This is a genomic window from Photorhabdus africana (assembly GCF_035181445.1).
Classification (GTDB): Bacteria; Pseudomonadota; Gammaproteobacteria; order Enterobacterales; family Enterobacteriaceae; genus Photorhabdus; species Photorhabdus laumondii.
Genome location: NZ_JAXBVE010000031.1, coordinates 1 through 57,671, shown reverse-complemented (window position 1 = coordinate 57,671; position 57,671 = coordinate 1). Strand labels below are relative to the sequence as shown.

The window sequence follows — 57,671 nt, the reverse complement described above, 5'->3', positions numbered from 1 at the left end:
ATAACCTTCATATATCCTGTTTCATTTTTTTCTCTTTCCTTCATTCTCTATATCGCAATACAGCAACACGGAGAAAGAATATGAGAAAACAACAAGGATTTACTTTAATGGAGATCATGGTCGCTATTGCTATCATTTCCATTTTAAGTGCTATTGGTATTCCTAGTTATCAAGGATATATTCAAAAAGCCGCTCTAACAGATATGCTACAAACTATTGTGCCTTATAAATCAGGTATAGAGCTTTGCAGTTTTGAAGCTGAAGATTTCATAGGTTGCAGTACAGGAATGCCATCAATTCCCAAAGGTCATAACAGCAGATATATCGGGAGTATTTCCGTTAAAAATGGAGAAGTGGTCATTAACGGGCAACAGAGTCTTAAAAACCTCAGCGTTACATTAAAGCCGATACAAAATACACAAACAGGTACAATTAAATGGAATAATAAATGTGAATCAACAAACAGTTCATTAAAGAGCCGTTGTCAGGAAATATTTGAATTTTAATTCATTACTCTTATTAATACACATTTATACCCTATGGATTTCAAGATGCATCACGGCGGCAAGGGAGTGAATCCCCGGGAGCATAGCAAACTATGTGACCGGGGTGAACGAGTGCAGCCAACAAAGAGGCAACTTGAAAGATAACGGGTATACACAGGAAGCAATAATGAACTCACTTTCAACAGCAGAAAACACATTGATGGAAAAAGAAATTCATGATATTTGTCAACGTCACCAATCTGTTGTGATAAAAAAAGATGATAATACGATAACAATTGCCAGCAGCGAATTACCCAATGATGATTTATTATCAACATTACGCTTTATTTCCGGATGTATTGTTAATGTAGAAATTTGGCCACTGGCAAGGATCGAATCAGTATTACATCAAAATATTTCACTGAGTCATGTACCAGAGGAAAAATCCTCTCTATTACCACTTATAGCTGATACCAATACAGATGAAAATGATGCCCCCGTCATTCAACTGATTAATCAAACTTTATTAACTGCAATTCAACGGCGTGCATCCGATATTCATTTTGAACCCTTCCAACAGGGTTATCGTATCCGTATCCGGGTTGATGGCTCATTACACCTCTTGTCTTCGCCATCTCATCAAATGAATGCAAGCATTTCCGCACGCCTTAAAATAATGGCGAAATTGAACATTGCTGAAAAACGGTTACCTCAAGATGGACAATTTGATTGGTCTGACACCCGACACAATTATGCTATCCGTATGGCAACTTTGCCAACCATACACGGAGAAAAAGTTGTGCTTAGAATATTAAATACAATGCAGCAATTATCGTTAGATCAATTAGGTATTCCTGACCCATTGTTAAATCAGCTCCGACAAAAACTCGCATTACCACAAGGAATGATTTTAGTGACTGGTCCAACGGGTAGTGGGAAAACCGTAACTTTATATAGCTGCTTACAATATCTAAATCAGAATAAAAAAAATATTTGCAGTGTAGAAGATCCTGTCGAGATCCCACTGAATGGCATTAATCAGACACAAACTAATAGCAAAATCGAGCTCAATTTTGCCAAAGTATTACGGGCACTATTACGCCAAGATCCTGATGTCATTATGGTAGGAGAAATACGTGATGGCGAAACAGCCGAAATTTCAGTAAAAGCGGCACAAACAGGTCATTTGGTTCTTTCTACATTGCATACTAATTCAACCATAGATACATTATCGCGCCTACAAAATCTGGGTATTTCAGGTTATATGGCTGCTTCTTGTATCAAATTAATTATCGCCCAACGACTTGTCAGAAAATTATGTCTTCATTGCCGCAAGCAACAAACAGAAGAAACCGTTATTAATATTGAAAACAATTCTCTATTTATTAAACAATGGTTAGCAGTTGGTTGTGAGCATTGTTTCTCCGGTTATTATGGCCGAACGGCTATTTATGAATTTTTAGAAATAACTTATGATATTCAACAAATATTATCAGAACAGAATCCTAAAAATGTGCAAAAAACCATTATATCTCAAAGAAAAGACACTTTACTTTCATCCGGTATTTTATTAGTGGAACAAGGCATCACTACATTAGAAGAAATTTATCAAGTCACAGGTCAGGAATAGTAATGAAAATTCATTATCTTTATAATTGGCACGCAGTGAACAACAAAGGCGAAATATCAAAAGGGAAATCACTATGTGATAACAAGAAAGTTTTATATCAGCAGCTCATTCATTCTGGATTGCAACCTTATAATATAAAATGTGAAAAATTGATATTCTATCATCAACAACAAATTGCCTACCGTTTGAATTTCATTCGTCAATTGGCAACACTATTATCATCAGGAATGCCATTATTAAATTGCCTAAACATTCTTATTCGCGAATGTGGTCATCCATTATGGCACTGTGTATTATTAGATATTAGCAAGAAAATTACCCGTGGAGAATCATTTTCCTCCTCATTAAAAAATTATCCATTTCTATTCCCACCTTTATTTTGTCAACTTATTTCTGTTGGTGAATTAACCGGGCAATTAGAAGTCTGCTGTCAATTATTGGTTAAACAACAGGAGCAACAAGATAAGTTACAGAAGAAAATAGCAAAAGCACTGCGTTATCCTCTGATTATTACCATTGTTGCCAGCATCATTATTTTATTGATGCTTATTTTTGTTTTACCTGAATTTGAACATATTTATCATTCATTTGATGCACAACTTCCTCTGCTCACCCGCAGTTTATTAATCACTTCCAACTGGCTGATTCAATATGGTGGCTATGGTGTTATTGGATTAATTATACTACTTCTATTTTATCTACAATTACGTCAACGCCATACAATATGGATTACTCGTGAAAAAAATCTAATGTTACGTTTACCCGTCATTGCAAAATTAATTAGTTGTCAGCAATTAGGGCAACTTTTCCATATTCTGTTTATGACACAAAAAGCCGGCCTGACACTCACCGCAGGGTTAGACAGTGCTATTGCATCAATAAATCATCCGGTATTTCTGCAAGCGACTAAATTCTTACGAGCCCAAATTAATCAAGGGGTACCAATGAGCGAAACACTGAAACAACAATCTTGTTTTCCTGCTCTGTGTCAACAATTTGTCAGTGTTGGCGAAGAATCTGGCAATCTGGAACTGTTATTAGGAAATCTCGCTAATTGGTACCAACAACAAGCATTGGAGATTTCTGATAGTATGACACAGTTACTAGAACCAATACTTATAGTCATAATAGCGATTATTGTCGGTACGCTATTGCTCGCAATGTATTTACCCATTTTTCAGCTAGGTACGATACTCACCTAAAGTAAAAATGATTCCATAGCTTTGTCTCTAGGTCATCTGCCTCCTTTCAGTTACAATCCTGAAATATTATCAAGTAATATTAAGGGATAGGATGACTTATATTATTGCACTCACAGGTGGGATTGGCAGTGGTAAAACCACTATCGCCAATGCTTTTGCAACGCTTGGTGTCCCTCTTGTTGATGCAGATATTATTGCCAGAGAAGTCGTTGTTCCTGGAACGCCTGCTCTACAAGCCATCACAGAACACTTTGGTCATGACATATTGACACCCGATGGTAACCTTAACCGAGCACTGTTACGCCAGAAAATATTCACAAACAATCAAGAAAAACAGTGGGTTAATCAACTTCTTCACCCTCTAATACACCAAGAAACCCGACGGCAATTAGAACAGATAACAGCACCTTATGTTATTTGGGTTGTTCCATTATTAGTCGAAAATAATTTAAGGCATCTGGCAGATCGGATTTTAGTCGTTGACGTTTCACCTGAAATACAAATTAGCCGGGTAGCCACTCGTGATGGTATTAGCTACCAGCAAATTGAAAATATTTTGGCTGCCCAGGCATCCCGTAGCGAGAGACTGGCTTATGCCGATGACATTATCTCAAATCATGATAACGTACAGGCCATTACTCCTCGGGTTGCCGAACTACATCAACAATACTTAAGATTAGCTGAATCAGCCAGACAGGACAATCATGATGAGTGACACAACTTCTACAATCATTTTTGAACACCCACTGAATGAAAAAATGCGAGCATGGTTGAGAATTGAATCTTCCCTACAACAACTCACCAGTCAACGCCATTTAAACTCACTGGCAAGCAGCCTCGCCTTTTTCCGCACAGTGACTGAGTTACTTGAAGTGCTAGAACGAGGGGAAGTACGTTCAGAATTGCTAAAAGAATTAGAACGTCAACAGGCAAAATTAAAACAATGGGCTGAAATACCCGATGTTGATATAAATATCGTCAATAGTTTCAGATTAAAATTGAAAGAACGGGCTATTGCATTAAGTAAAGCACCACGATTGGGGCAATCCCTTAAAGAAGATAAAATTATCAGCCTGGTGCGCCAGCGTCTCAGTATTCCCAGTGGTTGTTGTGGTTTTGATCTACCCACCCTACATCTATGGCTTCACTTACCACAATCAGAAAGAGATAAAATGGTCGCATTCTGGATTGGCAGTTTGCTACCTCTCCAACAAGCCTTGGAAAGTATTTTAGAACTCATCCGCCAATCGGCTATTTTTCGTTCAGAAATCAGTAAAAACGGTTTCCATCAGAATACAGCAGAAGGCGCAGATTTACTCAGATTGCGTTTGCCATTAACACCTTTATTGTTTCCTCAAATTTCCGGTCATAAGACCCGCTTTGCTATCCGTTTTTTACCATTGGATAGTGAAAAAGGCTCCGTGCCTGCTCATTTACCATTTGAATTAGCATGCTGTTAATATTACGAACTAATTATCAGGAAAATTATTATGTCTGAATTACTCACGATTGAATGTCCAACATGTGGTAAGACTGTGGTTTGGGGAGAAATAAGCCCATATCGCCCATTTTGTAGTAAACGCTGTCAATTAATTGATTTAGGCCAGTGGGCAAATGAAGAGAAGCGGATACCAAACCAAAGTGAAAACTCCGATAGTGATGATTGGAGTGGACAAGCTGAGCAATAATAAATAGCCGCGTTATTAATAATGCGGCTATTAACAACTCAAGCGGTAAGTAATGCAACAATGCTACGATTAGCAGGCGGGAATTCATCAGCAATTAAATCTTTCTGTAATACCCACCGAGAAAGTTGCCCTTCTTTACCGAAAGGTTCATTTTCCCATTCATCCACCAAGAAGAAATACAGGGTAATCAACCTGTCAGGAAAATCATGTTCAACCGTTTTTACCCGCTCATAATGAGTCACTGTAATACCAATTTCTTCCTGTAACTCACGTATTAAAGCCTGTTCAGGCGTTTCTTCTTTCTCAACTTTCCCACCAGGGAATTCCCAGAAACCACCCATATGGGCATCAGCATGACGCTGAGTAATAAAAATTTCATGTTGCGTATTTCTGATAATCCCAGCGGCTATATGTAGGTGTTTCTTTTCCATATTACTCTTACTTCTTCGTCTATTCTTTTTGATTGCTCAACAACCAAATGCTATATCCAACGTTGCTCACTTAAAACTAAATTCACTTAAAACTAACAGTAAAAAGGCGGTTTCCCGCCTTTTCATCGTTACTGCAAGCGCCCGTGGCAATGCTTATATTTTTTACTCGATCCACAAGGACAAGGATCATTACGGCCTACTTTACGAGCTCCACTGGCAATCTGAGCTTCTGTTGTAGACATCAATGCGCCTTTTTCAACCTCATGGCTTAATTGCTGTTGCCTTGCCAAGCGTTCAGCTTCCGCCCGGCGCTGTTGCTCCAATGCCTCTACTTCTTCCGGCAATCTCACTTGGACTTTGCTCAATGTACTAATCACTTCATACTTCAGCGATTCCAGCATGCTTGCAAACATAGCGAAAGATTCACGTTTATATTCCTGTTTCGGATCTTTCTGAGCATAACCACGTAGATGGATACCCTGACGTAGGTAATCCATTGCTGCCAGATGCTCTTTCCACAACATATCCAGAGTCTGCAACATGATACCTTTTTCGAAATTACGCATCATTTCAATGCCAACAATCTCTTCTTTACGTTTATAGACTTCAACAGCCTGTTCAAGGATACGCTCACGCAACGTCTCTTCGTGTAACTCAGGCTCTTTATCCAACCACTCTTTGATCGGCAGCTCTAAATCGAAATCAGTCACTAAACGTTGCTGCAAACCTTCCACATCCCACATCTCTTCCAGAGATTGAGGGGGAATATAAGCATCGATGGTTACTTTAAATACATCTTCACGAATGCTACCAATGGTTTCACTAACATCACTCACATCCAGCAAATCGTTACGCTGAGCATAAATAGCACGGCGCTGATCGTTAGCAACATCATCGTACTCTAGCAATTGCTTGCGTATATCGAAGTTACGGCTCTCTACTTTACGTTGAGCATTGGCAATGGCTTTAGTTACCCACGGATGTTCAATCGCCTCACCCGGTTTCATACCCAGTTTACGCATCATGCTAGTGACACGATCAGAGGCAAAAATACGCATCAGTGAATCTTCCATTGATAAATAGAAACGGGATGATCCCGCATCCCCTTGACGCCCGGAACGCCCGCGTAACTGATTATCAATACGACGAGACTCATGACGCTCCGTACCAATAATATGCAAACCACCCGCAGACAGAACAATGTCATGACGTTCCTGCCATGCGGCTTTAATCTCTTCAATCTGAGCTTCTGTGGGCTCGGTCAATTTAGCAATTTCTGCCTGCCAACTACCGCCGAGCATAATATCTGTACCACGACCAGCCATGTTAGTCGCAATGGTTACCGCGCTCGCTTGACCCGCCTGAGCAATAATGTCCGCTTCCATTGCATGAAATTTGGCGTTAAGTACGTTGTGCTCGATACCCGCGTTAGTCAGTTCACGGGAAACCAGTTCAGATTTTTCAATAGAAATAGTTCCCACCAATACAGGCTGCCCCTTGCTGGTACGTTCGCGGATATCTTCAATGATAGCTTCAATTTTTTCAGCTTCGGTCATATAAACCAGATCTGGCAAATCATTACGGATCATTGGACGGTTTGTCGGAACCACAATGGTATCAAGCTTATAAATAGAGCTAAACTCAAACGCTTCTGTATCTGCCGTACCGGTCATACCCGCCAGTTTTTCATACAATCGGAAGTAGTTTTGGAAGGTAATTGAAGCTAGGGTTTGGTTTTCATTCTGAATTTCTACACCCTCTTTAGCTTCAACAGCCTGATGCAATCCATCAGACCAGCGACGCCCCTGCATAGTACGACCCGTATGCTCATCAACAATAATGACTTCACCATCTTTCACGATATAGTCAACATCACGGGTAAACAGCGCATGGGCACGTAGTGCGGCTGTAACATGGTGCATTAACATGATATTGGTTGGCGAATATAGGGACTCACCTTCTTCCATCAAGTTGGCTTCCGCCAGTAATTGTTCAATCAAAACTAAACCGCGTTCCGTCAAGTTAACCTGGCGGGATTTTTCGTCGACAGAAAAATGACCTTCTCCCTGGAAAGTCTCTGAATCATCTTTTTCCTGACGAATCAATTTAGGGATCAACTTATTGACTTTGATATAAAGCTCAGAACTATCTTCAGCAGGGCCAGAAATAATCAATGGCGTCCGTGCTTCGTCAATCAGAATGGAGTCAACTTCATCCACTAGCGCATAATGTAGCTTACGCTGAACACGCTCTTCTGGGCTAAATGCCATGTTGTCACGAAGATAGTCAAAGCCATATTCGTTGTTAGTACCATAGGTAATATCCGCAGCATATGCCTGGCGTTTAACGGGTGCCGGCATACCTGGCAGATTAATACCAACACTCAACCCCAGAAATTCAAACAATGGGCGGTTATTTTCGGCATCACGCTGCGCCAGATAATCATTCACAGTGACTACGTGAACACCACGCCCAGTTAATGCATTCAAATAAGCAGGCAAAGTCGCTGTCAGTGTTTTACCTTCACCAGTGCGCATCTCCGCAATACAACGTTCATTCAAAACCATCCCACCCAGTAACTGAACGTCGAAATGACGCATAGCAAACACGCGCTTACTTGCTTCACGTACTGTTGCAAATGCTTCAGGTAACAGATTTTCCAGCGATTCGCCTTTTTCCAAACGGGCACGGAATTCAGCTGTTTTACCCTTCAATTCATCATCAGACAATTTTTCAAACTCTGGCTCCATGCGGTTGATGACATCAACAACTTTACGCATACGACGCAGTGTACGGTCATTACGACTACCAAAAACCTTTGTTAATAATTTAATCAGCATAGTTAATTACATCTCAAATAAGGCCGTTATCTCGCAGCCAGCAAATAGTTATTTATTTCGAAAATTTGTAAAAAAACGAAGATTCAGAGGTAAGCAGTAGGACCTGCACGGATACCTTGGGCTTTAGCAATCCAAAACGTCGGAGTATAAGAAGATTGTGGTGCAACATTCAGGAGCGGTATATCTAAAACCGGTTCAGGTGGCTTAGGTTCCCGAATTAATAGTGTATTGAGGGTTTCCAGCACAAGCTGCTGAATGCTGGAAGAACTTAACCGGATACTTTGTTTTGCTGTTTCATCGCTCATAGGTTGCGTAACAGAAAAAGCAAAAGAAAGCTGTCTGATCACGTTACGTACAGCATGTTGTTGCCAGTAATTAACGCCATTGGCTGGCTGGTGTTGAACATTCTGCAATGAGAATAGATTATCAAAAGCCGATAAAGCCTGATTTTGCCAACTCTGGCTAGGCGAGGTATTAGCTTGTGAAATATTATCGGTAACACCCGCTAAAATGGTAGGAACGCCAATACTTGCCGCAACCACCCCTAATAACAGATGTGACCAAAAATAACGTCTGCCAAATTGTCGCCAAAGATTTAGAATACCCATTAATCCTTCATCATACTGGAGCTACTTTCACTATGCGCGATAGCCGCCCACAATCACTAGATGTTCTTTTTGAAGACGCCGCTGCCATTGAGAAAAGCCCGCTTCATGTTATCCAGCAACGTGCCGTCGCTTTGTTAAAACTTAACCGTGCCGTTGTCAGCTTGCTTCCCGCACCATTACATCCGTGGTGCCGGGTCGCTAATTATCGCAAACAAATTCTGGTACTGGAAGCAGGAAACGCCAGTTGGATGACCAGATTACGTTACGAGCTACCAATGCTGCTTTCTGCACTAAGAAGCGAAATTCTACCATCATTGTCATCTATCGACATCAGGATTAACCCATCACTCATGATTAAGCATAGCAATAGTGCGCGGAGCTTCGCAAAAACGATGGGCGATGATCATAAAACTTTACCGACACGTCAGTTAAGTCAAGAGAGTGCGAAAGAATTAATAACGCTAGCGAACCGTAGCCCAAAAAAGCTGAAGGAAAGATTAGAACGACTAGCTGCACTGGCCGGAGAGAGTGCCAGCACAGCTAAAACAACTAAGCGATAACGCTAAATAAATTTAAGTGTTAACGCTGAACAGTATTAACGCCGAGTAAAAAACATCAGCGAGAACAAAATTACTGATAACATAACTCACTGATATATTATTGAATTATTATCAGCATACTAGAGAGTTATGCCATTACAGTTGATGGAGCACGAAAAGCCAATGGCATTTCAGCTTCATCTTCGAAAGTAGTCAGCTCCCATGCACTTTCTTGCGCCAGAACTGCCTGCAATAGTTTATTGTTCAACGCATGACCAGATTTGAACGCAGTAAATGCACCAATGATGTTATAGCCACACATAAACAGATCACCAATTGCATCCAGCATTTTATGACGGACAAATTCGTCTTCAAAACGCAAGCCATCTTCATTAAGCACACGATAGTCATCAACAACAATCGCACAATCAAAGCTGCCACCTAAACACAACCCTTTAGATTGTAAGTACTCAATATCACGCATAAAGCCAAATGTACGTGCACGACTGATTTGACGAACAAACGCTTCTGCCGAGAAATCCAGACAGTAACGTTGAGTACTTGAATCAATCGCAGGGTGGTTGAAATCAATAGTGAAATCCAGACTGAAACCATTATAAGGTGTCATCACTGCCCACTTATCACCCTCCTCCACACGCACGGTTTCCTTAATACGCAGGAATTTTTTAGATGTGTTCAACTCTTCAATACCCGCATCCAGCAGCAGGAAAACAAACGGGCTGGCACTACCATCCATAATGGGAATTTCTGGCGCATCAACTTCGATAATAATATTATCGATACCCAACCCCGCAAGCGCTGCATTCAGGTGCTCAACCGTTGAGATTCGCACGTCATGCTCATTTACCAAGCAAGTACAGAGCATAGTATCACGCACGGATTTTGCATCTGCCGGAAAATCAACCGGTGGATTCAAGTCAGTGCGGCGATAGATGACCCCAGTGTTAGCCGGTGCTGGGCGCATTGTTAGCGTGACTTTTTTACCGGTATGTAAACCGACACCAGTCGCCTGAACAATACGTTTAAGTGTCCTTTGTTTGATCATCGTTTTATCTCGCAATGTTATCCATCCTGCCAACCACTATACACTATGATTGGCGGGCAAGTTTAGCACAAAAAGCGGAGAATCCAATTTTTTAGCTATTAATCGGCCTGTTTACGCAAAAATGCAGGAATATCCAAATAATCGGGCTCCTTGCTAGTTTGTACGCTTTGGTCATTCACCACTTTTGCTGCTGGTTTATTTTCTTCAGACAATGAAGACATACCGCCAGACATTTGCTGATGACGGTGTTCCATTACGCTTGACTGAGAAGATTTATTGGTAACCAACGTAATTTCAGGACGTTTATCCATACCAATACCCGTGGCAACCACCGTCACACGCAACTCATCATTCATGTCTGGATCCAGAGAGGTACCAATCACGACAGTTGCATTATCAGATGCAAATGCACGGATCGTGTTACCCACCGTTTCAAATTCATCCAAACGCAGATCAAAGCCAGCAGTAATGTTAACCAGAACACCACGAGCGCCTGACAAGTCGATATCTTCCAGCAATGGGCTGGATATCGCCATCTCAGCGGCTTCTTCCGCACGATCTTCACCCTGTGCAATACCGGAACCCATCATAGCGTAGCCCATTTCGGACATCACGGTACGCACATCAGCAAAGTCAACATTCATTAGACCTGGACGCGTGATCAGTTCAGCGATACCCTGAACCGCACCTTTCAAAACATCATTCGCTGCGCCGAAAGCGTCCAGTAGTGAAATACCGCGGCCAAGCACTTTTAACAGTTTGTCGTTAGGGATAGTAATCAATGAATCTACATGCTTAGACAATTCAGTGATCCCTTGTTCGGCAAACGCCATGCGCTTCTTACCTTCGAAATTGAAAGGCTTAGTCACCACAGCAACTGTCAGAACCCCAAGCTCTTTTGCAATTTCAGCTACTACAGGCGCTGCACCAGTACCGGTACCACCACCCATACCGGCAGCGATAAATACCATATCGGCACCATCAAGCGCGGTGCGCAATGCATCCCGATCTTCTTGAGCAGCAGTACGACCAACTTCCGGGTTTGCCCCAGCCCCCAAACCTTTAGTAATACCATTACCAATCTGGATAGTCTGGCCGACAGCAGTTTTACGCAATGCCTGAGCATCCGTATTTACTGCAAAGAATTCAACACCTTCGATGCGTTCACGCACCATGTGCTCAACAGCGTTACCGCCGCCACCGCCGACGCCGATGACTTTAATCACCGCGTCATTGGTTAATTCTATTGGTTCAAACATATAGTTTCTCTCCGCTTTGTGCCTTTATACCGAGACTAAAAAAAAGTTCAGCCTCTGTATAAAATTAAAACTCTTTTTTCAGCCAGCTACTGACTCTCTTAAACCAACGGCTCACTGAAACATGTTTTTCAATATCCGCATCACCATTAAGATGAGAGGCTTTTCCATAATGCAGCAGCCCTACCGCTGTTGAATAATAGGGTTGCTGCGCATAGTCCGTCAGACCAGTAATATTAAGAGGCTGGCCGATACGCACCTGAGCATGGAACACACGCTGAGCACATTCAGCCAAACCATCAATCTGAGCACCACCGCCAGTCAAGACAATACCCGCCGCCAGATGGTGTTTAACCCCCTGCTGGCGTAACTGTTCCTGCAATCGCAAGATTTCATCATTCACTAAATTCAGTAATTCGATGTAACGCGGCTCAATGACTTCAGCCAACGTCTGACGCTGTAAGCTACGTGGTGGGCGTCCACCGACACTAGGTACCTCCACACTTTCATCTTTGCTGACCAACGAACCTAGTGCACAACCGTGGCGTACTTTTATCGTTTCTGCATCGCTTGGTGGCGTGCCAAAGGCATAAGCAATATCACTGGTGACAACGTTACCGGCATAAGGAATAACTTTGGTATGACGCAGCGCTCCGCCGGTATACACCGCAATATCCATCGTCCCGCCGCCAATATCTACCACGCAAACGCCCAATTCACGCTCGTCTTCGGTCAAAACAGCATAGCTGGCAGCCAACCCGGAAAAAATAAGCTGGTCGACTTTCAAACCACAGCGTTCAACCGCTTTTGCAATATTCTTCGCCATATCATTATGACAGGTAATCAAGTGAACTTTCGCCTGCATACGCACACCGGAAAGCCCCACCGGATTTTTAATGCCTTCCTGATAATCGATAGCATATTCTTGCGGAATAACATGCAGTATTCGGTATTCATCACGTACACGAACTGATTTGGCAGTATGAACAACATTGTCTACATCTTCCTGAGTAACTTCCTCTTCGGAAATAGGAACCATCCCGATTTCATTCTGACAACTAATATGTTTTCCAGATAACGCCAGATAAACAGAGGAAATTTGACAATCAGCCATCAATTCAGCCTGATCGATAGCTCGCTGTACACATTTAACCACCGACTCCAAGTCGTTGACACCGCCTTTATCCATACCGCGGGATGGACAGCTTCCCACCCCGATAATATTAACCATACCATCGGGCAGAATTTCACCAACAAGGGCAGATACCTTTGCTGTGCCAATCTCTAGGCCAACTACTAATTTTCTGTCCGTCGATTTGATCATCGTTGTTCTGCCTGCCTCATATAATTATTGCCAGTAATTGTTTATTGCCCTTTGACCGGAGCATTAGGATCACCAATGAGTAAAGGTGCCCAACCTACCGCGGCACCACTGTCATAACGCAAATCCACGTAATCTACCCTTTTCTCTGTGTTCTGCTGTAACAGCGGATAAAGCTCGATAAAACGTTTAATACGGCCTGTTGTATCCATTCTTCCCAGCTTTAGCTGGATATCATTATCCAGCATCAGTTGCCAGGAACGACGCGCAGTCATTGCCGCCGCTTTTAATTTCAGTTTATTGGCAGCGAGAAGTTTAGCCATGGCTCGGTAACCATCAAGTACTTCTTTTTCACTGCCTTGTGGGCCATAAAGCATCGGGAAATACCCTTTAGCTCCCCATTCAGCCGGAATGCTGAATACCTGACCTTCGGCATTCAGCATCTGTGTGTCATTCCAGCGCACATAAGGAACATATTCTACCAGATGAATTCTCAGTTCATCAGGCCACTGTTTACGGACAGTGACTTGCCTTATCCACGGCATCCGTTCAATTTGTTGCTGAATGATATTCACATCCTGAGTCATGAAAGTTCCCGGTTGCCCTAATGACAAAATTGCCTGCCGGATATCATCGTTGGTAGTGTAGTGACGCTCACCCGTTACCACCAGTTTTGAAATAGGCAATCTATTAGCATCTTTCATCCAGTTAAGGACGGCCAAACCTCCCCAAAGAATGGTCCCAAGCACCATCAGGAAGAAGATAAGCCCTGCCAGGTAAGAGCCGTTACTAGGACGGGAACTGCTATTTTCATTATCCCGCCCCCTCACTTTCAGGGCCGCTTGAGACATATCAATCAGCCAACTCCAAAATCTTTACCACCAACTGTGAAAAACTTAATCCAGCCTGACGCGCAGCCATCGGTACCAAGCTGTGACCGGTCATCCCCGGAGAGGTATTCACTTCCAACAGATAAAAATCACCATCAGTATCCATCATGACATCAACTCGCCCCCAACCACTGCATCCAACTGACTGATAAGCTTTAAGCGCCAGTTCTGTCAACTGCTGCTCTTTTTCATCACTTAAGCCACTTGGACAAAAATATTGCGTTTCTTCAGACCAATATTTTGCATCATAGTCATAAAAAACAGCAGCGGGTTGAATACGAATAGAAGGTAAAGCCGTATCACCAAGGATGGCTACTGTGTATTCCGGGCCGTACAACCATTTTTCTACCAGCAAGTCAACGTCATAACGAAACGCTGCCTCTAATGCGCCACGCAACTCTGAAATCTCATTAACCTTAGTCATACCAACACTGGAACCTTCCAGACTTGGCTTAACAATTAATGGCAAACCTAAATCTGCTACATATTCTTGGAGTTGAGAATCCGTCAATCGTTCAAATTGCTGAGAATTAATTGAAACATATGGCGAAACAGTCAACCCAATTCCCTGCCATACCTGTTTTGTACGCAATTTATCCATTGACAGTGCAGAGGCCATCACGCCACTGCCGGTATAGGGTAACTGCAAAAATTCCAATACCCCTTGCAAAGTACCGTCTTCCCCACCACGCCCATGAAGCGCGATAAAGACTTTCTCAAATCCGGCCTCTTTAAGTTGAGTCACAGGAAAATCTTTTGTATCAACTGGATGTGCATCAATACCCGCTTCTCTCAATCCAGCCAACACGGCTTGTCCCGATAACAGCGAAACTTCACGCTCAGCGGAAGTTCCCCCCAACAGTACCGCGACTTTCTCAGCCATTGCGTTTTTCCTCATTCAAAGATGGCTGTAATTTTGTTTCAGCCAGATTACGCGCTATTTTGCCTATATTGCCGGCCCCTTGAACCAGAATTAAATCATGACCATCCAGCACCTGTGCCAACGCAGTGGTCACCTTTGCCGGATCAGAGACCAAAATCGGATCTAACTTACCGCGGCTACGGATAGTACGGCACAACGAACGACTATCAGCCCCCGGAATAACCACTTCACCCGCAGAGTAAACATCCAACATCAGCAATATATCTACCTGATTCAATACATTGGCAAAGTCATCGTACAAATCACGGGTTCGGGTATAACGATGAGGTTGAAATATCATCACAATCCGTTTATCCGGCCAGCCAGCACGAGCGGCTTTAATAGTTGCATCCACTTCCGTTGGATGATGACCATAATCATCAACCAACATTGCACTGCCCCCTTTGCCGTTAACATGTTCCAGAGGAAAATTCCCCAAAAAATCAAAACGGCGCCCGGTTCCCTGAAAACCTGCCAACGCAGCCAAAATATCACTGCCAGAAATCCCTTCCTCCGTCGCAACAGCCACTGCCGCCGCCGCATTCAGCGCATTATGGCGACCCGGTGCATTCAGTACGACTTTCAGATCCGCCATATCTTGACGACTAACAGTAAAATATCCCTGAGCACCTTTTTGCTGATAATGGGTAATACGGACATCGGCTTCTTCACTAAAACCATACGTCGTGATATAGCGCCCAACACGAGGAATTAACTCTTTGACAACCGGATCATCAATACACATCACTGCACGCCCGTAAAAAGGTAAGTTGTGCAAGAAGTTGATAAACGTCTGTTTCAAGTTTTCGAAGTCACCATGATAGGTATCCATATGGTCTGCTTCGATATTCGTAATGACCGCCACCATCGGCTGCAAATGCAAGAAAGAAGCATCACTTTCGTCAGCTTCCGCAATTAAATAACGGCTACTGCCAAGACGAGCATGCGTTCCTGCCGCTTTAACTAAACCACCATTAACAAACGTGGGATCTAAACCAGCCTGTGCATAGATGCTAGAAATCATCGCCGTTGTAGTTGTTTTGCCGTGAGTCCCGGCTATAGCAATACCATGACGGTAGCGCATCAGTTCTGCCAACATCTCCGCTCTGCGAATAACCGGAATTCGGGCCTCACGAGCTGCAACAATTTCCGGGTTATCCGCCTGAATTGCGCTTGAAGCCACAACAACACTGGCATCCAGTATATTTTCAGGACGATGGTTAAAATAAATCTGAGCGCCCAATTTAGTCAGTTGCCGAGTTACCGGGTTTGGCGCCAAATCAGATCCACTAATCTGATAACCTTCATTAGCCAACACTTCGGCGATCCCCCCCATGCCAGCACCACCGATGCCAACAAAGTGGATATGCCTGACTTTTCTCATCTCAGGCACGAAAGCTCTTAATTTCGCCAGTTGTTGTGTATTCACGTTTTCTTCTTCACTATATATGTTTGCTTCACCGCCCCTTTTAAGGCGGTGTAAATCATTTTTTTGCCGCATCGATTAATGCCGCCGATACTCTCTCAGTTGCATCAACAATTGCTGCTGAACGGGCTTTTTCCGCCATTTCCAGCAATTGTGGCCGTTGCCACTGAGTTAACAATTCGATTACTGCATCAACCGTAAATTGGGGTTGTTCCAGTATTTTTGCAGCGCCAACTTTTTCTAGAGGTAACGCATTCCAGTATTGCTGACGATCTTTATGCTGAAATGGCACAAAAATCCCAGGTAATCCCGCCGCTGACACTTCACTCACCGTCAACGCGCCAGAACGACAAATCACCACATCAGCCCAAGCATAAGCTTGTGCCATATCGTCAATAAATTCAGTAATCTTATGTTCGCATTTAACTGAATTATCATAGGCATTCTGCACACTTTCTTTAGCCCCTTTGCCTGTCTGATGCCAAAGAGTCATTTTATCACCCATACGGGCAGCAATTTCAGGCATTGTCTGGTTAAGAATTCTCGCCCCCTGACTGCCGCCAACAACCAGAACCCGAATCGGACCTTCACGCCCTGTCAAACGTTGTTTAGGTATAGGCAGTGCCAACACATCTTCACGGACAGGGTTACCAACAACGGGCGCTTTTGGAAATGCGCCGGGAAATGCTTGTAAAACAGTCGTAGCGATTTTAGCCAGCCACCGGTTTGTCAGCCCGGCAATACCATTCTGCTCATGCAACACAACCGGAATACCGCACATCCATGCAGCAATACCACCGGGACCAGAAACATATCCCCCCATGCCAAGTACAACATCTGGCTGATAGCGACGTATAATCGCCTTTGCCTGACGGATTGCCTTGAAAATTCGGATCGGGGCAGCTAACAATGCTTTGATCCCTTTACCTCGCAGACCAGAAATCTGAATAAATTCAATGTCAATGCCATGTTTCGGTACTAAATCGGCTTCCATACGATCCGCTGTTCCCAACCAGAGAACATCCCAGCCCTGGTCTTTTAAATGATGAGCTACAGCCAACCCTGGGAAGACATGTCCTCCAGTTCCACCTGCCATCACCATCAAACGCCGGGTTTTGCCACTCATCGGGGGCTCCTTACAAACGCCTGAGCTTTTGCCAAGCGTGTTTCAAAATCAATTCTTAATAGCAATACGATAGCTGTCGACATAATCAGCAAACTTGAACCACCGTAACTAATCAAAGGTAAAGTCAGACCTTTAGTCGGTAACATACCTGCGGCGGCCCCAACGTTAACCAGAGCCTGGAAACTGAACCAGATACCTACCGAACAAGCCAGAAAGCCCGAAAAACGCTGATCCATCTGTAATGCGCGACGACCTATCGTCATTGCGCGAAAAGCGACGAAGAATATCATTAACAACACCAAAACCACACCTACGTAACCTAATTCTTCTGCCAAAACAGAGAAAATAAAGTCAGTATGTGCTTCCGGCAGGTATTCCAGTTTCTGTACTGAATTTCCTAGCCCTTGTCCTAAAAATTCCCCACGACCAAAAGCCATCAAAGATTGCGTTAATTGATAACCCTTGCCATATGGATCTTCCCAAGGGTCCAGAAAGGAAGTTACACGGCGTATACGGTAAGGTTCAGCAATGATTAACAGAACCACCGCGAACACCCCCGAACCAATAATCGCGAGAAACTGCCATAACTTTGCCCCGGCCAGAAATAACATTGCCAACGTTGTTACAAACAGTACAACCACCGTTCCCAAGTCAGGTTGAGCCAGAAGCAACACCGCTAACACGACCATCACGCCCATTGGCTTACAAAATCCCCAAAAGTTATTCCGCACTTCCTCTACTTTGCGCACCAAATAACTGGCGAGATAGCAAAATAGAGAAAGTTTCGATAACTCAGCAGGTTGAATTCTCAAAGGCCCAATGGCAATCCAACGCGATGCTCCATTGACTGAATTTCCCACGACCAGAACAACCAGCAACAAAATAACGGAAATAAGCAGCATCAGGTTGCTATAACGTTGCCAGAAATCCATCGGGACACGCAGTGTGATCAATGACACCCCGAAAGCCAGCAAGAGATAAATCGCATCACGCTTAGCAAACAGAAACGGATCTTCTGCAAGACGTTGCCCAACCGGCATTGATGCTGATGTCACCATAACAAAGCCGATAATTCCCAATCCGAGTGTCAGCCAAACCAGTGTGCGATCATACAACACCATATTGGTGGCATCAGTTTCACGGCCACCAATAACCCAGTCTTTTAATCTACTGAATCCCGGAATAGACATCAGCCCAACTCCTCTGCCAAACGAGTAAACTCATGACCACGCTGTTCAAAATTACGGAACTGATCAAGGCTTGCACAAGCAGGAGATAACAGCACCATGTCACCAGCCACCAGCCGCGGAGCAATATCACGTATCGCCTGTTCCATAGTTTCAGTCAATGTCGCTATTTCCGGGCGTAGTTGCGCCAACTGTTCTCCATCCCGACCAAAGCAGTGGAGCTGAACTTTATTCCCGCTCAGGAAAGGTTTAAGCGGAGAAAAGTCTGCCGACTTACCATCACCACCTAACAGTAAATAGAGCGTGCCCTCTAGGTTCAGACCATCGAGCGCCGCTACCGTACTGCCAACATTGGTCGCCTTAGAATCGTTAATCCAACGCACCCCGTTGTTCAGACGAACAAGCTGGAAACGATGATCAAGCCCCGGATAAACCGTCAATGTTGTCAAACTGGCTTCACGAGGAATACCCACCACATCAGCTAAAGCCAATGCAACCAACCCATTGACGTGGTTATGCCGTCCAGTCAGCTTAATTTCATTTGTCGCCAACAGTGATTGGTTGTGAACTTTCAAACAGGCATTTTCACTATCAAGCTGGTAGTCACCACAATCGACACCAAAGCTAACACAACGGCTATCCATACCCATTTCAGGCAGTGTCAGGGGATCTTGAGCATTCACAATGCATCTTTTCGCCTGATGATAAATTCTCAATTTAGCCGCCCGGTACTGAGATACGCCCTGAGGGTAGCGATCCATATGGTCCTCAGTCACATTAAGCACAGCGGCGGCTGTTGCGTTCAGGCTATATGTAGTTTCCAACTGGAAACTGGAGAGCTCCAAGACATAAAGCTGACAAGATTTCTTCAACAATTCTAATGCAGGTAGGCCAATATTACCGCCAACACCCACCTGCCAATTAGCCGCTTTCGCCATTTCACCGACAAGACTGGTAACGGTACTTTTACCATTAGAGCCCGTAATGGCGACTATCGGGGCTATTGCTTCACGGCAAAACAACTCGATATCACCAACAATTTCAATACCTGCATTAGCCGCAGCCTGCAATTCCGCCGTTGCCAAGGCAACGCCCGGGCTTACAACAATCAAGTCAGCATCCATCAACCAGTCAGCATTCAGGGTTCCACTGTGACACTCAACACCATCGGGCAGTTTATCCTTGCCGGGTGGTGCCGCACGAGTATCCATCACTCGCGGGATCACGCCTCGTGCCATAAAAAAGTCAACACAGGAGAGACCCGTCAGCCCCAACCCGATAACGACGACTTTTTTACCCAAATAATCCGCCATGATTAACGTACCTTCAATGTTGCCAAGCCAATCAGCACTAGCATCAGAGAAATAATCCAAAAACGCACAATAACACGCGGTTCTGGCCAGCCTTTCAATTCATAATGATGGTGAATAGGTGCCATACGGAAAATACGCTGCCCGCGCAGTTTAAAAGAACCCACCTGTAAAATAACTGACAGGGTTTCCACCACAAATACACCGCCCATAATCACCAGTAGAAACTCTTGGCGTAGCAATACCGCAATCGTCCCCAGTGCACCGCCTAATGCCAAAGAGCCCACATCCCCCATGAAAACCTGAGCCGGGTAAGTGTTGAACCACAAGAAACCGAGTCCTGCGCCAACAATCGCAGTACAGACGATAACCAGTTCACCAGCATGGCTCAGATAAGGGATATGCAGATAGTTAGCAAAATTGACATTACCTGTCGCCCATGCCACCAAAGCAAAACCTGCTGCAACAAAAACGGTTGGCATAATTGCCAAACCATCCAATCCGTCGGTCAAATTCACTGCATTACTGGTTCCGACAATCACAAAGTAGGTCAACAGAATGTAAAGTACACCCAGTTGCGGCATCACATCTTTAAAGAATGGCACGACCAATTGCGTTGCAGGAGTATCTTTACCGACGCTGTACATTGCAAACGCCACCCCTAATGCCAGGACGGACTGCCAGAAATACTTCCAACGGGCAATCAACCCCTTAGTATCTTTGCGCACGACTTTGCGGTAATCATCCACGAAACCAACAATGCCGTAACCAATCAGCACAATCAGCACGCACCAAACATAGGGGTTATTCAAGCGCACCCACAACAATGTAGAAATCGTAATTGAAAGCAAGATCAGCAAACCACCCATCGTCGGCGTACCACGTTTGCTAAAGTGAGATTCCGGCCCATCGTTGCGAACAACCTGCCCAATTTGTAATTTTTGCAGGAAGGCGATCATGCGCGGCCCCATCCACAATGCGATAGCCAAAGCAGTCAGCAGGCTGACGATAGCCCTAAACGTCAAGTAAGAAAAGACGTTAAAGCCGGAGTGATATTTGACCAAATATTCGGCCAGCCAAACTAACATGTGAAGCTCTCCTGTAATGCGTGGACAACATCTTCCATCGTGGTATTGCGTGAACCTTTAACTAACACTGAAATGACCTTGTGTTGTCGTAATAGTGGAACCAATGTTGCAATCAATGCGGCTTTATCCGCAAAATGCTGACCACAACCGCTCGCTTCACTAACATGAATACTTAATTTACCGACACTGAACACACTATCGATACCGCAAGAAGCTGCGGTTTCACCAATCTGACGATGGTAATCTGCTGACTGTTCACCCAATGCCCCTATATCGCCAACAACCATCACTCGGTAACCCGGCATCTGTGATAACACTTGAACCGCAACGGTCATTGAACCAACATTGGCGTTATACGTGTCATCAAGCAGCAATTTTCCTTCTGCCAGATTGATTGGAAACAACCGCCCCGGTACCGCTTTCAGCTCCGACAAGCCCAGACGAATATCTCGCAGGGTTGCACCAACAGAGATTGCCAACGCACTGGCCGCTAACGCATTGGCGACATTGTGTTTCCCAGGCAACGGCAAGTTGATTTCTATGCTGCCAATAGGCGTGTGCAGACAAAAATCCGTCGTCAGTTGTTTAACCTGAATATCCGTAGCGTAAAAATCAGCGCCTGATGCTTGTTGCATGGAAAAACGCTGTACGGTTTTGTCACCAATAACCTGTTGCCAGTGAGTCCAATCATTGCTTTCCAGATTGATAATCGCCGTACCTTTTTCTGGAAGGCCAGTAAAAATCTCGCCCTTAGCTTTTGCAATACTCACAAGAGAACCAAAATCCGCTAAATGCGCAGCAAACAGATTATTGACTAATGCCGTTTCCGGCCGAGCCATTTCTGCGGTATAGGCAATTTCACCAACATGGCTTGCCCCTAATTCAACCACAGCGAATTCATGTTGTTCTGTCAGTCTGAACAATGTCAGCGGCACACCGATATCATTATTCAGGTTACCTGCGGTATAGAGCGTGTTGCCACATTGGCGCAAAATCGCTGCGGTCATCTCTTTTACCGATGTTTTGCCGGACGAACCCGTCAACGCAACAACACGGGCATTACTCTGCTGGCGAACCCAACTCGCTAATTTACCCATTGCTAAACGCGTATCTTTAACCACGACCTGTGGAAAGTTAATATCCAATACGCGGCTGACGAGCAAAGCACCAGCACCGGCTTTTACTGCATCAGCAAAAAAATCATGCGCATCAAAGCGCTCACCTTTCAAGGCAATAAACAGACTGCCATTGCCAACCCGACGGCTGTCAGTAGTCACATCACTGATACAAATATTTGCAGCCTGTTGTTCAGTCACCTGATTCAATACGCCATCTGTTACTTGTGCTAGTTGTTGCAAAGTGAGGGAAATCATGAAATTACCCCCAGTAACCGAGCAACAGTTAACCGATCCGAGTAATCCAAGCGGCGATGGCCGACCAATTGATAATCTTCATGGCCTTTACCCGCTATCAATACAACATCATCTGCTTTTGCCTGCATAATAGCGTTGGTTACCGCTTCAACACGGCCATGAATCGCTATCGCTCTCCCCGGATCAAGCAAACCCGTCAGAATATCAGCAATAATCGCCGGTGGTTCTTCATTGCGCGGATTATCATCAGTAACAATCACATAATCGGCCCACTGCTCTGCAACGCCCCCCATCAATGGACGTTTACCTTTATCACGATCACCACCACAACCAAAAACACACCAAAGCTTACCTTGACAATGCAAACGTGCAGCCATCAAAGCTTTTTCCAACGCATCAGGTGTGTGAGCATAATCAACAACAACAATGGGTTTGCCTGGTGCAGTGAATACTTCCATTCGTCCACAAACAGGTTCCAGACAGGAAGCTGTTTCAAGCAGTTTTTCCAATGGATAATCCAGAGCTAATAGGGTGGAAAGTGCCAACAACAGGTTGCTAACATTAAATGCCCCCATTAGGGAACTATCAATTGTACCGCCCCCCCAACTAGACTCGAAGGTGATAGATACCCCTTTATCGTGATACTTTATTTCACGCGCTGCCAACCAACGGCCCTGCCAATTTTCCGGCAGACGGTTTTCCATCGTTACAGCAACCGCTTGTGGTAAACGGGATAACCATTTCAATCCAATCTCATCATCAGCATTAATAATTTGTTGCTTCACATTATGAGTGGAAAATAGCAGCCATTTAGCGGCTTCGTAGTGTTCCATATCACCATGATAATCAAGATGGTCACGGCTCAAATTGGTAAACACTGCCGCCTCAAACGGCAACGCAGCCACACGCCCCTGAACCAGTCCATGAGAAGAGACTTCCATTGCCGCAAAAGTCGCCTCTTGCCGAACAAGTTGTTGCAAATCCAGTTGGATATCAACAGCAGAGCCTGTGGTATTTTCACTTGGCGCCACACGCCCCAGTAAACCATTGCCAACCGTTCCCATCACGGCACTGGTTTCCCCTAACCCGTGGCTCCACTGCGCAAGTAATTGAGTAGTGGTTGTTTTACCATTGGTTCCGGTTACACCAATCAAGTGCAATTTATCACCGGGGTGACAATAAAACTCACCAGCTAACTGTGACAACTTATTATTCAAATCGTTCACATAAACAACCGGAACACCATGCATAATTTGTACGGTTCCGTTATCAACCTCGCCTTGGGCTTCTGCAATAACCGCCGCAACCCCTTGTGCGATGGCTTGAGGAATGTAGTGTCGACCATCTGTCTGGTGCCCTTTAATAGCAACAAACAGATCTCCGGCAGACGATTTACGGCTGTCCAATGTCATTTCGCGTAACTCACGCACTGGGGCGTCAATACCCAACGGCGCGAGTAAATCGCGTAGATTACGATCTGCCACCTGTATCCTCTTTCTTATTAATCACAAATTCGTTTTTATCACCTGCCGCCAAAGCATCTGGCTCCACATTCATGATGCGTAGAACGCCCCCCATAATGGCACCAAATACCGGCGCAGAAACCACACCGCCGTAATACTTACCTGTCAGTGGATCATTAATGATCACAACCAGTGCAAATCTTGGATTACTTGCAGGGGCAACACCTGCGGCGTAAGAGATATATCGACTAGCATATTTGCCATCCGGCCCAACTTTCTTAGCTGTACCCGTCTTGATTGCAATCCGATAACCTTTTATCGCAGCTCGCACTCCGCCGCCGCCGGGCAGAGCCACACTTTCCATCATATGAACGACTGTTCGCATAATAGGCTCAGGAAATACTCTTGTGCCTGGCACAGGTGGATCAACTTTGGTAATTGACAGAGGACGATAAATACCCAAGCTACCAATCGTTGCATAGACCCGCGCTAACTGTAATGGTGTTACCATCAGCCCATAACCGTAAGAAAAGGTCGCTCTATCAAGATCTGACCACCGTTGTTTTCCTGTTGGATATAAGCCACTGCTTTCTCCAACCAACCCCAGATTGGTCGCCTTTCCTAACCCAAAACGTGAATAAACATCCACCAATTCTGTCGCGGGCATCGCCAACGCTAGCTTAGAAACACCGACGTTACTCGATTTTTGTAAAATACCAGTGATAGATAATTCTGGATAACGGGATACGTCTCTGATTTCCTTACCGCTTATCCTATAAGGTACTGTATTAATAACAGTATTTTCTTTGATGATACCATCATTCAGCGCAGCCATTACCACCATCGGCTTAACAGTGGAACCTGGCTCGAAAATATCGGTGATAGCCCGGTTACGCATGACTTCTTTTGGCGTATTGATGCGATTATTTGGGTTATAAGATGGGCTGTTTGCCATTGCCAGCACTTCTCCGGTATTAACATCCACCAACACCGCTGTACCGGATTCTGCTTTGTTAAAGGCCACCGCATTGGTTAATTCGCGGTAAACCAGCGCCTGTAAACGTTCATCAATACTCAATACCAGATTGTGGGCCGCCAGACTATCAACAGATGAGATATCTTCGATGACACGACCAAAGCGATCTTTACGTACAGTCCGCTCACCCGGTTGACCTGTCAACCAACGATCAAAACTTTTCTCTACGCCTTCAATACCCTGACCATCAACGTTGGTCACGCCAATAATATGTGCCGTTACCTGACCTGACGGGTAATAACGCCGGGATTCCTGACGTAAATAAATCCCCGGCAATTTCAGTTTATGAATGTAATCGCCAACCGATGGGTTAACCTGACGCGCTAAATAAACAAAACGGCCTTTTGGATTAGCGCTAACTTTGTCGTTAAGTTGTTCAAGAGGTAAATTAATGGCATCAGATAAAGCTTTCCAGCGGGTATCATCCGTAATACCCCCTTTTTCAAATACCTCTTTCGGATCTGCCCAAACAGCATTGACTGGAACGCTGACAGCCAGAGGTCGCCCCATTCGGTCACTGATCATACCGCGAGCGGTAGGGATTGATTGCACGCGCAGGGAACGTAAATCACCTTCTTTAACCAGTTGATCCGGATTGATGACCTGCAAATAAGTCACTCTCAGCAATAAGGCAATTAAAGCTACGGCAATCCCCCCGCATAACAAAGCAAAACGCCAGCTAACAAAACTGGCTTTATCTTCTTGCCTTTTTAACTTCACGGAGCGTACTGCTTTCATCTCTTACCTTTTTAATAATTAAATTAACTCACTGTGAAACAACAATGTTTTCCTGAGCAGGATTAACATGCTGCATATGCATTTTTTCAACAGCTATCCGCTCAACCCGGCTGTGATCACCCAAGGCATTTTCTTCGAGGATCAAATTGCGCCACTCGATATCTAATGCATCACGTTCCACCACCAGATGTTCTCTTTCAGCCGTCAACAAGCGGGTTTCATGTGCAGTGGTTACAACAACTATGGCCGAAACCAATACAACGACTAGAAGAATTAACGGTATCTTGGCATTCTTAAGCAAATCGCTGCCGATAATACCGGTTAATCCGTGACGTTCACCTGCCATTATTCACTAACTTTTTCAGCAAAACGCAAAACAGAACTACGAGCCCGAGGGTTATCAGCCACTTCTTCCTCTGAAGGTTTCATCTTGCTAATCGATTTCAAGCTACGCCCACCCCGTGCTTTCAATTGCTCTTCTGTGAGTGGCAATCCTGCCGGTACTTGTGGCCCTCGACTATTCTGACGAATAAATCGTTTAACAATACGATCTTCCAGCGAATGGAAACTAATCACTGAAAGTCTCCCCTGCGGTGCTAGCACTTGTAATGCGCCCTCCAGCGCCTGCTCAATCTCTTCCAGCTCACTATTGATATAGATCCTAATAGCCTGGAAGCTCCTGGTTGCTGGATGCTTATATTTTTCTTTTACCGGGCTGGCCTGAGCAATCAAATCGGCTAGCGCTTTTGTTCGGGTAATTGGCTCTTCCTGATTGCGTGCCACAATTGCTCTGGCAATGCGTTTGGCGAAACGCTCTTCACCAAATGTTTTCAATACCCAAGCAATATCATCTGCTGTTGCGTTCATCAGCCATTCTGCTGCTGACTGCCCGCGAGTCGGGTCCATCCGCATATCTAGCGGCCCATCACGCATAAAAGAAAAACCGCGTTCCGGATCATCCAACTGAGGCGAAGAAACACCTAAATCCAGCAATACACCATCAATTTTACCGATTAGCCCGGCTTTTTCTGTATAGTGAGCCAATTTAGAAAATGGCCCATGTACAATTGAAAAACGTGGATCTGTGATCGCTTTCGCCACTTCAATCGCCTGAGGATCTCGATCAATGGCAATTAAGCGACCTGCTGTCCCCAATTGCGACAAAATCAGACGTGAATGCCCTCCACGGCCAAATGTGCCATCAATATAGATGCCATTTTCACGAATATTCAGTCCGTTGACTGCTTCATCCAACAATACGCTGGTATGTTTAAAATGACTATTTGCCATATTTATAGTGATAATTCCTGTAGCCGTACTGATAAAGGTTCCTGTGTGGATTGCTCAGCCGCAATATCATCTTTAACCTGTTGATACCAAGCCTGTTCATCCCACAGTTCAAATTTGTTGAACTGACCAACCAGCATGACCTCTTTAACTAGCCCTGCATGCTGACGCAATGTATTAGCTAACAAAAGACGTCCTGCACTATCCATCTGGCATTCACTGGCATGACCTAAAAGCAAACGTTGCACCCGACGCTCCGCCGGATTCATGCTGGATAAGCGAGAAAGTTTTTCTTCAATAATTTCCCATTCAGATAATGTATAAAGCAACAAGCACGGTTGATGAAGGTCAATGGTACAAACCATTTGCCCTTGTGATTCCTCATTTAGCATAGCCCGGTATCGGGTAGGTACGGTGAGCCGCCCCTTGCTATCGAGATTTATCTGCGTTGCTCCACGAAACATCACGAAACATCCTCAGGTCGCCCTGGTGATCAAAAATTACCACTTTATCCCACTAATCCCCACAATAAGGAGTTTACGGATGGGACGAAAACCTTGTCAAGCCAGAGCAGATGCGCTTTAGCTATATTTGATGGCAGGATTTTGGCTGTTGGGAGGCATAATTATTAAATTTAGCAATATCAATAATAATTAACACCATGATAATTATGAATAATTTTACAAGCACAGGGAGAATAAATGTTTACGGCAAAATAATAAAAAAATAGTTGTGTGATTAATTTATTTACATAATTTACATTTCATTACTATTTAACCATTGTACACAAATATTTATCATTTCATTTGATGCATTCAACATTAAAACTAACTAGCACCAAAAACACCTCAAGATAAATATTATTAAAATCAATTTAATATATAAAAAACAGTAAAAGACAGGGGTAAATAGACAAATCTCAAACTGAAATAAGCACTGTTCCACGCTCTTCTTGCTACTGAATAATTTATGTATGAATAAAATTGCTATTTGATCACAGTGACTGCTCCCCGCCCGCACTGGGCAAGAAGGGTTTACGACGGTTTTTGCTAAAACACTCAACGTAAGGACTGCTCGAAAGTTGCCCTTACACACTTTTTTTAAGACAAATCTGACAACCAAAACCCCCCATCAGAAAATTAATGAGGGGTTTTTATCATATTTTTCGACTCAGGCTTCCTCGCCGACATAAGTCACGATGTATCCGTGTGATACCTGGCCCTGGCTTCTGCTTTTCATCTAGACTTGCTAACACCAGTTCCAATACCCGTTCAGCAATTTCACGATGACGCTGCGCTACAGAAAGCACTGGACATTCAAGGAAATCCAATAATTCATGATCACCAAAAGTCGCAATAACCAATTGATTTGGTAAACGGCCGCTGTGTTTAAGCGTAACATCCATGACGCCCTGTAACAGGGCAAAAGAGGTGGTGAACAACGCTTGTGGCATTGAATGAGTTTCTAACCATTTGGTGAACACTTCAGCCGCCGCATCACGCTCATAGCTATTTGAGTAAAGATACATCACTTTACGAGGATCATCTTTCCATGCTTCACGGAACCCCTGTTCACGCAGAAAACTGACTGATAATTCAGGTAATGCACCGAGATAAAGCACAGATTCAGCAGGGAATTGACGAAATTCTTGTGCCAACATCTTTGCATCTACAAAATCATCACCCACTACGCTGATAAAATGTTCATTTTCGAGTGCCCGATCGAGAGCAATAATAGGCAAAGAACGATTTGCCCAGCGTTGATAAAAAGGATGCTCCGGTGGTAATGCGGTAGAAACAATAATTGCATCCACCTGACGTTGTAACAGGTGTTCAACACAACGCATTTCATTCTCAGGTTGGTCTTCCGAACAGGCTATCAATAACTGATAGCCACGCTGACGAGCCTGACGTTCCAAATAATTAGCAATACGGGTATAGCTGGTATTTTCTAAATCTGGAATAACCAAACCAATAGAACGGGTACGTCCTGCACGGAGACCGGCTGCCACAGCATTAGGATGGTAGTTATGCTCTCTGACCACTGCCATCACTTTTTCTACCGTTTTATCACTGACACGGTATTGCTTGGCTTTACCATTAATTACATAACTGGCCGTTGTGCGTGAAACACCTGCAAGGCGGGCGATTTCATCCAGTTTCACATTAACTCCTTCATAGACCCAAAAAAGGCCCTACTTTATCGCAGAGCCTGATAAATGTATGCACATAGCCCCGCAGTTTGCGATTTTTCATCGCATAATTTTATCCCCGCGAGAGACACCGACAATACCCGAACGAGCAACTTCAACAATTTCAGCAACATCCCGAACAGCATCGAGAAAGGCATCCAATTTATCACTGGTTCCCACCAACTGTACGGTATATAAGGTCGCAGTCACATCAACGATCTGCCCACGGAAGATGTCAGTACTGCGCTTTATCTCTTCACGTCCATATCCACTGGCCTGCAATTTGACTAGCATAATCTCACGCTCTACATGAGAACCCGGTGCCAACTCGCTGACTCGTAACACATCCACCAACTTGTGCAACTGTTTTTCAATCTGTTCAAGTACCCTTGCATCGCCCTTAGTCTGAATTGTCATCCGCGATAATGTCGGATCATCAGTTGGGGCGACAGTTAAACTTTCAATGTTGTAGCCACGCTGGGAAAACAGACCAACAACCCGGGACAGAGCCCCTGACTCGTTTTCGAGTAATACAGATAAAATCCGGCGCATAATCAGGTTCTCTCCGTTTTGCTTAACCACATCTCATCCATTGCTCCTCCACGGATCTGCATAGGATATACATGTTCAGTTTCATCCACTGTGACATCAACAAATACCAATCGCTGATTTTCAGTCACCTCTTTCAAGGCTTCGGCCAATTTACTTTCCAATTCATCATAACGTTGAATAGAAATACCAACATGACCGTAAGCTTCAGCCAATTTGACAAAATCAGGCAAGGATTCCATATAAGATTGAGAATGACGACCGGCATAAATCATATCTTGCCATTGTTTTATCATCCCCAAGAAACGATTATTCAAGTTAAGAACCAGTACCGGCAACCCATATTGCAACGCGGTAGACAGCTCCTGAATATTCATCTGAATACTGCCATCCCCCGTAACACAGACTACCGTCGCTTCCGGTTTCACCAATTTAACGCCCAAAGCAGCCGGTAAACCAAATCCCATCGTTCCCAAACCACCGGAACTGATCCAACGCCTTGGTTTATCAAATGGGTAATGCAATGCAACAAACATCTGATGCTGCCCAACATCTGAAGTGACGTAAGCTTTCCCCTTCGTCAGACGATAGAGAACCTCGATAGCCGCTTGTGGTTTAATTTTTTCACCACTGCGATCAAAACTGAGACATTTACGGCTACGCCATTGCTGAATAGATAACCACCAATCTTTTAGCGCATCGGGATCTTGTGTATCTTCTACTGTCTCCAGCAACGCCAGCATCTGCCTAAGCACCTGTTTCGCATCACCAACAATAGGTACATCTGCGGAAACCGTTTTCGAAATTGATGTTGGATCAATATCAATATGTAATACCGTTGCTTCCGGGCAATATTTTTCCAGATTATTGGTTGTACGATCATCAAAACGTACACCGACAGCAAAAATGACATCTGAATTATGGATTGCTTTGTTAGCTTCAAATGTACCATGCATACCGAGCATACCTAGGCTTTGCGCATGAGTTGCAGGAAAACTGCCTAATCCCATCAGGGAGCTCACAACAGGGATATTGAATTTTTCTGCCAATACCAGTAATTCTGCTGAACAATCTGCGTTAATCGCCCCCCCGCCTACATATATAACTGGTTTTTTCGCATTCAATAATTTTCTTAATGCCCGCTTAATCTGCCCTTTGTGTCCTTGAATCGTTGGATTATAAGAACGCATACTTATCTGATCAGGATAAATATAGGGTGATTTTACTACCGGATTTACCGTATCTTTCGGTAAATCAATAACGACGGGTCCTGGACGACCGCTGGAAGCTAGATAGAAGGCTTTTTTCAGTACCTTCGGAATATCCTCTGCTTTTTTCACTAAAAAACTGTGTTTTACGATCGGGCGGGATATCCCTACCATGTCACATTCCTGGAATGCATCATTACCAATCAGGGAACTGGCAACTTGACCGGACAATACAACCATCGGAATTGAATCCATATAAGCTGTGGCAATACCGGTAATGGCATTGGTTGCTCCTGGGCCGGAAGTAATCAATACCACACCAACCTTCCCGGTCGAACGAGCATAACCATCAGCCATATGAACTGCCCCCTGCTCATGACGTACCAGAATATGCTCAATGCCCCCAACCGTATGCAGGGCATCATAAATATCCAGTACTGCTCCCCCCGGATAACCGAATATATGCTTAACGCCCTGATCAATTAACGATCGGACGACCATTTCAGCTCCTGATAACATCTCCATAGGTTTTCCTCCAGGCTCTGTTTGCAAGTTAATAAATCGGAAGTTACTTCCACTTTTATTTTAGTAAGACGAATGGCCTCTCAGCGATATATTGATGCTGAGTTAATTAACATAACGCTAGAAACGGGTGTTAGCAATGTGCGTAAAGGCAGAATAGCAACTTTCTAACAATTCAAAATGTCTCTTGTAAGCGTTATCTTACTATTAAAAGGCTAAAGGTAAGTAGAATATGAGTGGCTATACCTAAAAAGAACGACAACGTATAGGCATTATCCAGTATATATGCGATAAAAAACTAAAAAGCAGTTTTCAAAATCGTTTAAGTCGCCGAGGTATGAAGTTGATAAAGGAAATGCAGATAAATGATTCAGATAATTTGACTATCATTTCCTCGTTTTTGGATAGCCACTGCAAATAATTGATTAGGGTAAAATCCATTTACCTCATTTTGATTAGATAATACGATAGAAGCTAACGTTTATTCTTGGAATACCAATCCTATACAATATTTTACTAGAGATAAAAATCGCAATTTCCATACCTATAAAACCTAATTAAATAATAAATCAAATAACGATTAAAAATAGAAAAAATTATTTACACAGTTCATAAAACAGCCCTCAATATTTATAAGAAGGCACAATGCAAAAAGAAATTCCTTAAAAGAATTAATCACTGAGATGGCTATTAACCCTTATGCTTTTTTATTTAATTAGCGGTTTAATTCATACTATCATGAATTTATTTTTTATCGACTATAAATTATATTAATTAAAGCAATTCATTAAAATAGCCAAATTTTCAACAAAAATAAATTTGGCATATTTAAAAAACAACCAAAGTGCTTATTCACAACATTGAATTATCTTTTAATACCTTTTCTAGCTTAGGAAAAACAGTAAAACCGTCGCGATCTAAAAAGTGCCCGCCATCAGGAAAACCATATAATTCAGCCCGGAGCTGCTGACTTAAATTTAATGTAAACTGTGGAGGTACAATCTCATCATTAAGCGATAATATTACTATTCGTTGGTTTATTTTGTGTATAAGGGGACGAAAATCCAAACACTCTTCAGTAAATATACTTAATTCGGGTAAAGTCGATAATTTTTCATAAAATCCTGCAATTAATACAATCCCCCCAATATTTACATTATCAGGTAAAGATGAGATATAACGGAGTGTAGCAATGCAACCCAGACTATGCCCGATAAAAAGTGTTCTTTCGTTAGGATTTGAAATGCTTTCCTGCAATTTTTCTTGCCATAAATGGGGAGAAGGAAAATGAGATTCAGGCATTTCCGGCACAATAACATTGATATTTAACTTTTCATATTGATCTTTAAGCCAAGGAAACCAATGGTGATCAGGGGTTGCTAAAAAACCATGAACAATAACTACATTATTAAAATTCATCAATTCACCTAATTACACAAAATGTATTTTATTTACCATACAAGCTTTATCTTATCCATATAATTTTTCAAAATAAGATAATTATATCCTGACCTAATTATACTTGGATTCACAAAATAATCTTATTAAATATAATTTATCTGCGATTTTAAATCTGAAATAAAATTTATTTTTCCAGTATTTAAGTCTTGAAATCCGGGTATTTTCAGGAAAAACCCAAAGCGGGATATTACTACAATATCCCCCATACTTTCCCTGAATAACTGGTAACACTCACTCTTTGTATAAAATCCCGAAAATCAATCCTGATACATAGATTCAATTTCTTCATAGTAACGCTGCATAATAATTTTCCTCCTCAATTTCAGTGTTGGAGTTAATTCACCCGTTTCCATTGAAAATGGTTTTGGCAGTAATATGAAACGCTTTACCTGATCGAAGTGAGCAAAGTTTTTCTGCATCTCTTTCAAGCGTTGCTCAAACATATCGATAATCTGATTATGGCGCAGTAATTCAACCCGGTCATGATATTTGAGATTAATTGACCTGGCATACTCTTCCAATGCTTCATAACAAGGCACGATAAGAGCCGATACAAATTTACGGGCATCAGCAATAACAGCAACATGCTCAATAAAGCGATCTTGCCCTAACGTACTTTCAATCATTTGAGGGGCAATATATTTACCATTCGATGTTTTCATCAAATCTTTCAGACGTTCAGTAATGAACAAATTACCATTTTCATCCAACTTACCGGCATCACCTGTACGCAACCAACCGTCTTGAGTAAATGCCTTGGTGGTTTCTTGCTGATTATTGAAATAGCCTTTCATCACAATTGGGCCACGCACTTGTATCTCATCTTCTTCACCAATACGGACGTCAATGCCAGGCGATGGTTTACCAATAGAACCAAGTACATAACCTTGCTCTTCCCAACAGGAAACCGTGGCACAAGTCTCTGTCATACCATAACCATATTTGATATTTATCCCAACAGCGAGAAAGAACAGGATAATCGTTTCGTCCAGACGTGCACCAGCAGCAGGTAAAAACCGAACTCTACCCCCCAACACATTCCGTAATTTGCTCAACACCAATTTATCAGCCAGTCGATGCATTGCTGTTGACCAGGGACAGCTTTTTTTACTTTGCAACTTACGTAAAAATTGACGCTCACCACATTTAATCGCCCAATTAAATAGCTTTCTTCGATGCCAAGGAGCCTTAGAAACCTTTTCAAAAACCGCACTATAAATTTTTTCGTAAAATCTCGGCACGGCACACATCACTGTCGGACAGACATCCGCCATAGCTTGACGAACAAAATTAGTGTCGGTCAGATAAACATTTTGTGCCCCTACATGCATGACATAGAAACTCCATGCACGCTCAAAGACATGGGATAACGGCAGAAAACTCAAAGAAATGTCCTGATCAGTTAACGTCAGGATATGATCATGTGAATACAACTGATAGGCTAAATTGCGGTAATCAAGCATGACGCCTTTAGGCTCACCCGTGGTACCAGACGTATAAATAAGTGTAACAAGATCATCCAGATTGTGGTTAGCAATACGGTTTTCCAACTCAGACTGATATTGTAATTCATTATCGGCCATGAAATCAGATAAATGCTGAGCTAATGAACAATCCCGCAAATCGACCGATTCATCTAAGACAATAATGTGACTTAACTGAGGGCAGCATTCTGTCAACGTAATAGCAACATCATACTGCGCCTGCCCACCAACAAACAAAATACGCACACCAGCATCATTAAGTATGAAACCAGCCTGCTCCTGACTACTCGTTGCGTACAGAGGGACAGTGACCGCCCGAAGTTGTAATACAGCGATATCTGCCAATGACCACGCCATGCTGTTATGTGCAAAGAGGCCAATTTTTTCTTGCACATCAATACCAATCTCCAACAATGCCCGGCTAATAGCGTTGGTCTTTTTACCAATATCATTCCAGTTTAGTTCGAGTTGTTCAGCCGGAGACCATTGGCGAAAAGCAATTTTCTCTGGGTGTTGTTTGATTTGTTGTTGCAACCGGTTTATCAAGTGATAAGGATGTAAATTTTTAGTTATCACAATTTTTTTCCTGTTCGAAAAACTTTTTTCTTATCGGAGAAAAAACAGTAGCTTCATTCTCCGATAATACCTTTTCGCATCACTTATTCGCTTTTCAGCTTACAGGTGTTAGCTATTTTCTTGCAGTCTACCGATTCCTGAACAACAGGAAAAGCCTATTTATCAAAAGTTGAAAAATTTGTGATAAAATAAAAAAACTCACCACCCTTATCCAGTAGTGAGTTTTCAAGTTAATTATCTGCCGCTAAGTTGACTCAACAACGATTTCATCCATTGATGCCCTTTATCTTTCGTTGTAGATTCATGCCAAATCAAATAACACGGACGACTTACTTTATCCCACGGTAATGAAACCGCTCTTATTGCTAATTGTTCGCTATAGTGCTCAACTAACCATTTTGGCGCAATCGCAACCAAATAGGTTTGAGAGACAATATGCAACACACTATTCAAATCGGTCCCCTGATAAACCACCGAACGCAAACGTTCACCTCCATCATAATAGGGAACGCTGAATGAACATATATTATCCAATGATACAACGGCATGATGTTCCTCATACAATTGCTGCTCACTAATACTATTTTCAATTCTTGGATGATGATTAGAAACAGCCAAAACCAACTCATCATTGAATAACGGGTAATGATGAAAATCCATACGTTCTAGCTGCGTATAGCTAATGACAAACTCAGTTTCCTGATACCTGAGCTGATGTTCAATATTATCATGCAGATATGATCTAATCGTCACACCCAGATTGGGTGTGTTTTGTTTCACCTGTTCAACTATTTTTGCAGCCAGTCTAATATCTAGAGGGCTACAAATTGAAAGACTAAAAACCCTATCACTATTATCAGGTTCAAAACCAACCCCAGGTAACTCGTTATATACCAGTTGTAATGCCTGACGGACTGGACCAAATAATTGATGGGCTCTTGCCGTCGGTTGTATTCCACGCCCATAACGTACAAATAATTCATCATTGAACATGAGCTTCAAACGAGAAACCGCATTACTGACAGCCGGTTGTGACATTCCTAATATCTGTGCCGCACGTGTTACATTCTGCATTTGCATAACTGCATCAAAAACAGTCAGCAGATTAAGATCCACATTACGTAAATGAATTTCATTTGGATCTTTTTTGGTTGCAGTTACTGAGGTGTATTCAGCCATTGTTTAACTCCACTAAACTCATGCAGATGATCCCAGCTAATAACAAAACATCGGAAATACCTTCATTTATTACTCAGATATTACGATGACTCTAACTATTAACGGGATCAATTGTCTTAATCATTTCGATAACAAATAATTAAGACTCATCCTTGTACAAATCTGAATACGCATAGCTAACCAGCGCATCCCCTTATTAATGTTAAAAATATATAATTTCAATTAGTAGACAATGTATTGCTCATTACTCATTCACAAAAAAGTACAATCATGTTAACAATTTATTCACCCTGCTATTCTGTATATGACGATAAATCAAAGAATTACATAGCTCACAATAAAATTACTCATTTATTATTATTAAACAATTTTATCAGAGTTATTATATTATAGAGTTATTTTCTCAAAGATATATAACATAACTTCCTATTTGTATCTATTTTTCCAATGACAAATGATGTTTTTCGGAAAAATACAAATCGACTTCCAGCTCATCACACACAAAATACTTAATTTTAATTAATCAGTATAATGCGCTATTTTTTATATAAATCTGAGCTTATCATTAAAGCCAAACCAGAACAAAAAAGGATAAAATAAAATCTTTTTAAATATAAACAGATCAACGCTTCAATTTACCACCATGAGAAAAGTAAAACCAAGAATCATATGCCTAAATGAATTCTTGACATCACTTTTAAGATAACGTATCAATAAAAGCATACGAATCACAAACACTCATTAATACTATTGAAAGGTTGGATCAATATGATTCACTCAATTTGTCTACTAAACCTACTACTCATCGTATCTGATATGCGCGGTATGCTGGTGGACAAAAAACAGAGTTGATTCAAAACTAGAGTTGGTCCAAACCAGACATGAACAAGAACCCGCGCCATGCGCGGGTTTTTTTTACCTGCTGGGCGCAAAAAATAACCATGAGAGGAACGTACATATGAACCAGCAAGTTATTATCTTCGACACCACGTTACGTGATGGAGAACAAGCATTACAGGCCAGCTTATGTGTGAACGAAAAACTCCAGATTGCCTTGGCCTTGGAGAGAATGGGTGTTGATATCATGGAAGTCGGTTTTCCAGTTTCCTCTCCTGGTGATTTTGAATCTGTACAGACGATCGCTAAGCAGATAAAAAACAGCCGTGTTTGCGCCTTAGCCCGTTGTGTAGAAAAAGACATTGATGTGGCCGCGGAAGCATTAAAAGTTGCAGACGCTTTTCGAATCCACGTTTTTTTAGCCACGTCCAATTTACATATTGAATCCAAGCTGAAAAAAACATTCGAAAATGTCATGGAAATGGCAACTCAATCAATCAAACGAGCACGTCGTTACACTGATGATATCGAATTCTCCTGTGAAGATGCGGGCCGTACACCTATTGATAATCTGTGTCGGATCGTTGAAAACGCTATCAAAGCAGGCGCAACGACGATCAATATCCCAGATACTGTCGGTTACACCACGCCATATCAATTTGGCGGCATCATCACTAACTTGATCGAACGCGTTCCTAATATTGATAAAGCGATAATATCCGTCCATTGCCACGATGATTTGGGGATGTCTGTCGCCAACTCTATCACAGCAGTACAATCTGGAGCTCGTCAGATAGAAGGGACGATAAACGGTCTGGGTGAACGTGCCGGTAACTGTTCACTGGAAGAAGTCATTATGGCGATTAAGGTCCGTCAGCAAATGTTAGGCGTTTATACTAATATCAACCATCAGGAAATTTACCGCACCAGTCAGCTGGTCAGCCAATTATGCAATATGCCGATCCCCGCGAATAAAGCAATTGTTGGTAGCAATGCATTTTCCCACTCATCTGGGATTCATCAAGACGGGGTACTGAAAAATCGTGAAACTTACGAAATTATGACACCAGAGTCAATCGGCCTGAAAGACATTCAATTGAACCTGACTTCCCGTTCTGGCCGCGCCGCAGTGAAACATCGTATGGAAGAGATGGGATATCAGGATAAAGATTACGATCTGGGTAGCTTATACGAAGCCTTTTTACGTCTGGCAGATAAAAAAGGCCAGGTATTTGACTATGATTTGGAAGCCTTAGCGTTCATCAATTTGCAACAACAAGAACCTGAATTTTTCCATCTAGACAACTTTAATATCCAATCTGGCTCCAACGTGATGGCAACAGCCGCTGTACGTTTAGTGTGTGGTAAAGAGGTGAAATCAGAAGCGGCCACAGGTAATGGCCCAGTGGATGCTGTCTATCAGGCAATCAGTCGAATAACTGAATACCCAATTGAACTGGTTTCTTATCAGTTATCAGGTAAAGGCCAAGGAAAAAATGCTCTGGGTCAGGTAAATATCGTTGTCGAATGCTTTGGGCGTCGCTTCCACGGCATGGGATTGGAAACAGATATTGTTGAATCTTCTGCCAAAGCAATGATTCATGCTCTGAACTGCATTTGGCGTACAGAGCAAGTTAAGAAAGAGAAACAACGTATACAGCAAGATACAAAGGAAATGGTGTAAACATGTCGAACAATTATCATATTGCAGTTTTACCCGGTGATGGTATTGGCCCCGAAGTTATGGCACAGGCTTATAAAATATTGGATGCAATCCGTAAGCGTTTCAATATCCGTATCACCACCAGCGAATATGATGTGGGTGGGATTGCTATCGATCGCCACGGCTGTTCACTACCGGCAAAAACCGTAGCAGGTTGCGAACAGGCTGATGCCATATTGTTCGGCTCCGTGGGAGGGCCTAAATGGGAACATTTACCACCAGCAGAACAACCTGAGCGTGGTGCACTGTTACCATTGCGCAAGCATTTTAAGCTATTCAGCAACTTACGCCCTGCCCGCTTATATGCCGGATTAGAGGCATTTTGTCCTTTACGCAATGATATTGCCGCCAAAGGCTTTGATATTTTATGTGTCCGTGAATTAACCGGCGGTATCTATTTTGGTCAACCCAAAGGACGTGAAGGCCAAGGTAAATATGAACGAGCATTTGATACTGAGGTTTATCACCGTTTTGAAATCGAGCGCATTGCCCGTATCGCCTTCGAATCCGCTCGCAAACGCGGTAATAAAGTCACATCTATTGATAAAGCAAATGTGTTGCAGAGTTCCGTATTGTGGCGAGAAGTTGTTACTGAGATTGCAAAAGCGTATCCAGATGTAGAAATCAATCACATGTATATTGATAACGCCACTATGCAATTAATTAAAGATCCGTCTCAGTTTGATGTGATGCTGTGCTCCAATATTTTCGGCGATATCTTATCTGATGAGTGCGCCATGATTACCGGTTCAATGGGCATGTTACCTTCTGCCAGCCTGAATGAAAAAAATTTTGGCCTGTATGAACCCGCTGGTGGTTCTGCGCCAGATATTGCCGGAAAAGGTATTGCTAACCCGATAGCCCAGATCCTGTCTGCCGCTTTACTGTTGCGCTATAGCTTAGGTCACAATGACGCCGCTAATGCGATTGAACAAGCGGTTAACTACGCGCTGGAACAGGGCTATCGCACAACAGATTTAGCCGGAAACGGTAAAGCAATTAGCACTGATGAAATGGGCAGCGCTATCGCCCGTCATATAGCCGAGGGTATTTAACATGGCTAAGACTTTATATCAAAAATTATATGACGCTCATATTGTCCGGGAAGTACCGAATGAAACCCCGTTACTCTATATTGATCGTCATTTGGTTCATGAAGTAACCTCCCCGCAAGCTTTTGATGGTTTGCGTACTAAAGGCCGCCCAGTGCACCAACCAAGTAAAACGTTCGCAACAATGGATCATAATGTATCCACGCAAACAAAAGATATTAACGCTTGTGGTGACATGGCACGTATTCAAATGCAGGAGTTGATGAAAAACTGTGCCGAATTCGGTATCACATTATATGACCTCAATCATCCCTATCAGGGGATTGTTCATGTCATCGGCCCTGAACAGGGGATCACCCTACCAGGCATGACGATTGTTTGTGGTGATTCCCACACGGCCACACACGGAGCATTCGGCTCGTTGGCCTTCGGTATTGGCACTTCTGAAGTTGAACATGTACTCGCCACCCAAACCCTGAAACAAGCCCGTGCCAAGACGATGAAAATCGAAGTGATGGGTGATGTCGGTGATGCTATTACCGCCAAAGATATCGTTCTGGCGATCATTGGCAAAACAGGTAGTGCAGGTGGTACAGGGTATGTGGTGGAATTCTGTGGTAAGGCGATTGAAGCACTTAGCATGGAAGGCCGTATGACTTTATGTAACATGGCAATTGAAATGGGTGCTAAAGCAGGTTTGGTTGCACCGGATGAAACCACTTTCACTTATATGAAAGGCCGCCAGTTCTCACCGAAAGGAGAGCAGTGGGAGCAAGCTGTTGCTTACTGGAAGACATTGAAATCTGATCCTAATGCACAATATGACACCATTATTACGATTAATGCAGAAGAGATCTCCCCGCAGGTTACATGGGGAACAAACCCTGGGCAGGTGATCGCCATTGATCAAACAATTCCTGCACCGGAATCTTTTAGTGATCCTGTTGAACGAGCATCTGCTGAAAAAGCACTGGCGTATATGGATTTGAAACCCGGTATTAAGCTAACAGATGTGAAGATCGATAAAGTCTTTATCGGCTCTTGCACCAACTCCCGAATTGAAGATTTACGGGCCGCCGCAACCATCGCACAAGGTCATAAAGTTGCACCTGGTGTTCAGGCAATCGTTGTTCCCGGATCAGGCCCCGTTCAAGCACAAGCAGAAGCAGAAGGTTTAGATAAAATTTTCATAGAGGCCGGTTTTGAGTGGCGCTTACCCGGATGTTCCATGTGTCTGGCAATGAATAATGACCGCCTGCAACCCGGTGAACGCTGTGCTTCTACCAGTAACCGCAACTTTGAAGGGCGCCAGGGACGTGGTGGACGCACCCATTTGGTGAGTCCAGCAATGGCAGCAGCAGCGGCGATTAATGGTCATTTTATCGATATACGCCATCCAGCACAGAAGTCATAAAGGAGAGAATGATGGAAAAGTTTATTCAACATACCGGCTTAGTTGCTCCTTTAGATGTGGCAAACGTCGATACTGATGCCATTATTCCCAAACAATTCTTGCAAAAAGTCACTCGCACAGGCTTTGGTCAACACCTGTTTCATGACTGGCGTTTTCTTGATGATGCAGGACAAAAACCTAATCCTGAATTCGTATTAAATCAGCCTTGTTATCAGGGTGCCAGTATCCTTCTGGCTCGTGAAAACTTTGGTTGCGGTTCCTCCCGTGAACATGCACCTTGGGCACTAACGGATTATGGTTTTAAAGTGGTTATCGCCCCAAGTTTTGCGGATATTTTTTACAGTAACGCTTTCAACAACCAATTACTGCCAGTAAAACTGAACGATAAAGATGTCAATGAGCTATTTGAGTTGGTTCAGCAAAACAAAGCTTGTCGTTTTACTGTCGATCTAGAACAACATAAAGTCCATGCTGGCGATAAAAACTATGATTTTGAAATCGATAGTTTCCGGCGCCACTGTATGATGAATGGTCTGGATAGTATTGGCCTAACATTACAACATCTGGATGCCATAATAACCTACGAGCAAGAACAACCGGTTTTCCTACGTTAATTTTTCCGTTATTGATTTATCCCGTAGTTTTCTACTACGGGATTTTTCTATCACGGGCAAAAACAATACCACCACGTCAATACTCATGCAGACAATCATTTTTTCAGTCATATACAGGGTTTTAATTAATATTTAGTCACCCCACATCACATTTAAAAGAAATTAACAGATAGAAATAGTGATAGTAGCTGGACAAAACGCCTCCAATACCGGATTATTACTCGCTTTAAACTGATATGTAAAAAAGAAGCGGGGAGTACATAATGTACAATAAGAAAAAAAGCCAGTAAGCTTTCTTACTGGCTGGCAAATCACCATTACTCAAGAAAATTGGGGGAGAAGCCAGATTTCGTCTGGCCTATTGAGCTACTTTCAATATGGATAATTATCGTCTCAATATAAGGAAATAAAAATTGATGAATAATACTCTGGAGTTCCTCTTTTATGCCCAGTTCACGCTTACAACAACAATTCATTCGATTATGGCAACACCATCAAGGAAAAGAGGCTGAAACCACGTTACAAGAACTGGCAAATGTACTGCATTGTTCAAAACGCCATATCCGTTCACTGCTCAACAATATGCAGAAAGCGGGCTGGTTACAGTGGCAGGCTGAGTCCGGTCGAGGGAAACGTTCTCAACTGAATTTCTTACGTGATGGATGGGAACTTCAACAACAACGAGCGGAAGAGTTGCTTGAGCAACATAACGTTGAGAAGTTGGTCCAACTGGTTGGTGATAAAGATACAGTCCGTCATATGGTACTATCTCAGATTGAGCGCCGTTTCCGTCAGGGAAAAAACTTATTGCGGATACTCTATTATCGTCCCTTCCCTAATCTTCTACCCGGATCACCTTTACGCCGTTCTGAAATTCATCTGATCAGGCAGATATTTAATAGCCTAACCCGCATAAATGAGGAAAATGGGGAACCAGAAGCTGACTTAGCTCATCATTGGCAACAATTATCCTCAAATCATTGGCGATTTTATCTACGGCCGGCCATCCATTTTCACCACGGCAGAGAATTACAGATGGCGGATGTCATTGCTTCGCTACAAAGATTACGCCACCTGCCCCTTTTTTCTCATATTGAAAAAGTCACAACGCCCACACCCCATGTGATTGATATTTTTCTTTCAGAACCTGATCTCTGGCTCTCTTTATTAATCGGCAGCCCACATGCCATGATATTGCCTCAAGAATGGCAAAAGTTACCGAACTTCTCTCGTATGCCAGTAGGAACCGGCCCTTACCAGGTCATAAAAAACAGCGCTCAGAAACTACAAATTCGTGCCTTTGATAATTACTTTGGTTTTCGGGCGCTGATTGATCAGGTGAATATATGGTTTCTACCAGAACTCGCCGAAAAACTGGTTTGTACAACTCTGCATCTGGAAAGTGACAGCACGGATAATAACTCGCTAGATAGCAGGATAGAAGAAGGCTGTTATTTCCTACTACACGACCATCGTTCAGCTAAATGTAAGAGAGAAGACGTTCGCCAATGGCTATGCAGCCTGCTAACACCGATCAATCTGCTAGCACATTGTGACCCCTTTTATCAACGCCATTGGTCACCTGCTTATGGTTTATTACTACGCTGGCATCACAGCAAGCTCATATCCGAATTGAACAAACCAGAGGATATTACCCATCTGACCGTCACGCTTTGTCATCAACATCACGAATACCACACAATCAGCCAGATCCTGCAAACCATACTGGCCAAGTGCGGCGTCGAATTGAAAATCAACATCGTGGATTATGACACATGGTTCAATGGTAACACCGAAAGTGACCTCTGGCTTGCTACCGCCAACTTTTATAATCCTCTGGAGTTTTCGCTGTTCGCTACGCTGTACGAGATGCCATTATTGAAAAAGTGCCTTGGTAATGACTTAAGTAAAGAAGTATCACAATGGCGACGACAAGAGTTATCGCTTGCAGAGTGGTGCGAAAAAATAGTTGATGAACATTGGCTGCATCCACTGTTCCACCACTGGCTTGAGCTACAGGGACAGAGAAGTATGCGGGGAGTCAAAATGAACACCTTTGGTTGGTTTGATTTCAAATCTGCCTGGTTCAACCCATATGAAGGGTAATTCACAGAAAAGGCCAGAGTTATGAACATACACAGGTGTACAAACTCGCTTTTATTCACTTTTTCTGTGGATATCTATGTGAAAAAGGCAGGGGTAATTCAGGTATAGCTTTATATTATGAATTATCAATCTATAGACAAAAAACGAAATAGTATTTATTTTTCATTGAAATAGCAGCTATTTACCTCGCTATTTCTCGCGTCAATCACGGCTATAATGGACAACGTTAGTTGGCGAGAATAAAAAACAACCAAACATCATGTTATCCACAGGTTATGCTTTTTAGTTAAGCAAAAAACAGCGGTTTTTGTAGAAAAAAGTGTTAGTCAAACCTGTAAATCAAACCAGTGATCTCATTTTTGTCTACTTATCCCATAAAACTGTGGATAACATGGTGTAAAATCCTGTTCATTATTACCGGCAATAGGTGAACAAGAACGGCAGTCAATTTTACAATATTTGAAACAGCAATAAAAAATGTTTGTATATCATGCTATTATCACTTTTTAGCTATTGTATGAACCTCAGATTTATTATTCACAGAAACTAAGGCTGTTTTTTGACCTAAAAAACGGATATCTCAAATGAACACACTGTTTTCTCCCCCACCTCCACCAGACAACGAGCAACAGTTGCTTGAATGCGCCCAACTTCTGGCTGGCTTATCAATGGGAGAACTCGCGGCAAAAGCAAATTTACCTATCCCTCCCAATCTGAAACGAGATAAAGGCTGGGTAGGCATGTTGCTAGAATATTACCTGGGTGCAAGTGCCGGCAGTAAGCCAGAACAAGATTTCGAACATATCGGTATTGAGCTTAAAACCATCCCAGTAGACAGAAGAGGTTATCCACTAGAAACAACATTTGTCTGCGTTGCACCATTAACAGGGAACAGTGGTATTACCTGGGGAAGCTGTCATGTTAGACGCAAATTATCGCGGGTGCTGTGGATACCTGTTGAAGGTGAACGGGAAATTCCTTTAGCCAAACGCCGGGTTGGTTCTCCTTTATTGTGGAGTCCCAATCAAGAAGAAGAAGAGTTACTACGTCGCGACTGGGAAGAATTGATGGATTTCATCGTGCTTGGCAAAATAGAGAGCGTTACCGCCCGTCATGGCGAAGTATTACAGTTGCGTCCAAAAGCGGCTAACAGCAAGGCATTAACCGAAGCAATCGGCGCACGCGGCCAGCCTATTATGACTCTGCCTCGCGGGTTCTATCTAAGGAAAAATTTCACTGCTCCTCTATTGGCCCGTCATTTCTTGATTTAACGTTGAGATATGACTGATTTTTACATTGGCGCACTTACCTTACATCTAATCACGCGTATAATTAGGCTTTTACCTTAAGGTCTTAATAAGCAATGTTAGAATGGATTGTTGATCCCCACGCTTGGATGGCACTTGCCACCCTGACAATTCTAGAAATCGTTTTAGGGATTGATAACATAATCTTTTTGTCACTTGTTGTGGCAAAACTCCCTAACCATCAACAAAGTAAAGCACGTAAGATCGGACTAATGGGAGCAATGCTAATGCGCTTGGCGCTATTAGCATCTATTGCCTGGGTTATTCGGCTGACCTACCCGATATTGACAGTTTTTGAACATGACATTTCTGCCCGTGACTTAATCCTATTCTTTGGCGGTCTGTTCCTGATCTGGAAAGCCAGCAAAGAAATCCACGAAGCAATCGAAGGTGACAATGAAGGAGAGCTAAAACATCCTGTTCACTCCTTCCTAGGGGCCATCATCCAGATTATGTTGCTGGACATTATTTTCAGTCTGGATTCAGTCATCACCGCAGTTGGTCTGTCCGATCATCTATTCATTATGATGGCAGCCGTTATCATAGCCGTCGGTGTTATGATGCTCGCCGCTCGTCCTATCGGTGAATTCGTTGACCGTCACCCTTCCGTCAAAATGCTAGCGCTGTCATTCTTAATCCTTGTAGGCTTTACCCTTATTCTGGAAAGTGTACAAGTGCATATACCTAAAGGTTACATCTATTTTGCTATGTTCTTCTCAATGGCAGTAGAAACGCTGAATCTCATGCGTGGGAAAAAGAAAAGAAATTAGAAGTAGCGCTAAATAACGCTAAAAAATATCATTCTTTGATTTAAAAAGTACGCCATAGATGCCCAGTTCAGTACTGCGGCATCTCAATTCTATGCAGCAAAAAAATTGCCGGTTATTTCGGCATTTTTTATTATACTCAGCTAACCTAGCCAAGTATGAGCACCTTATTATGACTATCCAAGCAAATATGCGTGAAGTTAAAAGTAACTTAAGCCAATTAGCTGACAAACCTTATGTCCAAATTATACCAATAACTCAACCAGATAGAGTTCCTGGCGGATTCGCAGATCTTATTACCATAGGAGAAGATTTTTTTGATGCAGATCGGGAAATTCAGTTAATGTTTGAAGGTGACAAGTGAAACATGATAAAGAGTACCAAAAAAGCATATAAAGGTTACATCAATCCAAATAATAGCCGAATTTCAAGGGGATAGTTCCACAACTCAGTACGAGCTTATTTCACTATCCCCTAAGCTATATTAAGGCTATGTGCTATTTAGCGCTTCTTAGACGCCTGTAAATAAAGCATCTCCAGCGCAATAGTCGCACCAGCCAGAGCCGTAATTTCAGACTGATCATAAGCTGGAGCAACTTCTACCACATCCATACCGACAATATTTAGCGGTTGCAAACCACGCAGCAATTTCAGTGCACGATCAGTTGTCAGACCACCAATGACGGGGGTACCCGTACCCGGTGCAAAAGCCGGATCAAGACAATCGATATCGAAAGTCAGGTAAACCGGCATATCGCCAACCGTCTCTTTTATCTGAGCAAGCAAATCATCCACACTACGGTCATTCACCTGATCAGCATCCAGCACCGTAAAACCATTGTCCCGTCCATGTTCAGTACGAATACCAATTTGTACTGAATGATGCGGATCGATTAACCCTTCAATTGGCGCATGATAGAACATGGTACCGTGATCAAATTGGCTACCGTTTGGATAGGTGTCAGCATGAGCATCAAAATGAACCAGAGCCATTTTGCCGAAATGTTTGGCATGAGCGCGCAACAAAGGCAAAGTAATAAAGTGGTCACCACCAAAAGAGAGCATACGCTTACCGGAAGCCAGCACTTTTTCAGCATGAGCTTGTAATTTATCACTCATATCCTGAGCATCACCAAAGTTGAAGACCACATCACCGCAATCTACAACTTTAAGACAATTGTGTAGCTTAAAATCCCACGGCCAACGGCGGCTTTCCCATGCCAAGTTAGTAGAAACCTGACGAATGGCCGCAGGCCCGTGGCGACTACCTGCACGGCCTGATGTTGCCATGTCAAATGGTATGCCAGTAATTACCCACTCTGCATCGCTGGAATATGGCTGGAAATTCAGCGGAAAGCGCAGGAAACCGAAGGCATTAGAAACCAGAGAGTCATCTTGTTGGTTGCCCAAGGTACTTATTGTCATGAGATATATCCTCAAAAGTTTCCCGACAGAACAAAGCTATTTAATTCCAGAATACATGCCATGACGAAATGGGGTATTTCTGAGATAACCCCATTTCTCCGCATCTGGTTTATATTAAATAACGTTACCTGTATACAGGAGGCTTAATTAACACCAGAAGATTATTCATCTTCCAGATATGTGTAGCCATAAAGACCACTTTCAAATTCCAGTAAAAATTGCTCTTGCAAGCCTGTATCCAAATCCGTGCCTTTTACTTGATCACGGAAGCGAGCCATCAGTACATTAGGGTCCAGTTTCACATATTGCAGCATATCCGCGACTGAATCCCCTTCTTCACTTTGGTTATAGGTCACTTCGCCATTATCGAATACATAAACATCAATAGCCGCTGTATCGCCAAACAGGTTATGCATATTGCCAAGAATTTCCTGATATGCTCCCACCATAAAGAAACCAATCATTGGCAAGCAATCAGGATCATAAGCGGGCATCGGCATTGTCGTGGCTACACCATCACCATCCACATAATGATCAACAATACCATCGGAGTCACAGGTGATATCTAACAATACCGCACGGCGATCCAATGGCTTATCCAATCCCTCAATGGGTAAAACAGGAAACAACTGATCGATACCCCATGCATCAGGCAGAGACTGGAACAGTGAGAAATTCACATAGAATTTGTCTGCCATACGCTCTTGCAGCTCATCAATAATTGGCCGGTGAGCACGGTTGCTTGGATCAAGATCCTGTTGAATACGGCGACAGATATTCAAATATAACTCTTCCGCCCACGCCCGTTCTGTCAAATCCAGCATGCCATGAGCATATTGTGTATGAACATCATGTAGATCAAGCTGACCATCATGCAGCGATTCACGTAAAGAACGTCTATTTCCTTCAGAGTGCATCTCCTGCCATGTTTCCCACAAACTGGTGAGCGGGCGGGAAGCATCTTCTGCCGGCGGCGTCGTCTGCGTAAATTCATTACGCTCAACCCCGATAACATTGGAGACCAGGACAGTATGGTGAGCGGTCAGGGCACGACCGGATTCCGTGATAACAGTCGGATGGGGTAAACCATGTTCATCACAAGCATCACCAATACCCCAGATGACATTGTTAGCATATTCATTCAACCCATAGTTCACGGAACAATCAGATTGAGAGCGGGTCCCTTCATAATCGACACCCAATCCACCACCAACATCAAAACATTGAATATTTACCCCGAGTTTATGTAACTCGACATAAAAACGCGCTGACTCACGGACACCTGTTGCGATATCACGGATATTCGCCAACTGTGAGCCAAGGTGAAAATGCAACAATTGCAGACTATCAAGTCGATCCACAGCACGCAACGTTTCAACCAATTGCAATACTTGAGTTGCCGCCAGCCCAAACTTCGATTTTTCACCGCCACTGGCCTGCCATTTACCTGATCCCTGAGATGCCAAACGTGCACGGACTCCCAAGCGCGGGATCACATTCAATCGTTCAGCTTCTTCCAATACTTGGGCAATCTCAGACATCTTTTCGATCACCAAATAAACCTTGTGACCTAACTTCTCACCTATTAGCGCCAGACGAATATATTCACGATCTTTATATCCATTACACACGATAACGGTACGAGTCATACCCGCATGGGCCAGCACTGCCATTAATTCCGCTTTGGAACCAGCCTCAAGCCCTAAAGGTTCACCGGAACTGGCCAGTGATTCAATAACACGGCGTTGTTGGTTAACTTTAATGGGATAAACTAAAAAGTAATCGCCTTTATAACCATATGACTCTCTGGCACGTTTAAATGCGGCATTAATTGAACGCAAACGATGTTGCAGGATCTGAGGAAAACAAAATAGCGCTGGTAAGCGCAAATGTTTCTGCTCCTGCTGAACTCTTTTGACCAATTCCGCAAGATCAATTCTTGCTCCCGGCAAATCAGGATTTGGACACACACTAACATTGCCAAGATCATTGACGTAGTAGTAACTCCCTCCCCAATATGCAATATTGTAAGTCTGTTGCATTTTACGAGCGATATTATCATTCATGGCAGTCTCCTTAAGGGAGTTAGAGTTTTTCGCCTTCGCCTGTAATTAATAAATAACCCAAAACACTATAATCTCGCGTGTTGAGAAATATCAGGGAACAGCATGCTCTCAGGTTGTAAAAAGCGTTTAGTTACTACTAAACAACGACAAAATTACCGAGCGACAATACACCTGTCCGACATATCCGGCCTGTTTGCAGACAACAGATAACATCGCATTAAAGACATATTGAAAAGAAAGGAAAAAGACGCGGATACATCCGACGACAAGTGTGGCTGTTGGCCATAAGCAATCAGCAGATAATGGTTCATTACCCCATTCACCCCCACACATGACTCATATTTAAGGAGCCATTTTCTCGATTGAGAAACAGAAGCTAGTTAGCTTTCTGCGAGTCTGTAGCAAAAATAGTTCAACTACGGCCGCAGTTTATACTCGCAATCACATAAAATTGCAAAATGAAATTGAACAAAACTGACATACAAACCAAGAAATTATTTATTCACCCGATGAAAATTACTCGCTGAACTAAAAAAATCTAGCACATGGATAAGAATTCCCCTAAAATAGCCATCTAGATGTTAATCCATCCATTTCCAAACTGAAATTATATTTTAAGGTAACGTTATATAATGACCACATACCTTTTCACTTCCGAATCTGTTTCCGAAGGGCATCCTGATAAAATTGCAGACCAAATATCTGATGCCGTTCTTGATGCTATTCTAGAACAAGATCCAAAAGCACGAGTTGCCTGCGAAACCTATGTTAAAACCGGCATGGTCATGGTTGGTGGTGAAATTACTACCAGCGCTTGGGTTGATATTGAAGAAATTACGCGACAAACAGTTCGAGAGATTGGTTATGTTAATTCTGAAATGGGTTTTGATGCAAACTCATGTGCAGTATTAAGTGCCATTGGTAAACAATCACCGGATATTAACCAAGGTGTTGACCGTGAAGATCCCCTGCAACAAGGTGCTGGTGACCAAGGGCTAATGTTTGGTTATGCAACTAACGAAACTGATGTACTCATGCCTGCGCCTATCACCTATGCACACCGTCTGGTTCAGCGTCAAGCGGAAGTTCGGAAAAATGGTGTACTGCCGTGGTTACGCCCCGATGCTAAAAGCCAAGTCACTTTCCAATACAATAACGACAAAATTGTCGGCGTTGACGCGGTTGTACTTTCCACACAGCATGCTGAAAATATTAGCCAGAAAGATCTGCAAGAAGCGGTCATGGAAGAGATCATCAAGCCGGTACTGCCTGCTGAATGGTTAAATCCAACAACCAAATATTTCATTAACCCAACCGGTCGTTTTGTCATTGGTGGCCCAATGGGTGACTGTGGTCTGACTGGCCGTAAAATTATCGTAGATACCTACGGTGGCATGGCACGTCATGGTGGCGGAGCATTCTCCGGTAAAGATCCATCCAAAGTCGACCGTTCAGCGGCTTATGCTGCACGCTATGTAGCAAAAAATATTGTTGCGGCTGGTCTGGCTGATCGTTGCGAAATTCAAGTTTCTTACGCTATCGGCGTTGCAGAACCCACGTCCATCATGGTGGAAACATTCGGTACTGAAAAAGTTTCAACAGCAACTCTGACTCTACTGGTACGTGAATTCTTTGATTTACGCCCCCACGGTTTGATTCAGATGCTGGATCTACTGCACCCAATCTATCGTGATACTGCCGCTTATGGTCATTTTGGTCGACCACAGTTCCCGTGGGAAGCCACTGATAAAGCAGAAGCACTGCGTGATGCTGCGGGTTTGAAACTATCAGCGATGAATATGTAAAAATATAAAAATGGAAGCCGGGTTTAGATAACTGAACCCGGCTTTTTTTAGCATTAGCTGACGATTGAAGAATCCCTCAAAATATTATTATCGGTTGTTCAAGAATTTCTAATAAAATTCACTAATCCTTACCTATTATCTTCAACACATGAAATCAGCTAGCGTTCCCATTTCCCTACAACAAACCGTCATGAATACTTTGCGGCAAAAACTGTTACAGGCCAACTTATATCTCAACCGTGATTTTCCTGAACCTACAATAAACTACCGCCAGCGGGGAACTACCGCAGGCAGCGCCTATATAAAAAATTGGGAAATCCGCCTTAATCCAGTGTTACTGATTGAAAACCAACAAGCTTTTATTGATGAAGTTGTGCCTCACGAATTAGCTCATCTATTGGTTTATCGCTACTTTGGGAAAGTGCCTCCACATGGAAAACAGTGGCGTTGGATGATGGAAGAAGTACTGAACGTTCCAGCTAACCGTACACACAAATTTAAAATCGACTCAGTACGTAGTCAAACTTTTACTTATTACTGTAATTGCCAGCAACATGAACTAACCCTACGACGCCATAATAAAATTCTGCGAGGAGAAAGTCATTATATCTGCCAAAAATGCGGAGAAAAGCTTATTGCTAAATCAATTAACTTTTTCAATCCTAATTTATAACAATTAAATAGTCTGAGCCCAGTAAAATACAGGACTCAGACCTTAATTAACGTGTGATTTAAATTATCTAACTTTTGGCAGCAATTCACCAGACCGGGGTATTTTTGGCTGTTATATTTTTTTAAAAAACATTAGTTACAAAAAACTCACCTACTCTTGTTTCTTGTTGAATATTGTTTGCAAAATAGTTTAATTTTAATCATTACTTTATAAATGTTCTTTTAACTCGAATATACCCAATGGATTTCAAGATTCATCGCGACGGCAAGGGAGCGAATCCCCGGGAGCATAGGTAACTATGTGACCGGGGTGAGTGAGTGCAGCCAACAAAGAGTCAACTTGAAAGATGACGGGTATAGATATAATAAAATAAGGAACCCATATACATGCATAAAATACCGTTCTAAAAAGCAAGAAAAGATAATTATAATCCAATTTTATTTCATATATATAATGAGCCAATGCTAAATCGGTTATTACAAATAATGAAGTAAAAACCAAAAGGATAATATAAAATAAAGGTGTTTTTTTCTTTTTTCTTTTTTCTTTTTTCTTTTTTCTTTTTTCTTTTTTCTTTTTTCTTTTTTCTAAAGAAAAGAATAGATGTATAAAGTGCAACTCCAAAAATAATGATAAAACAAATAAACTCAAACCCTATAAAGATACGTAATTCACCTAAAAAATCATAACCAGAGATCAAGATTGTCATTGTTTTATATGCACTAAATAAAGAACTCAATATTACAAAGATAAGATTTATTGCCGGAAAATAGAGAAATCCGCCAATGCCACTCAGTTCTTTCGCTTCACATGCTGCACAAAAATCTGATTCATGTAATGCTCGGTTTTCACATTTAATACACTTCATAAAATTTCTCCAAATAGTAACTTCAATCCAAGGATTAATTATTAAATTACACAGGTGATAGTATATAAATCAATAACTTATTAGTCCGATAAATACCCCTATTTTTAATATCCTTATTTACATCTCCAAGTGAAAAAAGAAATATTCCATCTATAAAAAAACGACACAACCATCTGATAATAAAGAAATAGTTAGATTCATAAAAATATAACCAATATCTATATAATGTTTTTAATAAAGAAAAACTTTACTCGATCACTCTTTGAACCATCACATTTTACATAGCTTGAGCCAGTCCTATAGTCCAGAGTCCAGAGTCCAGAGTCCAGAGTCCAGAATATTGTGCCCACAGACAGGTATCGGCTGTTAATACACTAGTCCAGTACGCAAAAACGATATCATTAAGATCAACACTGCTATTAGCAAAATATTGAATACCGGCGTTGGCTCCCACACTAATTAAACGAGTTGTTACCGTAGCTTGCGACAACAATGGTAAGGTCAATGTACCTCCCTCTACGGCAAATATATTCTGACAAGAGAGAGGTATTACCGCTACAGGCTTTCTAGATTTCGGTTTGCTTGTCCTGTTGCCATTTCTTAATTGTGTCTTTTTTATTCGCCTCTGCCGCCAATACATCTGCCAGTACATTATTCTCAATAATAGACATTTTATTTCTCCTCCTTGTTTTTATTTGATGAAGAAAGTTTCTTGCAAAATTCTTGTATTAGACTAAATAAATAAATAAAAAATCCAAATATTGCTCCACCACTACCGCCTACTTTTATACTGAATTTTAATCCATTAATAACTGGTTGAATGTCTAAAAGAAAATACCCTTCTTTAAAAAATAGAATAAGGTATGTTAAAGGAATGCTAATCATACAACACACTGAAAAAATCATTCCCCATCCCAATACTAGATAGATAAATTGTTTTAGTCTAAAAATAGTGCCCCTTTTATTGTTCATTTTTTTCTTCCTTGTGTTTTCTTTACTCCTTCTTCTGCAATGTAATCTGTTGCAGTTCCAGCATAATTTCCGATAATTGTTCCACCAATCTCGGAAACTTTATTAGAATAACCTTTAGAAAGCATTTCATTGGTAAACTTACCCCCCACTTTATTACCAATTACAGTACCAACTGCGTTACCTAACATTGAGATTGTAGGATCTTCTCCTTTAGCTTTACTTCCTAAATAAGCGCCTCCTGTATTAACAAGGGTGCTAAATAGTGTTCCTTTACCTTGAGTTAATGCGCCAGCTGCTACCGCTATCAGTGTATCTGTTGCACTATAGTGTTCTCCTGGTTTCAACGTTAAAAGCTGTTTGGTAGCATCTGTTGCTCCACCTAAAATACCGCCACCAATGACTGCCGCGGCCCCAGCAATAGGGCCAACTATAGTACCTCCCACAGCAGAAGCACCTGCCCCCCAAGCGACTAACAATCCTCTTGCCGGATCTTGTCCTTCTGGGTGATCGCCTTTGGCATGTTTTGACAATGCCGCTGAAATCTCTTGAGGGGATTTACCTTCATTTAACATAGCGGTAGCCAGACTTGATGCTGACCGACCGTAATCCGCCATCCCTTTTGGCAAGCTCAGTGCATTATTGTCAGTAACAAGCTGTATCCAGACTTGCGATTATATTGGCCGGAATTAAGTAGCTAAGGATCTGAAGAGGATTTTCTTTTGCGAATTTCTTCTATCTTCGCCAATACCCAAATTCCAATTCCAACAGGCAATCCTGCACCAACTCCTACTCTCGCAGTGTAAATAAAATCATTCCAATGATAATTAAAATAATCATTTTCAAAATAATAAAATGCAGGTACAGCTAACCCTGCAATAAAGGCCAAAAGAAAAATAAACGATGTCCAGTAAGCTGTAAGTAGGATAAAAGCTTTTAATCCTATTCGTTTATTTTCCATTTTTAGCTCCATTTTCTTTTATCTGGTTTTCAATACCAGTGCCTATTACTGTACCTACAACAGTACCTCCGATAGCACCACCTATTTCTGACGCTACAGGACTGATAACGACAGGAGCCAGTTTATCTGTAATTATTTTTCCACCTTTAGCACCTGCTACAGTACCAACAGCCGCACCTATAACAGCTCCAGTTGCATCTTCACCTTTAAGCTTGCTACCCAGCCAGGTTCCACCAATATTTACCCCTTCTGTATATATCAAACCTTTACCTTGGGTTAATGCTCCCACTCCGGCAGCTATAAGGGTGTCGGTATAGCTGTAACTCTCGTTTGGTTTCATAGTGATAAGCTGTTTTCCGGTATCGGATATTGCACCAAGTAAAGCTCCACCCACTACGGCTGCGGTCCCAGCAACAGGCGCAATTATAGTACCTCCCACAGCAGAAGCACCTGCCCCCCAAGCGACTAACAATCCTCTTGCCGGATCTTGACCTTCCGGGTGATCACCTTTGGCATGTTTTGACAATGCCGCTGAAATCTCTTGAGGAGATTTACCTTCATTTAGCATAGCGGTAGCCAGACTTGATGCTGACCGACCGTAATCCGCCATCCCTTTTGGCAAGCTCAGTGCATTATTATCCGCTGCATTCTTCCCTGTCTGCGCCCCAGTGAGGGCGCTGGCGGTGGAATCACCGGCAATACCACCGGCCAGCCCGGCCGCCAAAGTGGAAAGGGTACTGATAGTTTGTTTCTGTTCCTCCGTTAACTCACTGACTTTGGCCCCATCACCGTAAAGTTGCTTAATCAGGACCTGAGCCGCCAGTTCACCCGACGCGGCACCGGCAGCCCCTGACAGGGCATTGTTACCACTCACTTCTGCCGCTACCGCGCCTAAAATCGCGTGGGCCAGCGTATTGGTGGCGATATCCACCTGATGGGTTTGTGGGTCGGTGGTCAGATCTTTTATCACGCCCGCCAGATACGGTGAAGCGCCCCCGGCCAGCGCCTGACCGAGATTGTTCCCTGCCAAGCCCTGAATCGCTGCCGTGGCCGCCTGTAAGGCTTTCTGATAGGTTCCGCCGGTCCCGAAGCCCGACTCATTCAGCGCCTGCGTATAAGCCGTGTCATAAACTTGTTGATTGATATCCGCTGGCGTCGGGTGTTTTTTGCCTGCGTTGATCAATTTTTCTCTGGCCGCAGCTTTGTCCTGTTCACTGATATGGTCCAATTTTGCTTTCGCCGCTTTGGTGGCGATAATTTTCCCTTCCGTACTGGCTATCTCGGTCATCTGGGCGCTGATTTCGCCAATCAGTTGCGCCTGTTTCAGCCGTTGCTGTTCCTTTTCCTTATCAAATATGGGACTCAGGACATTGGCGGCATTATCGGTATCGCGACTTAAGTTCGCGACATCCTGCGTCTGGTGCGCCTTGTCCCGGATAATCAGGTTGCCGTCACTGACGGCGGCGTGCGTGGTGCTGCTGTCATGGCCTGAGTTATGAGTCCCCGTCAGCCCATTGACCGCCAGATTATTCAGGACCTGACCGGCGGTCGGTTGGCCGAGGCTGACGCCCGCACTTTGCTGTTCGACAGTAAAATCCGCTTGATTCTGAATGTCCTTGAAGCCCAGCGTTCCGGTGTTCAGGGTGTTTTTGGTTTTGTCAGCGTGACTCGCTATCACCGCGCCGTCCAGTTGGGTGTGGTCACCGACATTAACCTGATAGCCGCCTTTGCCGGCAAACAGCCCGGTTTGCTCCTGCACGCTGTCATAGTTGCTGTGCAGTTTATTGCGGCTGGCATTGAGGCTCGCGGTGCCGTTGGTGAGGGGACCCGCGGTGGCACTGAAGCCGGCGCTGGCATTCTGTTGTTTGCTGTCATAGCGCTGGCTGTCCTGCTCGCTGCTGAGGGTCAGATGACGTTTCACCTCGGTGGTAATCTGCTCGCCGCTGACCTGAGCGCCTTTTAACGTCGTGTCCCGGCCACTGTTCAGCCCGACGGTCTGTCCCGCCTGTAATGTGGTGTTAGTGTGACTGACGCCGTTGCCGTTTTCACGGCCGTTTCCCCGGCTGACATTGGCCGAGACGTTCAAACCGGTGCCTCCCGGTCCCGCGGTCAAGCCCACTCCCAGCGAACTGCCGTGGCTGCTGTTTTTGCCGGTCGTCTGTTCGGTGTTCTGGCTGGAGGAGAGCTGAATATCCCGGTGAGCATTCAGTTGCAGGTCTTTACCCGCCTGTAACTGGCTGCCCTGAATGCGGATATCGCCATTCTGGCCTGATGCGCCTTTGCCATCCCCGTTGGCGGTTATGGTGAGGTTATCCCCGGCAGTGAGATGGCTGCCCTGTTGGGTGGTCTGGCGGTGCTGCTGTTCTGAACGGGAGGATTGCCGACCGTAGGACAGGCTCACCCCGGCCAGATTATTATTGCCTTTGTCATCACTGCCCTGAGCCGCCGCCAGTCGGCCAGCCTGCACCGCTTGCACTCCGCTGAGGGCAGCTTGAGTGTTTTGCAGCGCTTTCACTCGCGGGTCACTTTCAGTGCGGGCGGCTCTGGCTGTTTGCGCCGCGCTGTTGACGGCCCCGCCGGCGGCGCCACTCAGCGCCACGGTTAAGCCGCGCTGTTTCTGTTCGGTTTTTGTCGTGGTGTGATGGCGGTTTTCCGCACTGGTGATAGTGACCTGTTGACCGGTCAGCGTCAGGTCTTTACCGGCAATCACCTCGCTGCCGTGAACCCGGAGCTGTTCACCTGCGTTGAGGGTGACATTGCCCTGACTGCTGCCGACCGTGCTGCCTTTACTCAGCTGGCTGTCACTGTCGGTGGTGACTTTCTGGCTGGCTTTGCCTAAGGTGAAGCCAATGCCGCCGGTCCCCATCAGGCCCGATTTTTTCTCCTGCCGCAGATGGGTTTCATTATGCACTTCTGCTGCGGTGGTGACGGTGAGCTGATGACCGGCGTTCAGGCTGACATCCTGCGTACCTGCGACGTTGCTGCCGCTAATATGCAGGTCT

50 protein-coding genes are annotated in these 57,671 nt (G+C 43.4%); 17 read left to right on the top strand and 33 right to left on the bottom strand.

The window, feature by feature from the left end; genetic code table 11:
- The first annotated feature begins 80 nt into the window (after positions 1-80).
- From ppdD to yacG, 6 genes are all read left to right on the top strand, one after another.
- Positions 81-506 carry a prepilin peptidase-dependent pilin gene (ppdD, locus tag SLS51_RS16795; RefSeq protein ID WP_323839796.1) on the top strand — a complete coding sequence of 142 codons (426 nt, stop codon included), beginning with the start codon at positions 81-83 and terminating at the stop codon, positions 504-506.
- A gap of 166 nt (positions 507-672) precedes the next feature.
- Complete coding sequence (gspE, locus tag SLS51_RS16790) at positions 673-2,115, top strand: type II secretion system protein GspE (RefSeq protein WP_323839803.1); 1,443 nt, start codon at positions 673-675, stop codon at positions 2,113-2,115.
- Between the two features lie 2 nt (positions 2,116-2,117).
- Positions 2,118-3,317, top strand: coding sequence for a protein transport protein HofC (gene hofC / locus SLS51_RS16785; protein ID WP_323839795.1), 1,200 nt, complete (start codon positions 2,118-2,120; stop codon positions 3,315-3,317).
- A gap of 91 nt (positions 3,318-3,408) precedes the next feature.
- Positions 3,409-4,032 carry a dephospho-CoA kinase gene (gene coaE, locus SLS51_RS16780; RefSeq protein WP_323839794.1) on the top strand — a complete coding sequence of 208 codons (624 nt, stop codon included), beginning with the start codon at positions 3,409-3,411 and terminating at the stop codon, positions 4,030-4,032.
- Positions 4,025-4,777 (top strand): cell division protein ZapD, encoded by a 753-nt coding sequence (gene zapD, locus SLS51_RS16775; RefSeq protein ID WP_323839802.1) that lies wholly within the window; start codon positions 4,025-4,027, stop codon positions 4,775-4,777. The genes coaE and zapD overlap by 8 nt, the downstream gene beginning before the upstream one ends.
- A 30-nt stretch (positions 4,778-4,807) precedes the next feature.
- Positions 4,808-5,005 carry a DNA gyrase inhibitor YacG gene (gene yacG, locus SLS51_RS16770; RefSeq protein ID WP_323839793.1) on the top strand — a complete coding sequence of 66 codons (198 nt, stop codon included), beginning with the start codon at positions 4,808-4,810 and terminating at the stop codon, positions 5,003-5,005.
- 38 nt (positions 5,006-5,043) lie between these two features.
- On the opposite strand, the gene mutT is transcribed toward yacG, so the two are convergent.
- From mutT to secM, 3 genes are all read right to left on the bottom strand, one after another.
- Positions 5,044-5,436, bottom strand: coding sequence for an 8-oxo-dGTP diphosphatase MutT (mutT, locus tag SLS51_RS16765; RefSeq protein ID WP_323839792.1), 393 nt, complete (start codon positions 5,434-5,436; stop codon positions 5,044-5,046).
- Between the two features lie 128 nt (positions 5,437-5,564).
- Positions 5,565-8,276, bottom strand: a complete 2,712-nt coding sequence (gene secA, locus SLS51_RS16760) for a preprotein translocase subunit SecA (RefSeq protein WP_323839791.1) — start codon at positions 8,274-8,276, stop codon at positions 5,565-5,567.
- Between the two features lie 83 nt (positions 8,277-8,359).
- The gene (secM, locus tag SLS51_RS16755; RefSeq protein ID WP_323839790.1) at positions 8,360-8,884 is read right to left on the bottom strand and encodes a secA translation cis-regulator SecM; all 525 of its coding nucleotides are present in this window, start codon (positions 8,882-8,884) and stop codon (positions 8,360-8,362) included.
- Between the two features lie 32 nt (positions 8,885-8,916).
- Between secM and SLS51_RS16750 the strand changes: the two genes are divergently transcribed.
- On the top strand, positions 8,917-9,444 hold the full coding sequence (locus SLS51_RS16750; RefSeq protein ID WP_323839789.1) for a DUF721 domain-containing protein: 528 nt from the start codon (positions 8,917-8,919) through the stop codon (positions 9,442-9,444).
- A 127-nt stretch (positions 9,445-9,571) separates the two neighbouring features.
- Here SLS51_RS16750 and lpxC read toward each other — a convergent pair whose 3' ends face one another.
- From lpxC to leuO, 22 genes are all read right to left on the bottom strand, one after another.
- Positions 9,572-10,489, bottom strand: a complete 918-nt coding sequence (lpxC, locus tag SLS51_RS16745; protein WP_323839788.1) for a UDP-3-O-acyl-N-acetylglucosamine deacetylase — start codon at positions 10,487-10,489, stop codon at positions 9,572-9,574.
- A gap of 98 nt (positions 10,490-10,587) precedes the next feature.
- The gene (gene ftsZ / locus SLS51_RS16740; protein ID WP_323839787.1) at positions 10,588-11,748 is read right to left on the bottom strand and encodes a cell division protein FtsZ; all 1,161 of its coding nucleotides are present in this window, start codon (positions 11,746-11,748) and stop codon (positions 10,588-10,590) included.
- 64 nt (positions 11,749-11,812) lie between these two features.
- Positions 11,813-13,069: a cell division protein FtsA gene (gene ftsA / locus SLS51_RS16735; protein ID WP_011147813.1), complete on the bottom strand. Its 1,257-nt coding sequence runs from the start codon at positions 13,067-13,069 to the stop codon at positions 11,813-11,815.
- A gap of 41 nt (positions 13,070-13,110) precedes the next feature.
- On the bottom strand, positions 13,111-13,917 hold the full coding sequence (ftsQ, locus tag SLS51_RS16730) for a cell division protein FtsQ (RefSeq protein ID WP_323839786.1): 807 nt from the start codon (positions 13,915-13,917) through the stop codon (positions 13,111-13,113).
- 1 nt (position 13,918) lies between these two features.
- Entirely contained in the window at positions 13,919-14,839 is a 921-nt protein-coding gene (locus tag SLS51_RS16725) for a D-alanine--D-alanine ligase (protein ID WP_323839785.1), read from the bottom strand.
- The gene (gene murC, locus SLS51_RS16720; protein ID WP_323839801.1) at positions 14,832-16,307 is read right to left on the bottom strand and encodes a UDP-N-acetylmuramate--L-alanine ligase; all 1,476 of its coding nucleotides are present in this window, start codon (positions 16,305-16,307) and stop codon (positions 14,832-14,834) included. Before murC ends, SLS51_RS16725 begins: the two co-directional genes overlap by 8 nt.
- 55 nt (positions 16,308-16,362) lie before the next feature.
- A complete protein-coding gene (gene murG, locus SLS51_RS16715) occupies positions 16,363-17,430 on the bottom strand; it encodes an undecaprenyldiphospho-muramoylpentapeptide beta-N-acetylglucosaminyltransferase (protein ID WP_323839784.1) in 1,068 nt (355 codons plus the stop codon).
- Positions 17,427-18,620, bottom strand: coding sequence for a cell division protein FtsW (ftsW, locus tag SLS51_RS16710; RefSeq protein WP_323839783.1), 1,194 nt, complete (start codon positions 18,618-18,620; stop codon positions 17,427-17,429). Before ftsW ends, murG begins: the two co-directional genes overlap by 4 nt.
- Complete coding sequence (murD, locus tag SLS51_RS16705; protein ID WP_323839800.1) at positions 18,620-19,930, bottom strand: UDP-N-acetylmuramoyl-L-alanine--D-glutamate ligase; 1,311 nt, start codon at positions 19,928-19,930, stop codon at positions 18,620-18,622. Before murD ends, ftsW begins: the two co-directional genes overlap by 1 nt.
- Positions 19,931-19,932: 2 nt before the next feature.
- Positions 19,933-21,015 (bottom strand): phospho-N-acetylmuramoyl-pentapeptide-transferase, encoded by a 1,083-nt coding sequence (gene mraY, locus SLS51_RS16700; RefSeq protein WP_323839782.1) that lies wholly within the window; start codon positions 21,013-21,015, stop codon positions 19,933-19,935.
- Positions 21,009-22,388, bottom strand: coding sequence for a UDP-N-acetylmuramoyl-tripeptide--D-alanyl-D-alanine ligase (gene murF, locus SLS51_RS16695; RefSeq protein WP_323839781.1), 1,380 nt, complete (start codon positions 22,386-22,388; stop codon positions 21,009-21,011). Before murF ends, mraY begins: the two co-directional genes overlap by 7 nt.
- Positions 22,385-23,872, bottom strand: a complete 1,488-nt coding sequence (gene murE / locus SLS51_RS16690; RefSeq protein ID WP_323839780.1) for a UDP-N-acetylmuramoyl-L-alanyl-D-glutamate--2,6-diaminopimelate ligase — start codon at positions 23,870-23,872, stop codon at positions 22,385-22,387. The genes murF and murE overlap by 4 nt, the downstream gene beginning before the upstream one ends.
- The gene (locus SLS51_RS16685; RefSeq protein WP_011147823.1) at positions 23,859-25,625 is read right to left on the bottom strand and encodes a peptidoglycan glycosyltransferase FtsI; all 1,767 of its coding nucleotides are present in this window, start codon (positions 25,623-25,625) and stop codon (positions 23,859-23,861) included. Before SLS51_RS16685 ends, murE begins: the two co-directional genes overlap by 14 nt.
- A 28-nt stretch (positions 25,626-25,653) precedes the next feature.
- The gene (gene ftsL, locus SLS51_RS16680; RefSeq protein WP_041380284.1) at positions 25,654-25,974 is read right to left on the bottom strand and encodes a cell division protein FtsL; all 321 of its coding nucleotides are present in this window, start codon (positions 25,972-25,974) and stop codon (positions 25,654-25,656) included.
- Complete coding sequence (rsmH, locus tag SLS51_RS16675) at positions 25,971-26,915, bottom strand: 16S rRNA (cytosine(1402)-N(4))-methyltransferase RsmH (RefSeq protein WP_323839779.1); 945 nt, start codon at positions 26,913-26,915, stop codon at positions 25,971-25,973. The genes ftsL and rsmH overlap by 4 nt, the downstream gene beginning before the upstream one ends.
- Before the next feature lie 2 nt (positions 26,916-26,917).
- The gene (gene mraZ / locus SLS51_RS16670; protein ID WP_011147826.1) at positions 26,918-27,376 is read right to left on the bottom strand and encodes a division/cell wall cluster transcriptional repressor MraZ; all 459 of its coding nucleotides are present in this window, start codon (positions 27,374-27,376) and stop codon (positions 26,918-26,920) included.
- Positions 27,377-28,068: 692 nt separating this feature from the next.
- A complete protein-coding gene (cra, locus tag SLS51_RS16665; protein WP_323839778.1) occupies positions 28,069-29,076 on the bottom strand; it encodes a catabolite repressor/activator in 1,008 nt (335 codons plus the stop codon).
- 87 nt (positions 29,077-29,163) lie between these two features.
- Positions 29,164-29,655 (bottom strand): acetolactate synthase small subunit, encoded by a 492-nt coding sequence (gene ilvN / locus SLS51_RS16660; RefSeq protein WP_011147828.1) that lies wholly within the window; start codon positions 29,653-29,655, stop codon positions 29,164-29,166.
- 2 nt (positions 29,656-29,657) lie between these two features.
- The gene (gene ilvI, locus SLS51_RS16655) at positions 29,658-31,385 is read right to left on the bottom strand and encodes an acetolactate synthase 3 large subunit (protein ID WP_323839777.1); all 1,728 of its coding nucleotides are present in this window, start codon (positions 31,383-31,385) and stop codon (positions 29,658-29,660) included.
- An 849-nt stretch (positions 31,386-32,234) separates the two neighbouring features.
- Complete coding sequence (locus tag SLS51_RS16650) at positions 32,235-32,801, bottom strand: RBBP9/YdeN family alpha/beta hydrolase (RefSeq protein WP_323839776.1); 567 nt, start codon at positions 32,799-32,801, stop codon at positions 32,235-32,237.
- Between the two features lie 299 nt (positions 32,802-33,100).
- Positions 33,101-34,900, bottom strand: coding sequence for an AMP-dependent synthetase/ligase (locus SLS51_RS16645; RefSeq protein WP_323839799.1), 1,800 nt, complete (start codon positions 34,898-34,900; stop codon positions 33,101-33,103).
- A gap of 237 nt (positions 34,901-35,137) precedes the next feature.
- A complete protein-coding gene (gene leuO / locus SLS51_RS16640; RefSeq protein ID WP_214086800.1) occupies positions 35,138-36,082 on the bottom strand; it encodes a transcriptional regulator LeuO in 945 nt (314 codons plus the stop codon).
- Between the two features lie 958 nt (positions 36,083-37,040).
- Here leuO and leuA point away from each other — a divergent pair.
- The 8 genes from leuA (at position 37,041) to SLS51_RS16600 (ending at position 46,266) form a co-directional block, all read left to right on the top strand.
- Positions 37,041-38,603, top strand: a complete 1,563-nt coding sequence (leuA, locus tag SLS51_RS16635) for a 2-isopropylmalate synthase (RefSeq protein ID WP_323839775.1) — start codon at positions 37,041-37,043, stop codon at positions 38,601-38,603.
- A 2-nt stretch (positions 38,604-38,605) separates the two neighbouring features.
- Complete coding sequence (leuB, locus tag SLS51_RS16630) at positions 38,606-39,697, top strand: 3-isopropylmalate dehydrogenase (RefSeq protein ID WP_323839774.1); 1,092 nt, start codon at positions 38,606-38,608, stop codon at positions 39,695-39,697.
- Between the two features lies 1 nt (position 39,698).
- Positions 39,699-41,108: a 3-isopropylmalate dehydratase large subunit gene (gene leuC, locus SLS51_RS16625; RefSeq protein WP_323839773.1), complete on the top strand. Its 1,410-nt coding sequence runs from the start codon at positions 39,699-39,701 to the stop codon at positions 41,106-41,108.
- A gap of 8 nt (positions 41,109-41,116) precedes the next feature.
- A complete protein-coding gene (gene leuD / locus SLS51_RS16620) occupies positions 41,117-41,722 on the top strand; it encodes a 3-isopropylmalate dehydratase small subunit (protein ID WP_323839772.1) in 606 nt (201 codons plus the stop codon).
- 444 nt (positions 41,723-42,166) lie between these two features.
- Positions 42,167-43,828, top strand: coding sequence for an HTH-type transcriptional regulator SgrR (sgrR, locus tag SLS51_RS16615; RefSeq protein WP_323839771.1), 1,662 nt, complete (start codon positions 42,167-42,169; stop codon positions 43,826-43,828).
- Positions 43,829-44,412: 584 nt separating this feature from the next.
- Positions 44,413-45,099, top strand: coding sequence for a DNA mismatch repair endonuclease MutH (gene mutH / locus SLS51_RS16610; protein ID WP_323839770.1), 687 nt, complete (start codon positions 44,413-44,415; stop codon positions 45,097-45,099).
- A 92-nt stretch (positions 45,100-45,191) separates the two neighbouring features.
- Positions 45,192-45,905: a TerC family protein gene (locus SLS51_RS16605; protein WP_323839769.1), complete on the top strand. Its 714-nt coding sequence runs from the start codon at positions 45,192-45,194 to the stop codon at positions 45,903-45,905.
- Positions 45,906-46,074: 169 nt separating this feature from the next.
- Positions 46,075-46,266, top strand: coding sequence for a prevent-host-death protein (locus tag SLS51_RS16600; RefSeq protein WP_323839768.1), 192 nt, complete (start codon positions 46,075-46,077; stop codon positions 46,264-46,266).
- A 137-nt stretch (positions 46,267-46,403) separates the two neighbouring features.
- On the opposite strand, the gene speB is transcribed toward SLS51_RS16600, so the two are convergent.
- Complete coding sequence (gene speB / locus SLS51_RS16595) at positions 46,404-47,327, bottom strand: agmatinase (RefSeq protein WP_323839767.1); 924 nt, start codon at positions 47,325-47,327, stop codon at positions 46,404-46,406.
- 161 nt (positions 47,328-47,488) lie between these two features.
- Positions 47,489-49,393 carry a biosynthetic arginine decarboxylase gene (gene speA, locus SLS51_RS16590; protein WP_323839766.1) on the bottom strand — a complete coding sequence of 635 codons (1,905 nt, stop codon included), beginning with the start codon at positions 49,391-49,393 and terminating at the stop codon, positions 47,489-47,491.
- A gap of 632 nt (positions 49,394-50,025) precedes the next feature.
- On the opposite strand from speA, the gene metK reads away from it, so the two are divergent.
- Entirely contained in the window at positions 50,026-51,198 is a 1,173-nt protein-coding gene (gene metK, locus SLS51_RS16585; RefSeq protein WP_011147846.1) for a methionine adenosyltransferase, read from the top strand.
- Between the two features lie 148 nt (positions 51,199-51,346).
- Positions 51,347-51,871, top strand: coding sequence for a SprT family zinc-dependent metalloprotease (locus SLS51_RS16580; RefSeq protein ID WP_323839765.1), 525 nt, complete (start codon positions 51,347-51,349; stop codon positions 51,869-51,871).
- Between the two features lie 246 nt (positions 51,872-52,117).
- On the opposite strand, the gene SLS51_RS24160 is transcribed toward SLS51_RS16580, so the two are convergent.
- The 6 genes from SLS51_RS24160 to SLS51_RS16555 all read right to left on the bottom strand — a co-directional run.
- Positions 52,118-52,372, bottom strand: coding sequence for a hypothetical protein (locus SLS51_RS24160; protein WP_369293945.1), 255 nt, complete (start codon positions 52,370-52,372; stop codon positions 52,118-52,120).
- Positions 52,314-52,739 (bottom strand): DUF2569 family protein, encoded by a 426-nt coding sequence (locus SLS51_RS16575; RefSeq protein WP_323839764.1) that lies wholly within the window; start codon positions 52,737-52,739, stop codon positions 52,314-52,316. The genes SLS51_RS24160 and SLS51_RS16575 overlap by 59 nt, the downstream gene beginning before the upstream one ends.
- A 672-nt stretch (positions 52,740-53,411) precedes the next feature.
- On the bottom strand, positions 53,412-53,711 hold the full coding sequence (locus tag SLS51_RS16570) for a hypothetical protein (protein WP_323839763.1): 300 nt from the start codon (positions 53,709-53,711) through the stop codon (positions 53,412-53,414).
- Positions 53,708-54,283, bottom strand: coding sequence for a hypothetical protein (locus tag SLS51_RS16565; RefSeq protein ID WP_323839762.1), 576 nt, complete (start codon positions 54,281-54,283; stop codon positions 53,708-53,710). Before SLS51_RS16565 ends, SLS51_RS16570 begins: the two co-directional genes overlap by 4 nt.
- Before the next feature lie 122 nt (positions 54,284-54,405).
- Positions 54,406-54,669, bottom strand: a complete 264-nt coding sequence (locus SLS51_RS16560) for a hypothetical protein (protein ID WP_323839761.1) — start codon at positions 54,667-54,669, stop codon at positions 54,406-54,408.
- A partial coding sequence (locus tag SLS51_RS16555) for a hemagglutinin repeat-containing protein (protein WP_323839760.1) occupies positions 54,659-57,671 on the bottom strand: 3,013 nt, incomplete at its 5' end. The genes SLS51_RS16560 and SLS51_RS16555, both read right to left, overlap by 11 nt.

Bases quoted from the DNA above. Each gene is read 5' to 3' on its own strand.
- leuC (WP_323839773.1), top strand. From the start codon at position 39,699: ATGGCTAAGACTTTATATCAAAAATTATATGACGCTCATATTGTCCGG.
- murD (WP_323839800.1), bottom strand. From the start codon at position 19,930: ATGGCGGATTATTTGGGTAAAAAAGTCGTCGTTATCGGGTTGGGGCTG.
- mraZ (WP_011147826.1), bottom strand. From the start codon at position 27,376: ATGTTTCGTGGAGCAACGCAGATAAATCTCGATAGCAAGGGGCGGCTC.
- mutH (WP_323839770.1), top strand. From the start codon at position 44,413: ATGAACACACTGTTTTCTCCCCCACCTCCACCAGACAACGAGCAACAG.
- murG (WP_323839784.1), bottom strand. From the start codon at position 17,430: ATGAGTGGCAAAACCCGGCGTTTGATGGTGATGGCAGGTGGAACTGGA.
- SLS51_RS16650 (WP_323839776.1), bottom strand. From the start codon at position 32,801: ATGAATTTTAATAATGTAGTTATTGTTCATGGTTTTTTAGCAACCCCT.
- ftsQ (WP_323839786.1), bottom strand. From the start codon at position 13,917: ATGTCTCAAGCGGCCCTGAAAGTGAGGGGGCGGGATAATGAAAATAGC.
- sgrR (WP_323839771.1), top strand. From the start codon at position 42,167: ATGCCCAGTTCACGCTTACAACAACAATTCATTCGATTATGGCAACAC.
- secM (WP_323839790.1), bottom strand. From the start codon at position 8,884: ATGGGTATTCTAAATCTTTGGCGACAATTTGGCAGACGTTATTTTTGG.
- hofC (WP_323839795.1), top strand. From the start codon at position 2,118: ATGAAAATTCATTATCTTTATAATTGGCACGCAGTGAACAACAAAGGC.
- ftsZ (WP_323839787.1), bottom strand. From the start codon at position 11,748: ATGTTTGAACCAATAGAATTAACCAATGACGCGGTGATTAAAGTCATC.
- leuD (WP_323839772.1), top strand. From the start codon at position 41,117: ATGATGGAAAAGTTTATTCAACATACCGGCTTAGTTGCTCCTTTAGAT.
- rsmH (WP_323839779.1), bottom strand. From the start codon at position 26,915: ATGGCAAATAGTCATTTTAAACATACCAGCGTATTGTTGGATGAAGCA.
- SLS51_RS16605 (WP_323839769.1), top strand. From the start codon at position 45,192: ATGTTAGAATGGATTGTTGATCCCCACGCTTGGATGGCACTTGCCACC.
- ilvI (WP_323839777.1), bottom strand. From the start codon at position 31,385: ATGGAGATGTTATCAGGAGCTGAAATGGTCGTCCGATCGTTAATTGAT.
- mraY (WP_323839782.1), bottom strand. From the start codon at position 21,015: ATGTTAGTTTGGCTGGCCGAATATTTGGTCAAATATCACTCCGGCTTT.
- SLS51_RS16750 (WP_323839789.1), top strand. From the start codon at position 8,917: ATGCGCGATAGCCGCCCACAATCACTAGATGTTCTTTTTGAAGACGCC.
- ftsW (WP_323839783.1), bottom strand. From the start codon at position 18,620: ATGTCTATTCCGGGATTCAGTAGATTAAAAGACTGGGTTATTGGTGGC.
- SLS51_RS16565 (WP_323839762.1), bottom strand. From the start codon at position 54,283: ATGTTAAATGAAGGTAAATCCCCTCAAGAGATTTCAGCGGCATTGTCA.
- leuB (WP_323839774.1), top strand. From the start codon at position 38,606: ATGTCGAACAATTATCATATTGCAGTTTTACCCGGTGATGGTATTGGC.
- ftsA (WP_011147813.1), bottom strand. From the start codon at position 13,069: ATGATCAAATCGACGGACAGAAAATTAGTAGTTGGCCTAGAGATTGGC.
- metK (WP_011147846.1), top strand. From the start codon at position 50,026: ATGACCACATACCTTTTCACTTCCGAATCTGTTTCCGAAGGGCATCCT.
- SLS51_RS16725 (WP_323839785.1), bottom strand. From the start codon at position 14,839: ATGGCTGAGAAAGTCGCGGTACTGTTGGGGGGAACTTCCGCTGAGCGT.
- gspE (WP_323839803.1), top strand. From the start codon at position 673: ATGAACTCACTTTCAACAGCAGAAAACACATTGATGGAAAAAGAAATT.
- SLS51_RS16570 (WP_323839763.1), bottom strand. From the start codon at position 53,711: ATGAACAATAAAAGGGGCACTATTTTTAGACTAAAACAATTTATCTAT.
- leuO (WP_214086800.1), bottom strand. From the start codon at position 36,082: ATGGCTGAATACACCTCAGTAACTGCAACCAAAAAAGATCCAAATGAA.
- speA (WP_323839766.1), bottom strand. From the start codon at position 49,393: ATGAATGATAATATCGCTCGTAAAATGCAACAGACTTACAATATTGCA.
- SLS51_RS16580 (WP_323839765.1), top strand. From the start codon at position 51,347: ATGAAATCAGCTAGCGTTCCCATTTCCCTACAACAAACCGTCATGAAT.
- speB (WP_323839767.1), bottom strand. From the start codon at position 47,327: ATGACAATAAGTACCTTGGGCAACCAACAAGATGACTCTCTGGTTTCT.
- SLS51_RS16575 (WP_323839764.1), bottom strand. From the start codon at position 52,739: ATGAAGTGTATTAAATGTGAAAACCGAGCATTACATGAATCAGATTTT.
- ilvN (WP_011147828.1), bottom strand. From the start codon at position 29,655: ATGCGCCGGATTTTATCTGTATTACTCGAAAACGAGTCAGGGGCTCTG.
- secA (WP_323839791.1), bottom strand. From the start codon at position 8,276: ATGCTGATTAAATTATTAACAAAGGTTTTTGGTAGTCGTAATGACCGT.
- lpxC (WP_323839788.1), bottom strand. From the start codon at position 10,489: ATGATCAAACAAAGGACACTTAAACGTATTGTTCAGGCGACTGGTGTC.
- SLS51_RS16600 (WP_323839768.1), top strand. From the start codon at position 46,075: ATGACTATCCAAGCAAATATGCGTGAAGTTAAAAGTAACTTAAGCCAA.
- ppdD (WP_323839796.1), top strand. From the start codon at position 81: ATGAGAAAACAACAAGGATTTACTTTAATGGAGATCATGGTCGCTATT.
- SLS51_RS16685 (WP_011147823.1), bottom strand. From the start codon at position 25,625: ATGAAAGCAGTACGCTCCGTGAAGTTAAAAAGGCAAGAAGATAAAGCC.
- murF (WP_323839781.1), bottom strand. From the start codon at position 22,388: ATGATTTCCCTCACTTTGCAACAACTAGCACAAGTAACAGATGGCGTA.
- zapD (WP_323839802.1), top strand. From the start codon at position 4,025: ATGAGTGACACAACTTCTACAATCATTTTTGAACACCCACTGAATGAA.
- yacG (WP_323839793.1), top strand. From the start codon at position 4,808: ATGTCTGAATTACTCACGATTGAATGTCCAACATGTGGTAAGACTGTG.
- leuA (WP_323839775.1), top strand. From the start codon at position 37,041: ATGAACCAGCAAGTTATTATCTTCGACACCACGTTACGTGATGGAGAA.
- mutT (WP_323839792.1), bottom strand. From the start codon at position 5,436: ATGGAAAAGAAACACCTACATATAGCCGCTGGGATTATCAGAAATACG.
- SLS51_RS16560 (WP_323839761.1), bottom strand. From the start codon at position 54,669: ATGGAAAATAAACGAATAGGATTAAAAGCTTTTATCCTACTTACAGCT.
- coaE (WP_323839794.1), top strand. From the start codon at position 3,409: ATGACTTATATTATTGCACTCACAGGTGGGATTGGCAGTGGTAAAACC.